This is a genomic window from Microvirga sp. CF3016, assembly GCF_036314085.1.
GTDB lineage: Bacteria > Pseudomonadota > Alphaproteobacteria > Rhizobiales > Beijerinckiaceae > Microvirga.
Genome location: NZ_JAYGGM010000005.1, coordinates 1 through 56,922, shown reverse-complemented (window position 1 = coordinate 56,922; position 56,922 = coordinate 1). Strand labels below are relative to the sequence as shown.

The window sequence follows — 56,922 nt, the reverse complement described above, 5'->3', positions numbered from 1 at the left end:
TCACGAGCGCATAGGCCGAGCGCCGTCCGAGATCCTCGATCATCGGCTGCGTGATCGGCGAGCCGATCTCCTCGTCGGGCGTCACCAGGAACACGATGGGCCGCGCCGCCGTGCCCCGGCGGGCCACATCCTTGAACGCCTCCAGGGCGAACCAGGCACCGCCCTTCATGTCGTAGATCCCAGGTCCGTAGAGGCGATCGCCCGCGACCCGCAGGGGCAGATCGTTCTCGATGGTGCCCACCGGATGCACCGTGTCGAGATGCGACATGACCAGAATGCCGGGCTCGGACGTCTGCGGCCCTGCCCGCAGGACGAGGACATCGCCGAGACCCTGCTCGCCCGAGACCCGCTCCACCGCCACCGGAGCGTCGCGCATCTGTGCAACCACGAGATCCATCATCAGGTTGACCCCAGCCCGGTCATGGGTCGGACTCTCGGTGCGGATCCAGGTGAAGAGCGTTTCAAGGGACGGCGAGGAGAGGCTCATGGTGTCTTCTTCTGAATGATCGTGCGTGCTGGCTAACCACTCCTCGCCCGAAACATCAAGCCTGCGATGTCCCTCCCTGGCGCCGAAACGATACAAAGCTACGGCCATATGCCGCACGAGTTCCGTATGGATATCCTGTTACAGGAAAATAAGCTATGCGCTTCAAACTTACGAGCTTCATTGGATTCGACAAGAATGGCACGAAAGATCGGCTCTCCGGGCAGGAATTTCCTCGAAGGAACGGGCGTTTCCGACACCCTCTACGGCGACAGCAGCGGCACGCTCAGCTCGCGCACGGCAGGCGGCGACGCGCTCCATGGCTACAATGGAGCGGATTACCTCTACGGCGACGTGCGAAATCTACGGCTCACAGGGCGCGGCGGATCCGACACGATCTGGGCCGGGTTCGACGGCGACACCGTCTATGGTGATTCCTACACCATGAGCTCCTCGTCGGCCGGTGGCTCCGATAGGATCTGGGGCGAGTCCGGATACGACAGGCTTTATGGGGACACCCGCACCATGTCGGGCTCCGCAAGGGGCGGAGCGGACAGGCTGTATGGCGGCCATGACGACGACAGCCTTTTCGGCGATGCCTATACCTTGTCGTCGGCGACGACCGGCGGCGCCGACGGGCTTTACGGCGACAACGACAGGGATAGCCTTTACGGCGATGCGTATACCATGACCGGCTCCGCCACCGGAGGCGCGGATTTCCTCGATGGCGGGAACGACGACGACCAACTCTACGGGGACGCCTCCACGTTGAAGGGTGGAGCGAGAGGAGGGACCGATACGCTCAGCGGCGACAGCGGACGGGATACGCTCTACGGGGATGCGCGTTCCCTGATCCATTCCGGGATCGGTGGGCATGACACGCTCAAGGGCGGCGGCTCCGAGGACATCCTCTATGGCGACGGCTACGAGATGCGCAACGGCGCGGTCGGCGGGGCTGACTGGCTCTCCGGCGGATCGAGCAACGATCGGCTCTACGGGGATGCCTATGCGCTCTACGACGGAGCAATCGGCGGGGCCGATTACCTGTCGGGAGAAAGCGGCAACAACACGCTTTGCGGCGACGCGTACAGCATGTTCGCCTCCTCGGCGGGCGGAAACGACAGTCTCTACGGCAGCACGGGCAGCGACACGCTCTATGGCGATGCCCTGTCCCTCAACGATCAGAGCCGTGGCGGGCACGACTATCTCAGCGGAAGCTCCGGCAACGACGTGCTCTATGGCGATGCTCAGGTCACGAGCGCCTTTGCGGGCTACGGCAACGACACCCTGGTCGGCGGCAGCGGGAACGATCGCTTGGTCGGCGACTCCGCCTATGGCGGCACCGGCGCCGATTATCTGAACGGGGGATACGGGAACGACACCATGGACGGCGGCGGCGGACGCGATCTCTTCGCGTTTGATCTGTCCTCCGGCCAGGATACGATCCAATACTTCCGGCCAGGGGAGGATCAGATCGACCTGCGCGCCTGGCGCTTCGCCTCCTTCGACAGCCTCACGATTGCCGATCGGACAGGCTACTCCCTCGTCCATCTGTCCGGGACGAGCCACTCCATCAAGCTTGAGAACGTGACGAAGGCCCAACTCTCGGCCGCCGATTTCGTCCTATGACGGCAGAAGGCCCGGAGGGTGCCCAGAGGGTATCCGGGCCTTCTTGAGCCGACGTCCTGCCGCCCATCAGGCGTACAAGCGCTTTCAAGGAATTCGCCACGCGAAGGAGTCTTCGTGGGACCACTCAGTGCTGCGCCACATTCAACGGGATCGACAACAGGACATTGCCCGCCTCGTCGACGACCTCAAGGTGCCAGCCGCTCCAATCGACCTCGTCGGCTTCGCCTTCCTGCCGCAACTCCTGAATGGCTTTGAGGGCCTGATAATGCGCGGCTTCGACATCCGAAACTTCGATCCCAGCCTCGTCGACGATCCGTTCGTGCGTGTGCACAAGATGAAAGTAACAGTGCACGACAGGATACCTTGGAAATTGTCACTTAACCGCCGAGCCGCAGCTTGACCCGAAATCTGACTTTAGATGAGCAGCTTCCCTGATCGGACGCAAGGTGAGTTTTCTCCTTCTCAGACAATCAGCCGGTGAATCCGCCCTGAATGGTTCAACCGAGAGGCTCTGACCGAGCTTGCTGGAAATCTAGTTTTCAAGCCGAGCTACACTGCCCTGCTTGCCTCATGAACAGCGCTCCGGTGGCTCACCGGAAAGACCGCCCACCCGGATGGCCCTTCCTGCGAGACGCTCGAACGGCTAGAACGGAATGTCGTCGTCGAGGTCATTGTAACGGGAACCGCCCCCGCCTCCCCCGCTGCCTCCGCCGCCAAAGGATGGGGCCGGACGGCGATCCTGCGCGGGCGATCGTCCGAAGTCTCCGCCGCGGGCGATCTGGCCCGGCTCCTCGTCGCCGAGCTCGGAGGCCCCACCGCCGCGGCTGTCCAGGATCGTCAGCTCGCCGCGGAAGCGCTGCAGCACCACCTCGGTGGTGTACTTCTCCTGGCCGCTCTGATCCTGCCACTTGCGCGTCTGCAACTGGCCCTCAACGTACACCTTCGAGCCCTTCTTCAGGTACTGCTCGGCCACCCGGGCCAGGTTCTCGTTGAAGATCACCACCGAGTGCCACTCGGTCTTCTCCTTGCGCTCGCCCGTGCCCTTGTCCTTCCACGTCTCCGACGTGGCAATCCGCAGGTTCACCACCGGCTCCCCGTTCGACAGACGCCGCACCTCCGGATCCCGCCCCAGATTGCCCACCAGGATCACCTTGTTCACACTGCCCGCCATCGGAGCCACTCCTCGTTCACATGAGGCTGTTCTGGGGCCAAGGGCGGCAGGCGGCAAGTGAGCGGGGACGTTCTGCACAGGCCTGTCCCCAGATTCGATGTCGCTGCCCTTCCCTCGGCCAGGACGGAACAGGAAGAGTATCGTCCATCAGCCGACTGCCAAAGTGTCCCAAACAGAAAGCCTGCAGGCAGGGCCTGCAGGCTCGATCCCATGTCGGCCGATCAGACCTCGAAGAAGTCGCCGGCATCCACGAACTTCAGTGCCTTCCGGTCGAGCTTGGCGACCACCACCGCCTTGCCCTTGCCCGTGCCGTCCGCATCGTAGAGCACGTCTCCCGAGGATTTCACGACGATCCGGTCGTCCTTGTCATGCGCCGCGTTACCCTTCCAGAACGCCTTCTTGTCGATCCTCACGGCCAAGTCGAGCGATCCCACCTTCTTGCTCAGACCTTTGAAGATGGCGTCGTCCAGGTAGATCTTGTCGGCGCGGCCGTTGAAATCAGTGATCCGGTCGACGTGCTTGGCCCGGCCGACCATCGGGGCGGCGTCGAACACGAAGGCATCGGAGCCGTCTCCGCCGGTCAGGGTATCGCGTTCCCCCTGGCCGAACAGCATGTCGTCGCCCGCGTCGCCCGCGACGTTATCGCTGCCTTCGCCGCCTGTCAGATTGTCGTTACCGAGGCCGCCCGCGATGGCATCGTTGCCGGCCTGGCCGGACAGCATGTCGTTGCCGGCCTCGCCTTTCATGGAATCGTTGAAGCGCGAGCCGTAGTACCGGTCGTCTCCCGCCGTGCCCGTAAGAGTCACGCCCGTCTGGCGCAGGTCCACGATCTGGCCGTGAACGCTGAAGCCGAAATCGTCCCAATCGGCGATATAACTTTTCCAGGTCACCGCGAGGCGGCCATCGGCCAGGGCCGTGACGTCCAATGCTTCGCCATGCCCTGACTGGCCATCTTCGTAGGAACGACCGACGATCGTGTCGGCGCCGACACGCGTGCCGCTGCCATCGAACGCCGAGACGCGAACATCGGCGAAGTTCCTGCCGTCAATGTCGTCGATGTAGGCTACGGCGAACCCGCCATCGGCCAGGGCCGTGAGAGAGACCGATTGGCAGCCGCTCAGGCCGGGAGCGCTCAACAGTAGCTCGCCTCCGCTCTTGCTGCCGTCCGGATTCAGGATCTGGCCCTTGATCTGAGAGGGGGCTTCAGCGGTTCGGTGGTCGATCTCCCTCCAGACCACGATAACCCGACCGTCCGAAAGTTTGGCGACAGCGGGCATGCTGTCGGCTCCGAGTGTCACGGTGAACTCAGTCGCACCGACCGGGGTGCTGCCGTCGTTGTTGCGGATATAGCCGGTGATCGTTCCACCTTCTCCGGAGAAGGCCATATACCGATCCTGCAGTCCGATGACCTCCATACCGCGGCTCCGGGAGACCATCGCTTCGGAACCGAGTTTCTGCAGGTTGGCATCGAAACTCTGAATAAAAGTGTCGGATATGCCATAATTGGCAACGGCGAACCCGCCGTTCGACAGGGCCGTGAGCCCAAAGTCGTCGTTGCCGCTCCCGATCACCTCGAAGTCGTTGCCGATCGGGGTTCCATCCGCCTTGAAGGCACGAGCCCGCACACCGGAACCTAGATCACTGTGCCACGCCACGACGAAGCGGCCGTCGTTCAGCATCGCCACCTCAGGATACGCCTGCGAGCCTGATGCGGAGGCACTGATGAGGAACTCGCCGCCCTTCTTGCTGCCGTCGGCATGAAAAAACTGCCCTCGGATGGCGCCTTCGTCCGTATCCGAGTTGGCATCGTTCGAATCCACCCAGACCGCCAGGAAGGACCCGTCCTTGAACGAGCACAGCTTGGGATTGAACTGATCATCTCGGGTTGTAGAGTTGACCGGAAAGGCCGGTCCCCATGCGGTAGAGGTTGTCATCGTATAGCCCTTTTGTCTGGGCCCCCGCTAAGACCGATTTGTTATCTTGTTTCGCAGGAACTAGGTAAGCTCGGCCGTTCGGCAAGAGGCGCGAGGGCGGAAAGGTGCAACAATGTGCCAAATCGCATATCGATCAGCCTCATTCCTCAACGTAAAGGCTACTGGAAGACGTGCGCCCACTTGGAGTTCTGTCGCGGTTTTGCCTGAGTCCTGAATCTCACCCGCACTTCACTCCAGCGGGTGCGGCCGGGCTTTAGGCCCCGAAATCCCCCTCAGAGCGCGAAAAAGCCATTGGTTGTTACAAACAGCAGTTGCTTGATACGAAATAACATGTCATGAGCGCCGCCGATAATCGGAGGAACATATGACCACCTACCGCATCACCACGAAGAAGAAGGCCATGAAGGGGACCAAGCTGCAGGACTCCTTCTTCGGTTCGAAGTTCAAGGACATTTTCGACGGTCTGGCCGAGGACGACTACATCTTTGGCGCCGACGGCAATGACAACCTGACCGGCGGCGGCGGCAATGACGAAATCCAGTCCGGCACCGGATCAGACAAGGCGCTCGGCGGGCTGGGCAACGACGATCTTTACGGTGGCCTGGGCAATGACAAGCTCTATGGCGATGAAGGCAATGATTACCTTTACGGTGATGAAGGCAACGACGCCCTCTATGGCGACGAGGGCCGGGACAACTTCTCGGGCGGAGAGGGCAACGACAAGCTCTTCGGCGACGAGGACCAGGACTACCTCTATGGTGGCGAGGGCGACGACAGGCTCTTCGGCGGTGAACACGACGATTCTCTGTTCGGCGCCGAAGGCAACGATCGACTGGACGGTGGCAAGGGCGACGATCAGCTGAACGGTGGGGTCGGCAGCGACTATCTGTCCGGCGGGGCCGGCGACGATTCCCTCAACGGTTGGGATCCTTTCGTCTCCACGGACCCCAACATGCCAGCCCCCCCTCCGGGCAGGGACAGGCTCCTGGGAGGGGACGGCAACGATATGATCTCGCCCGACAACGAAGACTATGCCCTTGGCGGAAAAGGCGTGGACACGCTCGATCTCAGTATTCACGGCGTTTCATCCAACCGCGTGGTTTATTCGCTCGACTTCTCGAAGGCCACTGGCAAGAAGGCGGTCGATATCGGCTACCAGGGCATCAGGGCCGGACAGTTCGAGAAGGTCAATGCCTCGATCTCCGGCATGGATATCGGGAGCGTCATCAACGGCACGAAGGGCAACGATACGATCCATGGATCCGGCAAGGCCGGCGTGATCAACGGCGGTGCAGGCGATGATACCCTTTCGGCAAGCCAGTATAGCATCGACACCCCGGAGGGGGTTGGGATCGTCCTCGACGGCGGCAAGGGCGACGACAAGCTCTATGGCGGCAGAAATGTCACCCTCGTCGGCGGCGCAGGCGACGACCAGTTCATCCTGACGGACTACGTGCAAAGCACCATCGCGGACTTCTCGGGCAAGGACTACTTCCTCGTCCGGACCAGCACCTTTGAGTATTACGATTCAGTTTCAGATAAGGACGTCATTCCCACCTTCGATATGGTGAACCCGCTTGTTGTCGGAACCGATCCAAAGGCCACCTCGACCCTGGGGCAGTTCCTATACGACACGGACGATGGCAAGCTCTACTGCGATATCGACGGGACCGGGACGAAATTCAATCTCAGTCTCGTGGCAACCCTGACCAACAAGGCGGCCGTTGACCCTTCGGACTTCATTTTGGTCCTCTGAGACCGGCCCTCCACCACCCGAAGGCCCGCCCCCGGCGGGCCTTTTCTTTTTGCCTGGACGGCACCACAGCTCCGCTTGCTCCCCGTACCCTCTTTGTTCTAGGATCAAACACCTGGAATCATCCGCCGCATTGCACCGGCGGGCGAGGCATCACATATGCGGGGACCGGCCCGAGCGGCTGGATTTCCTCAAAAGGCTTGCGGGCAATGGCTAAACTCGACGATCTGTTCAACCGCGCGAAGGCGGGAGACCCGGATGCACGCGTCATCTCCGTCCGGGGCGCGCGGGAGCACAACCTCAAGAACGTCGACCTCATGGTTCCCCGGGACAAGTTCGTGGTCTTCACCGGCCTGTCCGGCTCCGGCAAGTCGTCGCTCGCCTTCGACACGATCTATGCCGAGGGCCAGCGCCGCTACGTCGAGTCCCTCTCTGCCTATGCCCGCCAGTTCCTGGAGATGATGCAGAAGCCGGACGTGGACCAGATCGACGGCCTCTCGCCGGCCATCTCCATCGAGCAGAAGACCACCTCCAAGAACCCGCGCTCGACGGTGGGCACCGTCACCGAGATCTACGATTACATGCGCCTGCTCTGGGCGCGCGTCGGCATCCCCTATTCGCCCGCCACCGGCCTGCCCATCGAGAGCCAGACCGTGTCCCAGATGGTCGACCGGGTGCTGGAGCTGCCGGAGAAGACTCGTCTCTACCTGCTGGCCCCCGTCGTGCGCGGCCGCAAGGGCGAGTACCGCAAGGAAATCGCCGAGTTCCAGAAGAAGGGCTTCCAGCGCCTGAAGATCGACGGCGAGTACTACGCCATCGACGAGGCCCCTGCCCTCGACAAGAAGTTCAAGCACGACATCGACGTAGTGGTGGACCGCATCGTGGTCCGCGCCGACATCGCCGCCCGCCTGTCGGAATCCTTCGAGACGGCGCTCGAACTCACCGACGGCATCGCGATCATCGAATATGCCGACGAGAGGGACGAGAAGGGCCAGGCGAAGCGCATCGTCTTCTCGTCCAAGTTCGCCTGCCCGGTCTCCGGCTTCACGATCCCCGAGATCGAGCCGCGCCTGTTCTCGTTCAACAATCCCTTCGGTGCCTGCCCGACCTGCGGCGGCATCGGCCATGAAATGCGCATCGACGAGGCCCTCGTGGTGGACGAGAGCCTGTCGCTCAAGCGCGGCGCCATCCTGCCCTGGGCGAAGTCGACCTCGCCCTATTACGGCCAGACGCTGGAGGCGATCACCAAGCATTACAAGGCTTCCATGACGAAGCCCTGGGAAGAGCTGCCCGAGAAGGTGCGCGACGTCATCCTCTACGGATCAGACGGTGAATCCATCCGCATGGCCTATGACGACGGCCTGCGCGCCTATGAGGTCAGGAAGCCCTTCGAGGGCGTAATCCCCAATCTGGAACGCCGCTACAAGGAAACGGAAAGCGACTGGGCGCGGGAAGAAATCGGGCGCTTCATGAGCGAGACGCCCTGCGAGGCCTGCGGCGGCAAGCGCCTGAAGCCGGAAGCGCTCGCGGTGAAGATCGCGGGCTCCGACATCGGCGACGCCACGGCCCTGTCCGTCAAGGACGCGCATCTCTGGTTCGGCGACCTGTCCAAGAAGCTGACCAAGAAGCAGAACGAGATCGCCGGCCGCATCCTCAAGGAGATCCGCGAGCGCCTCACCTTCCTGGTCGATGTGGGCCTGGAGTACCTGACGCTCGCCCGCTCGTCCGGCACGCTCTCGGGCGGCGAGAGCCAGCGCATCCGTCTGGCATCCCAGATCGGCTCCGGCCTCACGGGCGTGCTTTACGTGCTCGACGAGCCCTCCATCGGCCTGCACCAGCGCGACAACGAGCGCCTGCTCGTCACCCTCAAGCGCCTGCGCGATCTCGGCAACACCGTGATCGTGGTAGAGCATGACGAGGACGCGATCCTCCACGCGGATTACGTGTTCGACATCGGCCCCGGCGCCGGCATCCATGGCGGCCAGATCGTGGCCGAGGGCACGCCCGACGAGGTCATGAAGAACCCGAAGTCGCTCACCGGCAAGTACCTCACCGGCGAGATGTCCGTGAAGGTGCCTGCTAAGCGCCGCAAGCGCGACCCGAAGCGGATGCTGAAGGTCGTCGGCGCGAAGGGCAACAACCTGAAGGACGTGACCGCGGAGATCCCGCTCGGCACCTTCACCTGCATCACCGGCGTGTCCGGCGGCGGGAAGTCGACGCTTGTCATCGACACGCTCTACAAGGCGGTGGCGCGCAAGCTCAACGGCGCCCTGGAGCACCCGGCGCCCTTCGACCGCATCGAAGGTCTGGAGCATCTCGACAAGGTCATCGACATCGATCAGTCGCCCATCGGCCGCACGCCGCGCTCGAACCCGGCAACTTACGTCGGCGCCTTCACGCCGATCCGCGAGTGGTTCGCAGGCCTGCCCGAGGCGAAGGCGCGCGGCTACCAGGCCGGGCGTTTCTCCTTCAACGTCAAGGGCGGCCGCTGCGAGGCCTGCTCCGGCGACGGCGTAATCAAGATCGAGATGCACTTCCTGCCCGACGTCTACGTCACCTGCGACGTGTGCAAGGGCAAGCGCTACGACCGCGAGACCCTGGAAGTGAAGTATCGCGAGAAATCCATCGCCGACGTGCTCGACATGACGGTCGAGGAGGCCCGCGAGCTGTTCAAGGCCGTGCCGTCGATCCGCGAGAAGATGCAGACCCTCGCCCGCGTCGGCCTCGACTACGTGCATGTGGGCCAGCAGGCCACCACGCTTTCCGGCGGCGAAGCGCAGCGCGTGAAGCTCTCGAAGGAACTCTCCAAGCGCGCCACCGGCCGCACGCTCTACATTCTCGACGAGCCGACGACGGGCCTGCACTTCCACGACGTCGCGAAGCTGCTCGAGGTGCTGCACGAGCTGGTCGACCAGGGCAACACGGTTGTCGTCATCGAGCACAATCTCGAGGTCATCAAGACCGCCGACTGGGTGATCGACATGGGCCCCGAAGGCGGCAGCGGCGGCGGCCAGATCGTGGCGCAGGGCACCCCCGAGGACATCGCCGAGTCCAAGGCCAGCCACACCGGCCGCTTCCTCAAGGAAGTGCTGCAGCGCAGACCCTTGAAGAAGGAGGCTGCTCCAAAGGACGCAGCCAGGAAGGCGCCGGCGAAGAAGGTCAAGAAGGTGACGCGGCAGGCGGCGGAGTGAGCCGCCTCGCCACATGCGTACGCGAGGGGTATCTTTCTTGGCTGGCGCATCCGCTGGCGTCATCACCGGCCTCGTGCCGGTGATCCCGATCCGACATGCGCGGCGTTTCACATCATCGGGATGGCCGGGACAAGCCCGGCCATGACATGAGGTACGTGGCCAGCCGATTCTACGACCGATGCTTCAGCAAAATCTTCGTATGACGGAGCCCGCCTAAGACCCCTTCAGCTCATCCTCGAGCATGATCTCGTAGGGCGATGTGTCGATGGCCGCGGGGCCGGCATAGGGATGGCTGAGCGCCAGGATGAAGTAGAGCGCAAGGCCTGTATAGGCTCCGTACACGGACAGGATGGCGATGTGTACGGGATTGGCCGGGAACACGAGGAAGAACCCGACGATGATGGCGAACCCGGTCAGAGCCATCCACCAGAACAGGCTGGGAAGCCCGCGATGAGCCAGGGAAAGGCGCGCCTTCCGGTGGTCCTGAAGCTCGTCCATGTTCATGATCATCCGGGCGCGAAGGGATTGCTGCTGCGGCGTCTCGGCCTTCAGGTCGAGAATGCCCATATCGAGCGCGTTATAGGCCTGTCTTGCCTCTCGGCTGCCCCTCGGGTGGGCGGCTGAGCGCCATTCGTTCTGCAGCACGGCCGACACGTAGTCGGCAAGCTGGCTTCTCAGGGTATCCTTCACCGGCCCGTTCCACTGGTTCAGCTCCAGCACGATGTGCTCGATCGCCGTAATCTCCTTGGAAACCTCCTGCTGCAGGTTCGTATGCGTGGACTGCGCCTCCGCGAAGACGAGTGCCAGGATGAGACCATGGACCGTGCCGATGCGGACAGCGACCGTTTCGGCCACGTCACGGGTCTTCGTCGGCAGCTCCTCGCTGAACAGCCGGCGCAGCAGGACGAACGGAATCGCCGAGGCGGCGATCGCAATCAGCATCGCGAGGATCGCACCCAACCAGGCGGGAAGCTGCAGAATGGCCGTCGTCATGGCTGCTCCTGAATCCTGCGTGCCTCCTGATCGCCCGCTTTGGTCTCAGCCGCACAAAAGAGCATGACGTATCCATACACGCCATAGCTTTTCCGGCGTATCCCGGCTCAGAGGGCCGACCGGGTTCGATCGGGCATGAATGTCAATCCTAGCCTTTTGAGCCACTTGCCCGCCCTGCCTATCGGCGCGATCATCCCTGCCTTTCACGGTGGAGGAGACGATGGGCGCCACCGATTCCGCCTTTGCGGGCTCTATTCCGGCGATCTACGAGCAATATCTCGGCCCCCTGCTCTTCGAGCCGTTCGCCGAGGACATGGCGGCGCGGCTGCGTGACGTCGTGCAGGGCCGGGTCCTGGAGACGGCCGCCGGAACGGGCATCGTCACCCGCGCCTTGGTCAAAACCCTGCCACCCGGCCTCCCGATCATCGCGACCGACCTCAATCAAGCGATGCTCGATCTCGCGGCCAAGCGGCTGCAGGCCGACAACGTGACATGGCGGCAGGTCGATGCGCAGTCGCTGCCGTTCGAGGATGCCTCTTTCGACGCGGTCGTCTGCCAGTTCGGGGTCATGTTCTTTCCCGACAAGCTGACAGCCTATCGCGAGGCCCTGCGCGTGCTCAAACCCGGCGGTCGCTTCGTGTTCAACGTCTGGAACTCCCTCGACCACAACGAGGTCAGCCGCATCATCTCGGACATTGCGGGTAAAGCCTTTCCCGACGATCCGCCCCGCTTCATCGAGCGCGTGCCCTTCGGCTATTTCGATCCGGACCGGATTCGCGGCGAGGTGCAGCAGGCGGGGTTCGAGAACGTGCAGATCGAAGTGGTCGAGAAGACCACGAGCGCCCCCTCCTCCCGCGAGCCCGCGACGGGACTTTGTCAGGGCACGCCCCTGCGGGCCGAAATCGAAGCCCGCGCCCCCGATCGCCTGGAAGAGATCACGGCCAAGGCGAGCGAGGCCCTCATCGCACGCTTCGGACCGTCCTCGGTCGAAAACCGCATGAGCGCGCTCGTGGTGACGGCCTGGCGCTAGCGTCTGGCGCACGCCCATCGACTCCAAAAGGCGCGACTTCCATGGGTCGCGCCTCCTGGTCGTCACGGCTCGTTTTTCAACGAGCGGACACCCGGCTCATCAGACGGCAGAGCGCCTGCATGTCGGAATCGTACCCGTCCGGCGAGGCCGAGACCATGGCGCAGCTGCGACGCAGCTTCACGCGCTCCTCCTCGCTCATGGTGCGGAGCTCCGCCCGGAGGCGTTCCGTCTGACCGGGTCTGCCCGGCCGGTTGGGGTCGACGCTTCCCGTCGAGGACGGGTTGCGCACGCCGCCCGTTCCCGTGGAGCCTGGATTGATGAGACCGCCCGTTCCGCCGACGCCACCGCTTCCGCCGGTGCCACCGGTACCCGTGCCTCCACCGTTGCGCGTGCCCCCGCCGATCCCGACGTCGACCCCCACATCGATGCCGTTGGAACCGCCAACGTTGGCACCGACGCCGGCATTGACCCCGTTGGAGCCCCCGACATTCGCACCGAGACCGGCGGTGACTCCATCGGATCCGCCGATGGCGGCGCTACCGCCTGCACTCACGCCCGAAGACCCGCCGACATTGGCTCCCAGGCCTGCACTGACCCCGCCCGAGCCTCCGACATTCGCGCCGGCTCCGGCGGAGACTCCGCTCGCCCCACCGATATTGGCGCCGCCGCCGGCCGTCACTCCGTTCGAACCGCCCACATTGGCCCCGGCACCGGCCGAGACGCCGCTCGTACCTCCTACATTGGCGCCAGCACCCGCGTTCACGCCGCCCGTTCCGCCGATGCTGGCCCCAAGACCGGCCCCGATCCCGCTGCTGCCGCCGACATTCGCCCCGAGGCCTGCAGAGACCCCTCGATCTCCACCGATGCTCACGCCGAGCCCTGCACCGATGCCGTCAGACCGTCCGCCCCGGTCGCGGGCCTCAGCCGGCTGCCAGACCAAGGAAGAAACCAGAAGTACTGTCGCTCCACAAACCGAAGTTCTGTAACCGAAGCCAAACAACCGTCCACGCGAATCCATCTCTATACTCCCTCGGAGGTACCCTGTTGGGGCCTTCGCATGAAAAGACTCTGGTTTAAGGAAGTTAGTTCCACAGTTTTGAATATTTATTAGAACGAATACTTATATTATTGGTGCACATGATACAACGTGCTGTAAAAGATATGTAAAATGCTATATCATTTCACGATTATACTTTAATCGTAAAGTCAGCAGAAGTTTTGCTGTAAGTATTGAGTTTTCGACGATGGCCTTGGTCTCAGGCCGAGCACCGCCTTCAATGCACCGTGTTGTTCAAGGGCATGGAATGCAGGAGCGTACCCTGCGGACAAACGATATCGAGGCGCCATCCGGACCAATCCTCGATGTCCATGCCGATCTCGTGGCGCAGCTCGGTGATGGCTAGGAGCGCCTGAACCTTGGCGTTTTCCAAGTCATGGACTTCGATCCCTGAATTGTCGACGATCTCTTCATAGTCGTTCACGAGGTGAAAGAAGCAGCGCATGGTTGGACTGTCACCCCCGCAATCAGGTTGAAAACTGCTAGCGGCTTTTGCCAGCAAAGTGAAGCGTTCTTACGCTTCTGGCGATCATTCGCCTTTGGTCGAAGCCTCGCCTACGGGGTCGAAACTGTCCAGCGCAACCCAACCGACATCAGGCCGTGAAACCGGCACGAGGTAAGCTTGACCACCCTCGATCCGCTCGATCCTGCACGTGATCGCCCTCTGGTCTCCAGGAGGACGATAGACCACAACCGCCCCGACCTGGATCTGGTCCGGGTTGCCCGAAATCGGGGGCTCGGGTACGTGTGCCGCTTCAGGAGATTGCACATCGGCCGGGCCGCCATTGGCAGCCCTGACCCGGTCGAGGGCTGCAATCGCCAGTCTCGCCCGGTCCCGGTACCGCTCGCCCACAGAGCGCAGGAGAGCGCCACGCGTGCGCCCGGGATACCACGAGGTCCCGCCGGCCTTCGCCAGTTCCTCTGCAACGGCTTCAATCTCTTCGTCTGTCACGCCCGCCCCCAGACATCGTGTGCCACCCATAGGAACCATTGCACAACCTGCTTGAAGAGAGCTTAACGCAGAGTAATGCCAGAGTTGAATATCAGAAATAGCCGCCTACTAAAACCCTAGTACTTGGGCTTGAAAGCCCGGGCTGAAAAAGGCCATCATATCAGGGCCAATTCGATAATATCCTATATGATCGGCCGGCGCTCCGATACGAAAAGCCGATCCGCTTTCGACGAGGTGGATTAGTCTCACGTCGAGGACTCTGAAGCGACGAAGTAAGGTTCATCCGTGCGCGCGGAAGCGGCTTAAACAAGATGCGACATGGGGATGCGTTCAACGCCTTCATCCATGGCCTTGGCAACACAATACAGGCTTCATGCCTGCTCTCATGCAGAAACCGTCCGCTTGAGACGGCACTCTTTTGCCAGTCACAGGATCGTCAGCGTTCGGATGCAACTCAATGACAGATGATCGCTCGACCTCACGAGGGTTCGCTTTATGCCGACAGTTTCCCCATCGAAGTTCATTACTGAAGCAACCCGCGACAATTTCAGGCTTGCAGCCGGGAGTTATTCAATCGACGGCGAATGACCGGTCTCCGAATTGTTCGCACGATAAACTTTAGGGTAATTTTCTAGCCGGCGAGTGAATTGTCCTTCCTTCATGATGACTACCTCCTATGTCGGTCAATCCTCAAGAATAGCCCGCCAAAACTCTGACAAAGCTGGTTATGCAGGCTGGCCTCCTTTTCGAACGAAGGATTGTCTGCATGGCCTTGTTTATCAGTGCTTCGGATTTTGGCGCCAAAGCCAATGACGCATTAGACGATACGGCTGCCCTCAATGCCGCCGTCAAAGCAGCGCATGACGCCTATCTCAAGAACCCCTCCGCAGGGCGTGTGACAGTCCTTCTGCCGACCGGCACCTTGCTCGTCAAAGGCAATGGCGACAAGAGCGACGGTGCGGTGGAAATGCTCAGCGGCACGGCCCTGCAAGGCGCCGGCATGGGACAGACGATCCTCAAAGTCGCCGACGGATGGTCGGGCAACATCACCGGCGTGGTGCGTACCCCATTCGACGCGGTGACGAGCAATGTGGGCGTCTTCGATCTGAGCATCGACGGAAATCGCGACGCGACTACGGGCAAGATCGACGGCTTCTATACAGGCGTCAAACCAGGAAGCCCGCTGCAGGACAGCGACATTCACGTCGCGCGGGTGGAGGTGATGGATTGCTCTGGCTATGGGTTCGACCCGCACGAGCAGACCCTTCGGCTGACAATCGAGAGCAGCGTGTCTCATGGCAACGGGCTCGACGGCTTCGTGGCCGATTACATCGTCAACGGCATCTACCGGAACAACACCGCTTACGGCAACGACCGGCATGGCTTCAACATCACCACCACGACGACCGGGCTCCTCCTGGAGAACAACATCGCCTACGGCAACGGGTCGGCCGGGGTGGTCGTGCAGCGCGGATCCGAAAACATACCTTGGCCCAGCAATGTCCAGATCGTGGGTGGCCAGTACTACGGCAACCTCAAGGAAGGGGTCCTGCTCAACATGGCCGCCAATGTCCTCGTGGACGGCGCCATGATCTTCGGCAACCAGGGCAACGGCGTTCGGATCGAAGGCTCCACCGGGACGGTTGTTCAGAACAGCCGCATCTTCAACAACGCCCAGGCCGGGGACAACCAACTCGACGAGATCAGCATCCGCATGCGTCTCGACGCGACCACCGGGCTGACCTATTACTCCACGAACACCCAGATCCTCAACAACACGATCTACTCCGACGGTGCGATCGATGCCCGTTACGGAATCCGCGAGGAAAGCACGAACACCCTCGCCGGCGATACCGGCATTCGGCTCTTCGGCAACGTGATCACCGGCATGGATTCGGGCGAGATCTTCACCCTGCGGCAGGCGTGGATCGGGTCGGCGAAATCCAACTCGTTCAAGGGCACGGGACAGGACGAAGCCTTGAGCGGCCGCTCGGGCAACGACACCGTTCGGGGCATGGGCGGCAACGACTATGTCTTCGGGGATGGCGGCAACGACAAGCTTTATGGCGATTCCGGCAAGGATTTCGTCTTCGGCGGCAACGGGCGTGACAGCCTCAGCGGCGGCTCCAGCAACGACGTTCTGAGCGGCGATGCCGGCCGTGACACCTTCATCTTCAACACCAAGCTCGGAAGCTCCACGTCGGATCGGAAGGTCAACTTCGACGCGATCGTCAATTATTCGGTGCGGGACGACTCGATCTGGCTCGACAACGCCATTTTCCGGAAGCTCGGATCGGGCTCCTCCGCCAATCCTATCAAGCTCGATGCGGAGTTCTTCAGCGCCGGGAACAGGCACAAGGATCAGAACGACTATGTCCTCTACAACAAGAAGACGGGCGTTCTCTCCTATGATTCCGACGGGTCCGGCTCACGCAAGCCGGTGGAATTCGCGCAGCTCAAGAAGGGACTTGCCCTCAGCCATAATGATTTCTTCGTCGTCTGAGGCTCCGTCTCTTCCACGCTCAAGCTGAAACCCTCTGCCCTGCCCTCCGTTGAGCCTCCATGGCGAAACAGGAGCACCATCATGGGTTTGCTTGATCAGGTTCTTGGCAATGTTCTCGGCGGACGTGCGGGCGGCGGAACGATGGGCGGTGGCTTCGGCGGCCGGTCGGGCGGAGGCGGCATGTCGCCCATCATGATGGCCGTTCTGGCCCTCCTCGCCCAAAAGGCTATGAGCGGCCGCGGGACCACCGGCGGTGGAGGCCTGGGCGATCTTCTCGGCGGAGGCTCCGGAGGTCTGGGTGGCGGGCTGGGCGGTCTGCTCGGCGGCGGATCGGGAGGCCTCAATGGAGGAATCCTCGCAGGAGGCCTCGGCAGCCTGATCGACAGCTTTACCCGCTCCGGACACGGCGACATCGCCAATTCCTGGGTGGGCCCGGGCGACAACCGGCCGATTGCGCCGAACCAGCTCGCGGACGCGCTCGGCCCCGAGACCGTCGATCAGCTGTCGCAGCAGACCGGAATGCCGCAGCAGGATCTGCTCTCGGAACTGTCCCATGTGCTGCCGGGCGTGGTCGATCAGCTCACTCCGCAGGGCCGGCTGCCGCGGGAGGACGAGTTCGATCGTTACTGACGCAATTCCGTCAGGCTGCGATGACGATGTTGCGCCCGCCGCGCTTGGCTTGATAGAGCGCGGCGTCCGCACGCCGGAGCAGCGTTGCGGGATCGAGGCCAGAGCCGGTGACGCAGCCGACGCTGACGGTCACCGTGGCCGAGCCGCCAAGGGCGTCGGCGCCGGCCGTGGAGAAGGCGTGCCGGATCCGCTCCGCCATAAGCGCCGCTTCGCGGGCCTCCAGCGGCAGGATCGCGCCGAATTCTTCGCCCCCCAGCCGGCCGAACGTGTGCTGCGGCAGATGGTTCGCCAGCACCTCTCCGAAGATCGTCAGAATCCGGTCACCGGAATCGTGGCCGTAACGGTCGTTGATGGCCTTGAAGTTGTCGAGGTCGAACAGCAGGCAACTCGCCGGCTTGTTTCCGAGCCGTTCGAGGAGCCGGGACGCGTTCTCCATGAAGGCGCGCCGGTTGGGAGCACCGGTCAGCGGATCCACGAGCGCCGCTTGCTTGTACTCGAACTCGACGCACTCCTTGGCCATGGACAGGAACATGAAGGCGAGCGTCGGCCCGAACATGACCAGCAGAAGCGCCATGGAGGGCGACCACCGGCTGGCGAAGGTGTCGATCCAAGCGACGGAGGTCAGGCCGAGCCCGAGCATTCCTCGGGACAGGTTGAAGGCGGCGAGCCCCAGCAGAAGCACGACCGCGACCCGTGAGGAGGCCAGCGGCCGCGCAGCATGGCGCCCGAGCTCCCACGCCGACAGGGACGAGTAGGCAAAGGTGATCAGGGACGCGACGATCAGCCGATACCCGTGCGAGCTGTAGATGAACGGGAAAGCCCCCGCCCAGACAACCACTCCGGCAAGCGTCGCCGTGACAGGCGCGGGGCGGCCGTTGAAGATCCGGCAGCCTGTGTACAGGACGCCGTAGCACAGCAGGGCCATGGCGTTCGCAACGAGCAGGATCGCATAAGCCGGCTGGCCCTTGGCGAGATTGGCCGAACCGATCCCAACCGCAATGAGCCAGAAGGCACTGCCCCACCATGCGAGCGCCTTGACCTTGCGGTTCAGCACCCAGGAGAAGAGCAACAACGTCCCGAGCACTGCCGAAAGCAGCACGAAGGCGACGGTGAGCGTGGCAGGATCAAGGACCATCGAAGCGGCTGCCGTGGAGTTCGACCGGACGGCCGCAGTCACACGCCGCGGCTCATTCCGCAGCGGAATGCATGCCTAGGCTATCTCCCATCCGCTCGGCGATGTCCAGAACCTTCCCCTGCGGCGGATCAGACTGACCGGTCATGGAAGCGCCTGGAACGAAGGCATAGCCGGAGCATTTTTCCTCACACGGCAACCGACAGGGAGACTTTCATGGGCCTGTACCACCGTCACGGCGTCCAGAGCACGGCGGCTATCGCCGGCCATCCGCTTCATCACATGCTGATCGTCTTCCCCGTCGCCTTCCTGATCGGGGCCTTCGGAACGGACATCGCGTTCCTCGCAACCCAGGATGCCTTCTGGGCTCAGGTCTCGTATTGGCTCCTGATCGCGGGCATCGTCACGGCTCTCGTCGCCGCCATCCCGGGAATGATCGACTTCGTGACCATCGATCGCGTGCGCAACGTATGGGTCTCCTGGGCCCACATGGTGGCCAATCTGGTGGTGGTGGCCTTGGCCCTCATCAATGTCGGCGTCCGTTTGGACGATCCTGCTGCCGGCGTCCAGGGCTGGGGCATCTGGCTGTCAGGGATCCAGACCGCTCTCCTCCTGTTCAGCGGCTGGCTCGGCGGCGAACTCGCCTACCGCTACGGCATAGGCGCCATCCGGGACTACAGCCCCAAGGCCGAGCAGTTCCATGTGGAGGTGGACCGGGCGGACGTTGCCGGGTCCTATGGGCGGCGGACCGGTTCGGGCGGCGCCTGAGTCCGCCAAGGCGCATTGCCTTGCCATGGCCGGATCGAGGCCGCTACACTCACGCCTGTCATGAAGCGATGCGTCCTCGCCCTCGTCCTATCCGGCCTCGCACTCACCGGCGAGGCATGGGCGGCTTCGTCCTGCCCGCCGGGCTTTGCCATGCTTCAGTCCTCCGACACCTGCGTGCGGATCAGCGGGCGCGTGCGAGCGGACGCACTGGTCGGCACATCGCGGCTGCGCTCCGCCGATTCCTATGGCACGCAGGCGAGCGGACGCGTGCAGCTCGATGTGAGAAAGAAGACGGAATACGGCCCGCTGCGGGCCGTCATATCGGTAGGGAACCTCAGGCGCTGATCACAAGATACGAGAGCGCCCGAAGGCGCTCTCTCATCCTACGCTAGTAGCCATCATCATAATACTCTTCGCGGTAATAGCTCCGCCTCGGCGTGTCGTAGGTCCTGTAATAGGACCTGTCATAGGTCCGATAGGTCGGTCGCGCCGTGGCCGCGAGTGCCCCGCCGAGGATCGCGCCGGTCACACCGGCCGCAATGGCGGCATTGTTGTTCCGTCTCTGGACATAGTAGCGCTGGGCCTTGTGGTTCTTGTAGTGGCCATAGGCATGGCCCTTGCCCTTGCCGGGGCGGGCATCCGCCGCGCCGCTGAAGGACGTCGCTGCCAAGAGCGCCACACTGACTGTCACCAAAAGCTTTTTCATCGTCGGACTCCGAAACGCGAATGGAAGCCGATGGTCGGGAAAGAGCTCAGACCCTTCCCCGACCATTGCAGTTGTTGCCGTTACTGGTTCGGGGTGCTGCTGCCCTGCGAGGAAGAGCCACCCTGCTGCGGCAGGCGCATATTGGTGGAGTTGCTGCCGGAAGTGGACGTGTTGCCACCCGAGTTGCTGTTCACGTCCGTCCGGCTGCGGGTCGAGACCGTCCCGGTCGTTTCAGGCGCGCTCGAGCGCGTCCGGCTCGTCGAAACATTCACATCGTTCGACCGGCGCTGCTCGACCGACACGCCGACGCTCGGCGAAGTATCCTGCGTCCGGCGAACCGTGGTGCGGCTGCGCACCGAAACGCTCGGCTCGTTGACCTCTTCATAACGGCGCACGGTCCGGCGACGAACCTCCACCGGTTGATCCTCGACGACCTGGTACCGGCGCTTCTTCGACACGACCTTGTTGGTCCGCTTGGTCTTCTTCACCGCGACCTTCTTGGTGGGCTTCTTCTTCACCACCGTGCGGCGGATCTCGGTATCGGGCTCCTCGTAGGTGGTCACGCTGCGGCGGCGGGTCACCGAGACGCTCGGCTCCTCGACCTCGCGCACCGTGCGGGACCGGACGGAGACGCCGGAGCGCTCGCGGGTCTCGATGCCGACGCGGGTGCCGGATTCCTCGCGATTGCGCACATTGATCTGTGCACCGGAACTCTCGCTGCGGGTTGCACCCGTCGTCTCGGTCTGCGTCCGGCTGCTGCTGCCGGACTGGTTGCGCAGCAGCGTGTTCGAGTCCGAGGACGATTGCGACGTCGTGCCGGTGTTGGTGGTCGAATTCGTCTGCGTCGAAGTTTGTGCGTAGGCCGCGCTGCTCAGCAAGAGAAGGGCGGCACCGAGAGCAATTTTCTTCACGGGACCATCTCCATAACAGTAAAGGTGCGAGATGAACGCCGACCTGTGGAGACTGTTCCCAATAACATTAAGTAACTGATCTTATATGCGAGATGAGAGGCGAAGATGAACAAATGTTCAAGAAACAACACGCTCACGATCCTCAAGCACAGGCGCACAGGAGCAACTTGCATCCTAAACCAACTCTTTACCATCGCCATGAACGCCGAGCGTCGGACTCATACAGCTTAAGTTCACGTTCATCGTTCTAGCTTAACGGTGTCTATTGTTTTCATCGGAACAGTGCAGCCATGGCGGTTTTTCAGGCGTTCAACGCAGCGGGTGTCGGCTTCAACATGTCGAGCACCGACAGTTCGGGCTGGGCGTTCATCGGGGCTAATCCTTCGGTTACGACGGTGCTGGCCTATGACGACGGTGCGGTTGCCGAATACGACGTCTATGGCAGCCCCCTGGTGGATTTCTTCACCGCCCGATATTGGAGCGACGGCTACACCGTCGTCATCGACGACCTTGTCTATGAGAACGATGGCCAAGCCATCCTCTCCATCGAGAACCTGGATCTCTATACGACGGTTGATGAGCTTCAGGGCTATGCCTGGTATGTGACCCTCAACGGAGGTCACGATACCTTCTACGGCAACGACTACGACGACATCATCCGCGCCGGGTTGGGCAACGACGTCGTCTATTCCTATGACGGCGACGACATCGTTCACGGCGACAGCGGGGCCGATAAGCTCTACGGGCTCTGGGGCGCTGACGACCTGTATGGTGGGACCGGCCGCGACGTTCTGAGCGGCGGGGGTGGCAGCGACTACCTCAGCGGCGGCAAGGACAGCGACACCCTGACGGGCGGTTCCGGCAAGGATTATTTCGTCTTCGACACGAAGCCGTCCAGAAGCAACGTCGACCGGGTGACCGATTTCCGGTCGAGCGACGATACGATCATGCTCGACGGCCACGTCTTTACCCGGGCGGGACGCGACGGCTGGCTGTCCGCCGGGGCCTTCACCACCGGCTCGGGCGCTCGGGATTCCTCCGATCGGATCATCTACAACAAGCAGAGCGGCGCCCTGCTCTACGATGCCGACGGCATCGGGGGCGCCTCGGCCGTGAAGTTCGCTCAGCTGAACTCAGGCCTGAGCCTGTCAAAGTCGGACTTCTTCATCTTTTAGCTTGAGCTCAAGATATCGGGAGACGGCCCTGGAAACAGGGCCGTTTGCGTTTCCGGGCCCGATACTTCCAATGGCAAGCCATTCCCGCTCCGCAAAGCGGTTAACGTGGCATTAGGACGGTATGCTACTAAAGCATAACAGACCTCAATAATCGCCACTCCTCTTTTGCATCGCACACAATTATATCCGCACTGCAAACGCAAGAACAAAGGCCACCGGTCGAAGGGGCCGGTCACTGTTTAGGAGCTTCCCATGTTCGTTTCTTACATCCTGTCTAAAGTCCGTGCTTACATGCGTTATCGTGAGACCGTCCGTGAGCTGTCGCTGCTCTCCGACCGTGAGCTCGACGATCTCGGCATCTCTCGCTTCCAGATCGAGAGCATCGCTCGCCAGAACGCTTTCGCGTAAGACTTCGCTGCATCGCAGCAAAAGGCCCTAGCCCGCCCTCCGGCGGGCTTTCGCTTGTCTGGGGCTCACCGGCCGCCTGACACGGGAAGGTTGGCTCCCGTGATGTAGGATGCGGCGTCCGACATCAGGAACAGCACAGCCTCGGCGATCTCCTCTGGCTCGCCGATCCGGTTGAGCGGGATGTGAGGCCGGATCCGCTCCAGGCGACCGGCGTCCTGGGTGCTGCGCTCGTGGATGTCGGTCTTCGTCATGCCAGGCGAAACGGCATTGACCCGGATACCCTCCCCGGCCAGTTCCTTGGCCAATCCGATCGTCAGCGAGTCGACTGCGCCCTTGGAGGCGGCATACCAGACATATTCGTTGGGGCTGCCCAGGCCCGCGGCGACCGACGAGATGTTGACGATGGTCCCGCCCGAACCGCCTCGGCTGGTGGAGAGCCGCCGCGCCGCCTCGCGGGCCACCCAGATCGCGCCCAGCACATTGACGTCGATGCAGGTCCGGATGGTGTCGGCCGCTGCCGCCTCCAACCTGCTCGACTTCCCCGTGATCCCGGCATTGTTGACCACATGGGCGACAGGCCCCAGCGCAGCCTCCGCTTCGTCGAACATCCGGACGACATCCGCTTCGACGGCCACGTCGCCTTGGCACGCCATGGCAGCCGCTCCTGACGCCCGACAGGCGGCAAGGACCTGCTCGGCCGCCTCGCGCTCGGACCGATAGGTGATAGCGACATCGTAGCCGCGAGCCGCCGCGAGCTGCGCCACCGCCGCCCCTATGCCGCGGCTGCCGCCTGTAATAAGAGCAACGGGACGCCTGGATTGCATGGCGTTCAAGCCTTTCCAAAAGTAAACCGGCTCAGCTTGACCAGGGCTCCCGAGGGAGTCAACAAAGCCGCTCGGGAGAATGACCATGAGCACCATCGAACCTATTCATGTCATCGGCGGCGGCCTCGCCGGTTCGGAAGCAGCCTGGCAGATCGCTCAGGCCGGCGTCCCGGTCGTTCTCCATGAGATGCGCCCGGTGCGGGGCACCGACGCTCATAAGACCGAGGGCCTCGCCGAGCTCGTCTGCTCCAACTCGTTCCGCTCGGACGATGCCGAAACTAACGCGGTGGGGCTGCTGCACCAGGAGATGCGCGCCCTGGGCTCGCTCATCATGGCCAAGGGCGACGCCAACCAGGTGCCCGCCGGCGGCGCGCTCGCCGTCGACCGCGACGGCTTTTCAAATGCCGTGACGGCGGCACTCGAAGCTCATTCCCTCGTCACCATCGAGCGCGGCGAGATCGCTGGCCTGCCGCCGGAGGACTGGTCCTCCGTGATCGTCGCCACCGGCCCCCTCACCTCGCCGGCGCTCGCCGAAGCCATCCTCACGCTCACGGGCGAGACGTCCCTCGCCTTCTTCGACGCGATCGCGCCGATCGTCTATCGCGAGTCCATCAACATGGACATCGCCTGGTTCCAGTCGCGCTACGACAAGGTCGGGCCGGGCGGCACCGGCAAGGACTACATCAACTGCCCGATGACCAAGGAGCAGTACGATGCCTTCGTGGACGCCCTGATCGCCGGTGACAAGACCGAGTTCAAGGAATGGGAGGCTGACACCCCCTACTTCGACGGCTGCCTGCCGATCGAGGTCATGGCCGAGCGCGGCCGCGAGACCCTGCGCCACGGGCCCATGAAGCCCGTCGGCCTCACCGATCCGCGCAACCCCGACCGGAAGCCTTATGCCATCGTGCAGCTGCGCCAGGACAATGCGCTCGGCACTCTGTTCAACATGGTGGGCTTCCAGACCAAGCTGAAATACGGTGCGCAGACGGGGATCTTCCGTATGATCCCGGGCCTTGAGAATGCCGAGTTCGCAAGGCTCGGCGGCATCCACCGCAACACCTATCTCAACTCGCCCAAGCTCCTCGATCCGACCTTGCGCCTGAAGGCCCTGCCGCGCCTGCGCTTTGCCGGCCAGATCACCGGCTGCGAGGGGTATGTGGAGAGTGCCGCCATCGGGCTCATGACCGGCCGCTTCGCCGCCGCCGAACGGCTCGGGCGGCCGATCCGGCCCATGCCGCCCACCACGGCACTTGGGGCGCTCATCAACCACATCACCGGCGGGCATATCGAGACTATCGACGAGGGGCCTCGATCCTTCCAGCCCATGAACGTGAATTTCGGCCTGTTCCCGCCGCTGGCTCAGGCGCCGAAAGCCGAGGACGGCAAGCGCCTGCGCGGTCCGGCCAAGGCCGTCGCCCGGAAGAAGGCCCTGACGGACAGGGCACGGAGGGATCTGGCAGCTTGGCTGTCGGATGGGGTGCTGCCTGCAGCGGCGGCGGAGTAGAAACTAAAACGGCCCTCGCCAGAGTGCCCAGATCCGCCGCCATTGCGGCAGGTCCACGGGGGTGTGGAACGGATCGTAGTCCGGCCGCTCCATTGCCTTGAGATAGGGCTCTGCCAGGGCAAGCGGCTGAAAAGCCGGCTTTGCGGCATCGGGGATCGTCGGGCGCAGCTTGCGCGCCTGTTCGAGGTGCCTGCGGGCAACGCCGCGCAGATCCTGGAGGGCGCCCTTGAGCCCGGGACCGCCGCGTCCGGTCACGATGTCGTCCCGCACCACGCCGTGGCGGGTCAGGATGTCGGCGGGGATGTAGACCTGCCCCTGCCGGGCATGATGCGGAAAAGCACGCAGGAGCCCGGTGATCGCATAAGCCACACCGGCATGGCCCGCCGCATCCGCCGTGCCGGGATTGGAGCCATCGGCGAGAATGAGGCTCGACAGCTGGATCAGGCTCGACGAGGTCTCGCCGCAATAGCCCTCGAGATCGTTCAGGCTCGGCATCGGATCGTCGTAGAGATCGAAGATGCGGGCATCGATCAGGTCGACGAAGGACTGCCGGGGCAGGCGGAACTGGACGATGGTGTCGTCAAGGGCGGCCGCCACGGGATTGGCCCGCACGTCGCCGCGCGCCTCGCCCTGTAGGGCATCGCGCCACCATTGCAGGCGGATTTCGCCGACGAGCGCCTCGCGCACCGCCTCGCGGACGCGGGCGATCTCGAAGTTGAAGGCGTAGAGCGCGTAGAGATGCGGCCGCTTGTCGGCGGGCGCGAAGAGGCTTGCCCAGTACCGGTCCGGGTCGGCCTCGCGCACGAGCGCTTCGCAATGGGCGAAGTTGGAGATTGCCTCTGCCATCTCAAGGAACGGCGATCAGGGCGGCGCCGACCTTGCGGTTTTCGGCAAGCAGGATGTTGTAGGTGCGCGCGGCGGCACCGGTCTGCATCACGTCGAGACCGATTCCTGCCTCGCGGAAGCGGGCGCGGAACGCGGCCGGGATGGCCGCGATATCGGCCCCCGTTCCGAGAAGCAGCAGATCCATGGCATCACCCTCGGCGAAGATCGGGTCGAGGGTCTCGTCCGTCAGCTCGGCCAGGGAGCTCACCGCCCAAGCCCGGATGCCCGACGGCAGGGCCAGAAGCGAACCGCGATGGGACATGTCCGCGAAACGGAAACCGCCGTTGCCATAGGCGTCGAACGGGTAGCGTCCGGGCAGGAAGCCATCGTAGAGGCGACCATTGTTCATGGTCCTACTCCGCTGCGGCGGCCCTGCCCTCCGGCACCTTGACGGTCTCCGACCCGCGCAGGCCGATATAGATCAGCATGGGAGACGAAATGCAGATGGCCGAATACGTACAGATGACCACGCCGTAGAGCATGACCTGAGCGAAGCCCTGGATCGCCTGCCCGCCGAAGAGCACCAGCGCCAGGAGCGACAGCGCGGTCGTGGCCGCGGTCATCACGGTACGGGACATGGTGTGATTGATCGACAGGTTCAACAGCTCCTCGGCCGGCATCGTCTTGTAACGGCGCATCAGCTCGCGGGTCCGGTCGAACACCACCACGGTCTCGTTGAGCGAATAGCCCACGATGGTCAGGATCGCGGCGATCGAGGTCATATTGAACTCATGCCGCGTGATCACGAAGAAGCCGATGGTGAGCACGATGTCGTGGAGCGTGCCGATGATGGAGGCGACCGCCAGCTCCCGCTCGAATCGGAACCAGAGATAGAACAGCACCGCGATGACCGAGAGCACGACGCCGATGGTGCCGGACTGGACGAGTTCGCCCGAGACGCGCGGTCCCACGGTCTCGACGCGGCGGAAATCGTATTCCGCGCCGAACGTATCGCGGGCCTTCTGCACCACGGCGGTCTGCGCGGCCTCGCCGCCGGGCTGGATCGGGAAGCGCAGCGAGACTTCGCCGGCAGTGCCGAATTCCTGCACCTCAACGTCGCCGAAGCCGAAGCCTTCGGCCGTCTGCCGGATCTGGCCCACATTGGCCTGCCCTGACTTGGCTTGGATTTCCATGAGCGTGCCGCCCCGGAAATCGATGCCGAAATTGAGGCCGCCGGTCAGAAGCATGACCGCTGTCAGGATCGAGATGAGCGCGGACAGCGGGAACGAGAAGCGCCTGAAGCGCATGAAGTCGAAGTGTGAGTTTTCGGGCCAGAGGCGAACGAGGCGCACGATACGCACTCCTTAGAACGGAAGGGCTTTGGGACGCATCCAGTGGTACCAGAGCGCGATCATCATGCGCGTCAGGGTGACGGCGGTGAGAACCGTCGTCAGGATGCCGAGAATGAACACGACCGCGAAGCCGCGTACGGGGCCGGAGCCGAGGAAGAACAGGATCACGGCTGCGATGGCCATGGTGCTGTTGGAATCGACGATGGTCGCGAAGGCCCGGTCGAAGCCTGCCTGGATGGCGGAGACGATGGACCGTCCTGCATGGGCCTCCTCGCGGATGCGCTCGTAGATCAGCACGTTCGAGTCCACGGCGGTGCCGATGGTGAGCACGATGCCGGCGATGCCCGGCAGGGTGAGCGTGGCTTCCAGCACGGACATGAGGCCGAAGATGAGGCCCACATGGACGATAAGCGCGATGTTCGCGAACAGGCCGAACAGGCCATAGGTGGCGAACATGAAGATGATCACGAAGATCGCCGCCACATAGGTGGCCATCTTGCCGGCCTCGATGGAGTCGCGGCCGAGGCCGGGGCCAACGGTGCGCTCCTCGACGATGGTGAGCTTGGCGGGCAGAGCGCCGGAGCGCAGCAGAACCGCCAGATTGTTGACCTGTTCGACCGTGAAGCTGCCGGAGATCTGGCCGGCGCCGCCGGTAATCGGCGACTGGATTGTCGGCGCGGAGATAACCCGGTTGTCGAGCACGATGGCGAGATTGCGTCCGAGGTTTTCCGTGGTCGCCTGACCGAAACGCTGGGCGCCGCGGATGTTGAAGCGGAAATTGACGATGGGCTGGTTGGTCTGGCTGTCGAAGGCCGGCTGGGCATCGGTCAGGTCGCCGCCCTCGGCGATCACCCGGCGCTCGACGGGAACGCGCTGGCCACCCTGATCCTCCATGGGAAGCAGGTCGACATCGGTCGCGCCGGGCTGGGCAAGCAGGCGGAACTCGAGGTTGCCGGTTTCGCCGAGCAGCGCCTTCAGCTGCTGCGGATCCTGCAGGCCCGGAACCTGAACGAGAACGCGGTCGGCACCCTGGCGCTGGATGCTGGGCTCCGTGGTGCCGGTGGCGTCCACGCGGCGGCGGATGACCTCGATGGATTGGTCCACGGCGCGGCGCACGCGCTCATTGATCCCGGCTTCCGTATAGGTCAGCGTGATCACGCCGTCCGGATTTGTGTTGATCTCGATGGAATTGCCGCCCGTCTGGCCGAGCATGGCATTGCCGATGGGCTGCGACAGCTCTCTCAGGCGCGGCATCAGCCGCTCGCGGTCGGCTGCGTCCGGAACACGGATCTGCACCCCGCGGGCAATCGTCTGAATGCCGTTCTGCGACGAGACGCGGGTGTCGCGCAGGATGCGGCGGACGTCATCACGCAGCAGCGTGATCTGGCCGCGCAGCAGGTCCTGGGCGTCAACCTCGAGCAGGACGTGGGAGCCGCCCTGCAGGTCGAGGCCCAGCACGATGGCACGGGATGGAACGAGCCAGGACGGGACCCAGCTTGGGATGGCGTTCAGGTAAGCCTGACGCTGCTCGCGATTCATCGTGCTCGGAACCGCAAGAAGCAGGCCGATCACAATGATCGCCACGGTGGCGATGATCTTCGACCTCGAGAAGCGCAGCATCGTCAGCTCAACCTTTCTCACACACCCTGCCGCATTCTGGTGCGGCGACCCGGCCCTCTCGGATGGGAAAGGACCGGCTTCCTGTCACATCACGCCTTGACCGGCTCGCTCTTGGAGCGGACCTCGGAGATCATGGCCCGGGCCACCTTCACTCTCACGCCGTCGGCGATCTCGACTTCGATGTCGTTCGAATCCTCGAGAACCTTGGTCACCTTGCCGATGATGCCGCCGGAGGTGACGATCGTGTCGCCCCGGCGCACGTTCTTGATCATCTCCTGGTGGGTCTTCACCCGGCGCTGCTGGGGCCGGATGATCAGGAACCACATGATGACGAATATGAGGATGAACGGAACGAATTGAAGGATCATCTCCGTTCCGCCCCCGGCGGGGGCCCCTTGTGCGAAGGCAGGTGAAATGAACAAGCGGCTCTCCATGGATAAAGGCGCGTGGCGGGCCCGGTTTGGGCCCACCCGCGCCAGACGGGATTACAAAGCGTGGCGGACTATACTCATCGACTCGCCGAAATCAATGAAGTTGAAGGCCTTTCCCAAGGCTCCTGCAGTGCCGGTTTCCCTCTCTCATGGACCGGGAGGCGGTTTTTGCGCTAATGACGGCTTCCTCACCGTTTCTTGAAGTCAGATGCCCATGACCGTCGACCTCACCTCACCCGCAGCCCTGGCGCTTTTGACGCGGATCGCCGACGCCTTGGAGCGCCTCGCCCCCGCTGGTGCGGCTCACGCCGACTTCACGGCGGCAGACGCCTTCGTGTGGCAGGCCGCGGGCCGCAGGCTGTCGCCCGTTCCGAAGGTGAACCGAGTCGAGATGAGCCTCCTGCGCGGCATCGACCGGGTCAGGGATCAGCTGGCCGAGAACACCCAACGCTTCGCCCGGGGTCTGCCGGCCAACAATGCCCTGCTCTGGGGCGCCCGGGGCATGGGCAAGTCGTCCCTGGTCAAGGCGGTCCATGCGGAGATCAATCACGCCAGGCCAGCCGATACCCTGCCGCTCAAGCTGATCGAGATCCACCGGGAGGACATCGAGACCCTTCCCGAGCTGATGGGTTTGCTGCGCCTGGATCCGCACCGCTTCATCGTCTTCTGCGACGATCTCTCCTTCGATGCGGACGACACTTCCTACAAGTCGCTCAAGGCCGTGCTGGAAGGCGGGATCGAGGGCCGGCCCGACAACGTGATCTTCTACGCCACCTCGAACCGACGCCACCTGCTGCCCCGCGACATGATGGAGAATGAGCGCTCGACCGCGATCAATCCCGGCGAGGCCGTCGAGGAGAAGGTGTCGCTTTCCGACCGCTTCGGCCTCTGGCTCGGCTTCCACAAATGCAGCCAGGACGAATATCTCGACATGGTCTTCGGCTATGTGGATCACCTCGGCCTACAGGCCGACCGCGACGCCATCCGGGCCGAAGCCCTGGAATGGGCCACCACCCGCGGGGCCCGGTCCGGGCGCACCGCCTGGCAGTTCATTCAGGATCTCGCGGGACGGCTCGGCAAAGCACTCTAGGGAGGTCACCGCCATGCGGGTCAAACGGATCGTCGCGAACATCCTGGCTTCCGATCTCGCTGCAGCCAAGCGATTCTACGAGGAGGCCCTCGGACTCGAGCTCCTGATGGATCTGGGCTGGATTACCACTTACGGCAGTAGCGAAACGGTGGTCGCGCAGATTAGCGTGGCGACCCAAGGCGGTTCGGGTACGCCGCTGCCGGATCTCTCCATCGAGGTGGACGACGTCGATGCGGCTCTCGGGCGCATGAAAAATGCCGGATTTCCCATCGTCTACGGTCCGGCGGATGAGCCCTGGGGCGTCCGCAGGTTCTATGTCCGAGATCCGTTCGGCACGCTCGTGAACATCCTCTCTCATCATTCCCATGAAGAAAGGGACGGTGGCTGAGCTCCACCGTCCCCTCATTCGATCGGCCCCGAGAACCGGTATCCGACCTAAACTGTTGGCTGGATCAGCCGCCGAGATGCTTGAGCGGATCGACTGGGGTCGCGCCCTTGCGGATCTCGAAGTGGAGCTGCGGCGAGGTCACGTTGCCGGTCTGGCCCGAGGTCGCGATCACCTGACCGCGCTTCACCTGCTCGCCACGCTTCACGTTGAGCGAACCGTTATGGGCATAGGCCGAGACGAAGCCGTTCTCGTGCTTGATCAGGACGAGATTGCCGTAGCCCTTCACCTCGCTGCCCGCATAGGTCACGGTGCCGGCCTCGGCCGCCTTGACCGGGGTGCCCTCGGGAACGGCGATGTTGATGCCCTCGTTGCCGCCGTTGGCACCAAAGCCGGCGATGACGCGACCGCGGGCCGGCCAGCGGAAGTCGCCGGACACGCTGGCAGTCTGCTCGGGCTCCGGCACGGGGGCCTTCGCGGCCTCCGGCTGCGGCGCCGGGGCGGTCGGCTGAACGGCAGCGGCGGGCCTCACAGGCTCAGGCTGGGTCAGGGCAGCCACCTTGGGCTGCTCGACGACGGGCTTCGGAGCCGATACCAGGGGCTTCGGCGCTGAGACGAGCGGCTCGTCCGTTGCAGAGGCAACCTGCATCGGGGCGGACTTGGCGGGAGCCGGGGCGACCGGAGCCTGGGCCGTCATGCCGGGACGCACGCGCTTCGTCGGCTCGGCAGCGGCAACCGGCGTGGTGGTGGCGGGCACCTTGGAGGTATCCACGAGGCGAAACTTGGGCTGGCTGGCGGGCTGGGCCGGGACCGATTGCGCAACCGGCATGGGACGCGGCTGGATCGGAGCGGGAGCGGCGGCAATGCGGGTGGGCTGCGACAGGGGCTGGGACTGCACGGGCGGCAGCGCCTGAGCCTGGACCGACGGCGTCGGCATCGGGGCGGCAGCGTAGGATGGCGACGGCTGAGGCGCAGGGGACGCGCTCGTGTCCATGCGCTCGCTGGCCGCGAAGGGATTGGAGAACGGGTTCTCTGCGAACCGCGCGCTATCGGTACTGCAGGCTGCCGCCGCACTGCCGATCAGCCCCACCAAGGCGATCCGCGACACCGCAATCCAATGCCCAGAACACACACGCAACCGCATCACTCAACCCCAACCGAACGCAACTCGATGGAGCCATTAAAAGCCTGTTCAGGTTAAGTAACGGTTGACGTTGCGCGGTTTGCCGTAACCTTGTCCGAAAATATTTTTCCGTCGGTCAGAGAGTCGCCGCAATGCCGGTAACGAGGGGCGAAATGCGCAAGGGCTGACCGGTCGTTTGCATCAGCTCCCCCTCTGCATTGCGCTCGGCCCGCACGAGATGCGGAACGCCCTCGATCGTGATCGCTCCCACCAGACGACTATCTGGCGCGAGGAGAGACGTGAGGGTTTGTGGTATCTCGGGACGAGCCCCGTTGAGCAGAATGCGGTCGAAGCGGTCGCGCACCCGCGCAGCCAATCCGTCGCCCACCTCCAACCGGACCTTGCCGGCCTCCACGATCTTGAGATGCTGCGCCGCGCTCTCGGCCAGTGTGTTGAATCGCTCGACGCTGGTCACCTCGGCGCCGAGCCTCGCCAGCAGCGCCGTGACGTAGCCGCTGCCGGTGCCGACCTCCAGAATGCGCTGCCCTGGTTGGACACCGAGCGCCAGGAGCATGGCCGCGACCGTGATGGGTCCCGTCATGGTCTGGCCGCAGGGAAGCGGCAGGGCGACATCGGTCCGGGCGAGGTCGGTGAAGCGGCGCGGCGCGAACACCTCGCGTGGCACCAGCTCCATGGCGCGCAGAAGCGCCGTGTCGCGGATGCCCTTGGCCCGAAGGGACAGAATGAAGGACGCAGCCCCGATCGCCTCCTGCTCGTCGCGGGCTTCCGCTTCGGCTAGGAAAGGCATGTCCTGGTTCATCGCGCCTGCACCCTCTTCATCCGAAGGCCTGCGCATACCGCGTCAGCGTCGGCTCGTCGGTCATGTCGATGCGCAGCGGCGTGACGGCAATGCGCCGGTTGGCGATGGCCCAGAGATCGGTGCCGTTGCCGGGCGTGAAGGGGCGTCGCTCGAAGGCGATCCAGAAGTAAGGATTGCCGCGCCCGTCCCGACGCTCGTCGAGGCGCAGGAGTTCCTGCGTGCGCTGGCCCTGATTGGCGAGAGCGGTACCCTCGACCTCCTCCGGCTCGCAATCCGGAAAGTTCACGTTGACGAGGATGCCCTTGTCGATGCCGGCCTCAAGAATCCTGCGCACGACCTTCGGGCCGTGATGCTCGGCGCAATGCCAGCGCGGAGCATTGCGCGTGCCCGGGCCGTAAGCCTGGGAGAGCGCGATGGAGGGAATGCCCAGGATCGTGCCCTCGATGGCTCCTGCCACCGTGCCGGAATAGGTTACGTCCTCCGCCACGTTCTGCCCCCGGTTGACGCCGGAGAGAACGAGGTCGGGCTTGGCGTTCTGCATGAGGTGGCGCACGCCCATGATCACGCAGTCGGTGGGCGTTCCCTTCACGGCAAAATGGCGCTCGGAGATTTCGCGCAGGCGCAACGGATCGTTGAGGGACAAGGAATGGGCGACGCCGCTCTGGTCGGTCTCGGGCGCGACGACCCAGACATCGTCCGACAGGTTGCGGGCGATGGCTTCCAGGGTCTTCAACCCCGGAGCATAGATGCCGTCGTCGTTGGTGCAGAGAATGCGCATATTCTACGCCTGACGCTCGATGCGGGTCATGCCGCCCATATAGGGCTGGAGCACGGATGGGATCGTGACGCTGCCGTCCTCGTTCTGGTAGTTCTCCAGAACGGCCACGAGCGTGCGGCCGACGGCGAGGCCGGAGCCGTTGAGCGTGTGCACGAAACGCGGCTGCTTCTCGCCGGCCGCGCGGTAGCGTGCATTCATGCGACGAGCCTGGAAATCCGAGCAGACCGAGCAGCTGGAAATTTCACGATACATTCCCTGTCCCGGCAGCCAGACCTCGATGTCGTAAGTTTTAGTCGAGGAAAAGCCCATGTCGCCGGTGCACAGCGTCATGGTGCGGAACGGCAGCTCCAGCTTCTTCAGCACGTTCTCGGCGCTCGTGAGCATGCGCTCGTGCTCGTCGGCCGATGTCTCGGGCGTCGTGATCGAGACGAGCTCGCATTTCACGAACTGGTGCTGGCGGATCATGCCGCGCGTATCGCGCCCGGCAGAGCCCGCCTCGGCGCGGAAGCTCGGGGTGAGAGCCGTGAAACGCAGCGGAAGCTCCTCCTCGGACAGGATCTGCTCGCGCACGAGGTTGGTGAGCGTCACCTCGGCGGTCGGGATCATGCCGTAGCGGGTGTCCTTGATCAGCTTGCCGATGGCGTCGCCCGGCTGTCCTGCGAGGGCAGCCTGCACGACCTGCTCGAGCGCATTGCCGGGGAAAGCCCAGAACTGATCGTCCTCGAACTTCGGCAGTTGCGCGGTGCCGAACATGGCATCGTCCCGCACCAGCAGCGGCGGGTTCACTTCCGTGTAGCCGTGCTCGGTGGTGTGAAGGTCGATCATGAATTGACCGAGCGCGCGCTCCAGGCGAGCCAAGCCGCCCTTGAGCACGACGAAGCGCGAGCCGGAGAGCTTCGCGGCCGTTTCGAAATCCATCAGGCCGAGGGCCTCGCCGATCTCGAAATGCTGCTTGGCGCTGTTGAGCGTCGGCGGCGTGCCGAAGCGGTGGCGCTCCACGTTGCCGTGCTCGTCGGCGCCAATCGGCACATCCTCCTTCGGGATGTTGGGGATGGCGGCAAGGGCTTCGAGCAGGGCCTTCTCGGCGGCGCGCTCGGCCTCCTCCAGCTCCGGCATCGTCTCCTTGATCCGGGCCACTTCGGCCATCAGTTCCTGGGCCCTGGCCTCGTCCTTCTTCGCCTTGGCCTGGCCGATCTCCTTGGATAGGGCGTTGCGGCGCTCGGTGGCGGCCTGCAGGGCCGAGACGGCGCTCTTGCGCCGATCGTCGAGGGCGATCAGCTGCGCGGACAAGGGCTCCATGCCCCGGTTCCGGAGGCCTTGGTCGAAAGCCGCGGGATTCTCGCGGATGGAACGGATGTCGTGCATGGATTCAGGACCTGCTTCGTCAGGCGGCCCTGCCCATCAGAACAAGACCGCCCCTTCATCTCTTGCCGAGGATGGCGGCCGATGTGGAGACCTTGTGAGCCCTACCCCTCTGCCGCGCGCGCGGCCTCGGCTTCCGCACGCTTCTTCTCGACCATGATGACGGAGAAGATGGATGCCTCGTAAAGAAGCAAGGTGGGGATCGCAAGGGCGAACTGGCTGATCACGTCCGGCGGGGTGAGAACCGCCGCGATCACGAAGACGATGACGATGGCATAGCGGCGCTTGTCCTTGAGGAACTGCGAGTCGATGATCCCGGCCCGGGCGAGCAGGGTCAGGATGACGGGCAGCTGGAAGCAGATGCCGAAGGCGAAGATCAGCGTCATGATCAGCGACAGGTACTCGCTGACCTTGGGCAGGAACTCGATGGTGGGACCGCTCTCCGTCGCCAGCTGCTGCATGCCCACGGAGAAGCGCATGAGGAGCGGCATGGCGATGAAGTAGACGCAGGCTGCGCCGACGGCGAAGAGAACCGGTGTTGCGACCAGGTACGGCACGAAGGCCCGGCGCTCGTTCTTGTAGAGGCCCGGCGCCACGAACTTGTAGACCTGCATGGCGATGACCGGGAAGGCCAGGAAACCGGCGCCGAAGGCCGCCACCTGAATTTGCGTGAACAGATATTCCAGGCCGTGGGTGTAGACGAGGTGCGCCTTCTCGGCCGAGCCGACAGCCAGGACGTAAGGCCAGACCAGCGCGTTGTAGATGTACTTCGCGGCCGCGAAGCAGGCGAAGAACATCACCACGAACGCGACCAGCGCCTTGATCAGGCGCGAGCGCAACTCGGTCAGATGCTCGATCAGAGGCGCGCGCGATGCCTCGACCTCATCCTCGTCAACGGCGGTGGTCATCCGGCTTTCGCGTCCGCTTTCTCTGGCTGTTCGGAAAGATGTTGGGCAAGAGCCGCCTGTTGGGCCTCGTACTCGGCCTCACGGCGCAGCGACTCGGCGATCTCCTGGGCGGGATCGACGGTCGGCGGCGGCGGAAGGTCGATGAGCGGGTCGGTGGGATCCGGGGCCCGCCCCTCAACGACGGCCTGGATCGAGGCGTCCGATGTCTCATTGGAGGGTGCCTCGGCAGTCTCCAACGGAGCGGGTTGCTGGCCGGCTTCCGCCTCAGAGGCGTTCCCGGTTGTCGATACGGGCGCCTCGATCGAGGTCTTCAGCTCGTCCCTGATCGTCTGGATCGGGTTGAAATTCGCACTGCCGACCGAGGTGACGGAATCGTTCACGCCCTGGAGCTGCTTCTTGACCTCGTCGAGCTCCGCCTCGCGGATGGCCTCGTTGAACTGGCCCTGGAACTCCGCCGCCATGCGGCGAAGCTTCCCGGTCACCTGCCCGACCGTCCGCAGAGCCTTCGGCAGATCCTTCGGGCCGATCACGATCAGCGCGACGGCGCCGATCACCATGATCTCACCCCAGCTCATGTCCAACATGACGTGGCCTCGAACCTGCCCCTTGGGTACTCACGCGTACTGACACGCCGCTCACAGGCGGCGGCGCACGAAGCTTAGCCGACCTTGTGATCCGTGGTCACGGTGGTCGTGGTCGTACCGTTCTGATGGTCGATCGTCCGGACCGGCTCGGTCGGCTGCACCGGCTTTGCCGCGGTCTCGTCCTCGGACATGCCCTTCTTGAAGGCTTTGATGCCCTTCGCGACATCGCCCATCATGTCGGAGATCTTCCCGCGTCCGAACAGCAGGACGACGATCAGACCCACGACGATCCAGTGCCAAATACTCGTGCCACCCATGGCAATTCCTCCTGCGCCGGACAAGGCGCGGTTCCTCAATATGAACTCGTCGCCAACCTATGCGTCGGAGGCGGCGAAAACAAGGACATCCTTCGTATCGATCTCGATGCCTACATCCTGTCCCTCTGTCACGCCAGCGGGATCGTGAACGCGGGCCTGGAGAGGGCGGTCCACCCCCTGCACGTCAATGTGCACGAGATCGACCTCGCCGAGGAAGCGACGAGACACCACACGTCCGGGCAGGCAGAACCCTGCCGGCTTGAGCTTCAGCCCCTGCGGCCGCACGCAGACGATGGCCGGACCGTCCTCAAGATGCGGTGCCGGGAAGACGCCGACCGGGCAGGAAACCTGGCCGTTGCGCACCACGCCTTCGAGTTCGTTGAAGTCGCAGAAGAAGCGGGCTGCGAACAGGTTGGCCGGGTGTCGATAGATCGCCTCGGCCTCGCCCTCCTGGATGATCGTGCCGGCGCGCATGAGCACGATCCGGTCGGCGATCCGCATCGCCTCCTCCGGATCGTGCGTCACGACGATGGTCGTGGCGCCGGTCTCTCTCAGGATTGCGACGGTCTCGTCCCGGATGGCATCCCGCATGCGCCGGTCGAGGTTGGAGAACGGCTCGTCCATGAGCAGGACGCCGGGGCGCGGCGCGATGGAGCGGGCCAGCGCCACGCGCTGCTGCTCGCCCCCTGAGAGGGTATGGGGATACTCGCTGGCGTAATGCTCGAGGCCGACCCGGGACAGGGCTCGGCGGGCGGCGATCCCGGCTTCCGAGGCCGAAAGATCCTTCAGGCCGAACATGATGTTCTGCAGGATCGTCATGTGCGGGAACAGGGCATAATCCTGGAACATCAGCCCGATGCCCCGCCGTTCCGGCTCCATGAAGGCCTTGGGCCCGCTGACCTCCAGGCCGTCCATGAGCACCCGGCCGGAGGTCGGCGCCTCGACGCCTGCGGCAATGCGGAGCAGAGTGGTCTTCCCGCAGCCGGAATGCCCCAGCAGGCAGATGATCTCTCCCGGCTCGATGGTCAGCGAAACGCCGTCCAGGGCGCGCTGGCTGCCATAGGCCTGGACGATATCCTCGAAGGTGAGCCGAGCCGGGATCGAGGCGCCAGCCGTGCCGCGCTGGCCCCACCGGGGCAGTCGAATCCGATCGCGGGCAGACCCGGCGGGTCCCGCGGTCATTCCTCGCCCACCTCGGTCTGGTGCATGTCCAGGGGCTGGAGAAGATCGTCTTCGAGGGGATCCTCGTCCTCGCGCAGGGCATCCGCATCGGAGGGCGCCGGCACCGAGAAATCGGAGGGAACGCGTCCGTCGATGAAGCCCGCACCCTTGAGTTCCTCCAGGCCCGGCAGGTCCTCGATGGCGTCGAGGCCGAAATGCTCCAGGAAGCCCGGCGTCGTGCCGTAGGTGACCGGACGGCCGGGGGCCTTCCTGCGTCCGCGCAGGCGGATCCAGCCCGTCTCCAGGAGGGTGTCGATCGTGCCCTTGGAGGTGGCGACGCCGCGGATTTCCTCGATCTCGGCGCGGGTCACCGGCTGGTGATAGGCGATGATCGCGAGCGTTTCCATGGCGGCGCGGGAGAGCTTGCGCTGCTCGACTACGTCGCGGGCGAGCACGAAGGAGAGGTCGCTGGCCGTGCGGAAGGTCCATTTCCCGGCGACCCGGACGAGGTTGACCCCACGAAGCGCATAGAATTCGGCGAGATCCTGGAGGATCTTCTCCACGTCCGCCCCTTCCGGCAGACGACCGCTCAGCTCTTCCGCGCTCAAAGGCGCAGCGGCGGCGAACAGCAGCGCCTCGGCGATCCGCATGGCCTCGCCGTGATCGGGAACATGACTGACTTCAGCCTCTTCGGCGTCGGGCGTTTCGACCTGATCGTCCTGCATGTCGGGCAGCATCTTAAACTCCTGCCTCGGCCGGATCCGCCACGGGCTTGACCCAGACCGGAGCGAAGGCCTCGTCCTGCCGGATCGTGAGCTTGCCCTCCCGCACCATTTCCAGGGTGGCGGACAGGGCCGAGGCCAGAACGGTCGAGCGCATGGCAGGCTCGACCATGTAATCCATCAGATAGGTGTCGAGGGTCACCCAGTCGCTCAGATGGCCCACCAGCCGTTCGAGCGCCTCGCGCGCGTCGACCAATGACCAGACGGTCCGCTTGTGAAGGGACACCCTGGCGTTGAACCGGATCTGCCGCTGCTGGGCATAGGCCTTGAGAAGATCGTAGAGGCTTGCCTCGTACCGGGAGTCGCGGTTGATGATCACAGGCTCCGGCGCCCCGCGGGCGAAGACGTCGCGGCCGAGCCAGGCCCGCTCGCCCATCTTCCTGGCCGCCTCGCGGATCGCCTCCAGGCGGCGCAGGCGCAGGGCCAGGGCCGAAGCGAGATCCTCGGCGCTCGGCTCCTCGCCTTTCGGCGGCTCGGGCAGCAGGAGGCGCGACTTGAGGTAGGCGAGCCAGGCCGCCATCACCAGGTAATCCGCCGCCAGTTCCAGGCGCATGCGGCGTGCCGCCTCGATGAAGGCGATGTACTGCTCGGCGAGCGCCAGGATCGAAATGCGGTGGAGGTCCACCTTCTGGCGCCGGGCAAGCTCCAGCAGCAGGTCGAGCGGCCCTTCGAACCCGTCCACGTCGACGAGCAGCGCGGGCTCGCTCTCGGCCCGCTCCGTGCGTTCGACATCCTCGAAGGGTAAGGGGTTTGCCATGGATGGTGCTCAACTCATAGGAGTTCGAAGCTTCATAAGCTTTAGGCGATCATCGCAAGCGCGGAATCGAGCCTGGCCCGGGCATCCACAGGATCCAAAGGCTCCGGATCATGGGTGATGCGGGCTAACGCAGCGTTAGCGCGTCGCAGGCCTTCGCCGCTCAGGATGGGCGCAGCCTCGGCGACAGCGCTCATCTCCTCCATGTTGCCGTTGCAATGCAGGGCCATGTCGCAGCCGGCCGCGAAGGCGGCCTCGGTCCGGTCCCGGAATGAACCCGAAAGAGCATGCATGGACAGGTCGTCGGTCATCACGAGCCCGTCGTAGCCGATATGGCCACGGACGATTTCCTCCATGACGACGCGGGAGGTCGTGGCCGGGTGCTCCGGATCCAGGGCCGTATAAACCACATGCGCCGTCATCGCGAGCGGCATGTCGGTGAGCATGCGGAACGGGGCGAAATCATGCCGTTCCAGCTCCTCGCGGGAGGCCTCGACAACGGGGAGCGCCAGATGGCTGTCGGCGCCGGCCCTGCCATGGCCAGGCATGTGCTTGACCACCGGCAGCACGCCGCCGGCCAAAAGACCCTCGGCGGCCGCCCGGCCCAGGACGGCCACCCGGCTCGGGGTCTGGCCATACGCCCGGTCGCCGATGATGTCGTGAGCGCCCGGCGAGGGCACATCCAGGACCGGCAGGCAATCGACCGTGATCCCGACGGAGCGGAGATCGTGGGCGATCAGCCGCGCCCCGAGCCGGGTGATCTCGCGCTGAACCAGCGGATCGTTGGCATGAAGACGGCCATAGGTGCTGCCTGAGGGGTATTTCGGCCAATGCGGCGGCCCCATGCGCTGAACCCGGCCGCCCTCTTGATCGATCAGGATCGGGGCATCCGCCCGCCCCACGGCGTCTCTCAAGGAGGCACACAGGGCCCTCACCTGCTCCGGGCTATCCACGTTGCGTCGGAACAGAATGAAGCCCCAGGGATCGGCCTCCTTGAAGAAGGCGACCTCGTCGGGGGTGAGCTCAGTGCCGGAGCATCCAGCAATAAAGGCGCGGGTTTTCATACCCGCGCCTTACGTCCCCTGCTCGGCAGGGTCAAGAAATCTCAGCCGCCAAGCTGACTTGGTTCAAGCCGTCTTAGTTCTTGGCGACGAAACACTGGCCGCCTTGGCCCTGCAGCTTGGAGCAGAGGGAGGAGGCTTCCTCCTTGGACAGAGGTCCGACCCGGACGCGATAGATGGTGCTGCCGTTCACCTCGGCCTTCCGGATGAGAGCCGGCATGCCCGCGAGGTCGGAATACTTGCGCTGGAAGGACGCGAAGGAGGTCTGTGCCGCAGCCTCCGAATTCGCCAGGCCGAGCTGGACCGAGAATCCGCCCACTGCCGTCGTGTCCGCGGCAGCTGGGGCAATCGGCTGAACCGAAGCGACCTGCTGGGGAGCCGGCGTGCTGGCGGGCGTGGCGGGCGCCGCGACCGGCTTGGGAGTCGGCGCGGGAGTTGCCGGAGCGGCCACAGGGGTGCTGGCTGCCGGCTTGGGCTGTGCCGATGCCACCTGAACGGGGACAGGCGTCGGACGGGCTGCCGGAGCGGCCTGTGCCTGGGGCGGCAGGGTCATGGCCGCGGGCGCCGCAGGCTGCGCGGCCGGCGGCTCGGATCCCGCCACCGTCCCGTCGGGACGGATCGTGACGGTGCGGACCTTCTTCGGCTCGCCGAGGTTCAGGCTGGCGGTCTGCTGCGGCTTGACCGCTCCGCCGGGAATGGTGCCGCCGGTCGCGTCGGCCACGGCGCTGCCGTTCAGGCGCACGGCCTGTTGCACGTCGACCGGCTGCTCCTCGCGGTTGACGACCTTGGTCGCTCCGTTCTGATTGGCGCGCTCGTAGATCTGCTTGTTCTGGTTCGGGATCTCGACCCCGCCCGGGTTCTGCGGCTGCACCTTCGTCGGCTCGGCGCTCGCCTTCACCAGGGGGGGCTCGCCGCCCGTGACCGCCGAGGAGCCGGAAGCCAGATAGGCTCCGCCGCCACCCAGCACGACAGCGCCCACGACGGCCGCGATCGCGATCACGCCCTTGCGGGAGCGACCCTTCTCGGCCGGCGCATAATCCTGGGACTGGTCGTAGTCCTGATCGGCATACTGCCCGGCCTGATCGGCGTAGTAGTCCTGGGCATAGGCCTCGTTGCCATAGCCATCCTGATCCTGCGAACCAGCCTGATGGGCATAAGCAGCCTCAGGAGCACGGCTCTGAGGGTAGGAGCCATGATCGAAGGACGGAGCGATATGATCCGCCTGCGAAGCACGAGCCGGCGTCGCCCGCGCCGCTTGCGGCATGGTGTCGCGGACGGCGAATAGATCGTCGATGGAAGAGCTCTGTTGCCGCGGACGCGGGGAACCGTCATTGGCCAAAATCGCTTGAAATGGATCGTCTTGCCCTACGATCCGGGCCAATTCCGCAAGCGGATCGCTCCGCCCGACGGAGGCCGGCTGAGATTGCGGGGTGCCCGCCTGGGCGAGTTGCCGTTCGATCTCGCTGAGGTCGACGGCAAAACGGGGCTTCACTGATTCGCTCATGCGCCGGATCTCCAGTTACGCGACAAGAGCACCTGCTGCTCCGCCGGCACGACGTGACAGAACCCGACGCGAATGCTTCGTAAGCGATTGATTCGCCTCAAGAAACACTATCGCATTTCGTCAGGTGCCGTGACGCCCAGGATTGCGAGACCAGATGCGAGCACACCTTTCAGGGCATGCACGAGAGCGAGTCTCGCCTGTGTTGAATCTTTATCAGTTAGATTAACAAAGCGTAATTGCGGCAAGTCTTTGCCCTTATTCCATAAACTATGGAAGGCGCTCGCCAGGTCGTAAAGGTAAAACGCGACCCGGTGAGGCTCATGTGCTTCGGCCGCAGCCTCGATCGTCCTGGGGAACTGAGCGATCCGGTGGATGATGTCCATTTCCGCTTCGTCACTCAGAATCGAGAGGTCGGCCTTCCCAAGCTGTGCCGCCGAGAAATCGGCGCCGGGGAACGCCTCCGCCGCCTGCCGAAGCACGGAGGCGCAGCGGGCGTGGGCATATTGGACGTAAAAGACCGGATTGTCCTTGGACTGCTCGACCACCTTGGCAAGGTCGAAATCCAGGGGAGCGTCGTTCTTGCGGAAGATCATCATGAAGCGGGCTGCGTCCCGGCCGACCTCGTCGACCACCTCGCGCAGGGTCACGAAATCGCCCGAGCGCTTGGACATCTTCACCGGCTCGCCGCCCCGCAGGAGCTTCACGAGCTGGCAGAGCTTCACGTCGAGATCGCCCTTGCCGTCCGTGACCGCCTTCACGGCCGCCTGCATGCGCTTCACGTAGCCGCCGTGATCGGCGCCCCACACGTCGATCATGGACGCGAAGCCGCGCTCGTACTTGGAGCGGTGATAGGCGATGTCGGAGGCGAAATAGGTGTAGGAGCCGTCGGACTTCAGCAGCGGACGATCCACCTCGTCGCCGAACGCGGTGGCGCGGAACAAGAGTTGCTCCCGGTCCTCCCAATCCTCGTCCTTCTGGCCCTTGGGCGGCGGAAGGCGGCCCATATAGACCAGATCGCGGGCTTTCAGCTCGGCGATCATCTTCGCGACCTCTCCCCCATTGCCCTCCTGGAGAGACCGCTCGGAGAAGAACACGTCGTGGTGGATGTTGAGGACCGCGAGGTCGCTCCGGATCATATCCATCATGGCGGCGATCGAAACATCCCGGACGAGCGGAAGCCACTCGGCATCCGGCTTATCGAGCAGGATATGGCCGTATTCCTTCGCCAGACGCTCGCCGACGGGCTTCAGGTAGTCGCCCGGATAGAGCCCCTCCGGAATCTCGCCGATCTCCTGGCCCAGGGCCTCCTTGTAGCGAAGAAAGGCCGAACGGGCGAGAACATCGACCTGCGCACCGGCGTCGTTGATGTAGTATTCCCGGGTGACCTTGTAGCCGGCGAAATCCAGGAGGCCCGCCAGGGCGTCTCCGAAGACCGCTCCCCGGCAATGGCCCACATGCATCGGGCCGGTCGGATTGGCCGAGACATACTCGACATTGATCGGCGAACCCGCCCCCTGCCCGCTCCGGCCGAAACCGCTGCCGTCGATGAGGGCCCCGCGCAGAACCTCGTGGAGGACCGACGGCGAGAGCCGGATATTGATGAAGCCCGGGCCGGCGATCTCGACCTTGGTGACGCGCGGATCCTCCTGAAGGTCGGCGACGAGCAGCTCGGCCAGGGCGCGCGGGTTCATGCGCGCCTCCTTGGCCAGCACCATGGCGGCATTGGTGGCGAGATCGCCATGCGAGGGATCACGCGGCGGTTCGACCACGACGCGGCTGACGTCCAGCCCCGACGGGATTTTTCCTGCCTCGGCCAACCGGCCAAGCGCATCCGCAACCCGCTTCTCAAACAGCCCGAAAATGTTCATGGTTCTTTGTCTCTGAAGGGCCTCGGCCCTGAATGCTCTGGTGCGCCTAACGCAGCTCCGGCGTCACGTCAAACAGGCGCCGGTGTTCGAGGATCGCATAGCGGTCCGTCATGCCCGCGATGTAGTCCGCCACGCGGCGGGCCAAGCGCGGTTCGTCCTCGCGCGGCAGATCCGCCTGCCACTCCTCGGGCATCAGCTCGGGCTCGGCCTTGAAACGCCTGAACAGGTCCCGCAGCACGTCGTCGGCCTGGGCACGGACCCGCATCACGTCCGGGTGGCGGTACATGCGGGCGTAGAGGAAGCGCTTGATGGAGGCATCGGCCTCCTTCATGGCTTTCGAGAAGCAGACCATGGTGTCGCCGGCCTGCCGGATATCCTCCGCCTTCTGCGGAGCCAGGGCGGCAATGCGGCGCTCTCCTTCGGCCACCACATCCTCGACGAACCGGGTGATGACGCGCCTGGTCAGTTCATGAATGCGCCGGGAGAGATCGAGGCCCGGGTAGCGCGCATCGATTTCCGTCAGGAGGCTATCGAGAAACGGCACCTCGCGCAGTTCTTCGATCCCGAACAGCCCTGCCCGCAATCCATCGTCGAGGTCGTGGGCATCGTAGGCGATGTCGTCAGCAATCGCCGCCGCCTGCGCCTCGCCACCAGCATGGGTGCCGAGTTCCAGGTCCTGCTGAGCGTTGTATTCGAGGATCGCCAGAGGGACCCCGTGCGCGGCATAGCGCAGGGTCGGCTTGCCCTCGGCATCGAGAAGCGGACCGTTATGCTTGACCAGCCCCTCCAGGGTCTCCCAGGTAAGGTTGAGCCCGTCGTATTCCGCATAGCGACGCTCCAGCCGGGTCACGATGCGCAGGGCCTGGGCGTTATGGTCAAAGCCGCCGAACCCGGCCATGCACTCGTCGAGCGTATCCTCGCCCGTATGGCCGAACGGGGTGTGGCCTAGGTCGTGGGAGAGCGCCAGCGCCTCGGCGAGATCCTCGTCGAACCCCAAGGAACGGGCGAGAGCCCGGGCGATCTGGCTCACCTCGATGGTATGGGTCAGCCGGGTCCGGAAATGATCGCCCTCGTGGTAGACGAAGACCTGGGTCTTGTGCTTGAGCCGGCGGAAGGCGGAGGAATGGATGATCCGGTCCCTGTCGCGCTGGAAGTCGCTGCGGGTGGGCGAGACCGCCTCCGGGTAGAGCCGGCCGCGGCTCCCCCAAGGATCACAGGCATAAGGGGCTCGCCATCTCTCGCCAAAGGGCCGCACGATCATCCCCGGGTTGAAGCCTTGTCAGCGCGCACTTACCTTGCTCATAACACCTTGTCCAAAGAATACGTCCTCCTGAGGACTGGAAGTGCCATGACCGGTATTACCCTGACTGACCGCGCCGCCCGCCGCATCAACGAGATCATGTCCTCCGAGCCTGCTGGTTCCCATCTGAGAATCAGCGTGAACGGCGGCGGCTGTTCGGGGTTCCAATATGCCTTCGACGTCGACCGGACCCGGCAGGACGACGATCTCGTCATCGAAAAGGACGGCGCGACCGTGGTGGTGGACGAGGTCTCGATCCAGTACATGGATGGCTCCGTCATCGATTTCGTGGACGATCTGATCGGCCAGTCCTTCAAGATCGAGAATCCCCATGCCACCGCCTCCTGCGGTTGCGGCACGTCGTTCTCGTTGTAAAACCGTTACGTAACGTCCTATTGTCCCGCCCGCATTGTCATTTCAGACTGACCGGCGCCAGATTCGCCGGCTTGGGGGATCCTATGGGACTTCGTTACCGCGCGGGAATCTGCGCACTTGCCTTGGTGGCCGGCTCGGCGGCGCTGCAGTTCGAGCCCGCCGTTCTGCGCGATCTCGTGGTCGACAACGGCACCCACCGCATCGCCGTGGGAGCGGTCAAGGTTCCGCTCTGGAGCGCCGCTTTCGCGCAATCCGCAGACAGTGTCAGCCTAGACAATGTGAGCTTCACCTTCGGATCGACGACCTACGAAGCCAAGCGGATCGAATTTTCAGGCATTTCCTCGTCGCGGGCCGAGATCGAGGCGCTGTTCTCCTCCACCTCCACGGAGCCGATGGAAAGCCGCCTGCGGCGCATCACCGTGAAGCAGATCACGATTCCGGAAGCGCGCGTGAAGCAGACCTTTGGACAGGACGTCCAGACGACGACCTACCGGAACACCACTCTCACCGATATCGCCCAGGGACGGATCGCCTCCGCGGTGATCGAAGCCACCGGCGCCGAGACGAAGCGCGCCAAGGGCAGCCTGCTCGTCAGCAACGGCCGGGCAGCCATGAGCGAGCTCGATCTGCCGGCTCTCGCGCGGGTTTACGAAGCAAAGGCGGACAGCGCCTCGGCTCCCTTCATGAAAATCTACGGAGCCTTCTCCATCGAGAATGTCGAGTTCACGGACACGGAAACGAACGTGACCGCCAAGATCGCCCGCCTCGGCGGCCGCGACTTCATGGGGCGCCAGACCAAGGATTCCTGGAACGGGACCTTAGGCCTCTTCACCGAGTTGGCCGACCGCCAGGATCTTTCCTCGGAGGATCAGGCCCGGCTCTTCCCCGCGCTCGCCGATTTTATCGAATCCTTCCAGATCGGCTTCGTCGAAGCGTCCGCGATTGAAGTGAAGTCCCGGGCCAAGGATTCCCCGGGCCAAGCCCGCATTGCTCGGATCGCCTACACGGGCGGCACGGATTCCCAGCCCGCCGACATGCGTTGGGAAGGCTTCGAGTTCTCCGACAAGGACAACCGCGTCAAGCTCGACGGCTTGAGCCTGACCGGGTTCTCGTTCCGCCAGACCCTCGACGGCCTGAGGACACTGCAAGGCAAGTCCTTCGACGACGTGGATCCGGCGACGGTGCGCAGCCTCGTGCCCACCCTCGGCACCCTGCGCCTTCAGGGTGTCTCGATCGACGGCGTCACCGACGACGAAGGCAAGAAGGTCAAGGTGCAGGCCGGCCTGAAAGGCTTCGAGCTAACGGCCGACAAGCCGGTGAACGCCATTCCCACCAATTTCCGGATCGGGCTGCAGAATCTGACGATGGCGCTGCCGTCGAGCAGCACGGACGACGCCGTCAAGGAACTCGTGGCGCTCGGCTACAAGGACATCGACGTGTCCCTCCTCGCCGCTGCCACCTGGAACGAGGCCGCGAGCGAAATCGCCTTGAGCGAAGTCTCGTTCCAGGGCCAGGAGATGGGCACCATCGCCCTGACGGGCCGCATCGGCAATGTCGGCCGGGATCTCTTCAATGCCGACACGGCTATCGCGACCGTCGCGCTGGTCGGAGCCAAGGCAAAGGCGCTCGACCTCACGGTCGAGAACAAGGGCCTGTTCGAGCGCTACATGGCCAAGTCCGCGAAGGAGCAGAAGACGACGCCGGAATCGCTGCGCCGCACCTATGCGGCTGCGGCGGCCTTCGTGGTGCCGGCGATGATCGGCAGTTCGGAGCAGGCTCAGACCCTGAGCCAGGCCATCGCCCGCTTCATCGCGAAGCCCGGCAAGCTCTCGGTCAACGCAACGCCGAAGGATCCGTCCGGCCTCGGCATCGCGGAAGCTGTGGTGCTGCCGGAGCCCAAAGCGATCCTCGAGAAGCTGAACGTCAGCGCGAAGGCGGAATGATCTGCCAAGGCTGAACGACGATGGTCAATATGCGCTCGCGAGCCTTCCGTCACCGAAGCCTCTCTCCCGTCATGGCCCGGCTTGTCCCGGCCATCCCGATCCTGTGAAGCACCGCGCTTCTCCGGTCGGGATCACCGGCACAGGGCCGGTGATGACGAGAGAAGTGGATCAACCTCCTGCCTGTCCAGACAGGGGTTCATCATACACATTCACGGCATCAAATCAGCGATGGCTGATCCTCTTCCGCCGCCTGCGCCTCCACGACGGCGATCGCCGTGATGTTGACGATGCCGCGCGCCGTCACGGACGGGGTCAGGATATGGGCGGGCTTGGCCGGGCCGATGAGGATCGGGCCCACGGGGAGCGAGTCGGCCAGGACCTTCGTGAACTGGAAGGCGATGTTCGCCGCATCCAGGTTCGGCATGATCAGCACGTTCGCCTCGCCCTTCAGGCGCGAGTTGGGGTTGACGCGCTCGCGGATCATCTGGGACAGAGCGGAATCGGCCTGCATCTCGCCGTCGACCTCGAGATCCGGCGCGCGCTCGTTGATGCAGGCGAGCGCGTCGCGCATCTTGAGCGCCGAGCGGCTGTCGGCCGCGCCGAAATCAGAGTGCGACAGGAGGGCGATCTTGGGCTCCATGCCGAAGCGGCGCACGTGGCTGGCGCAGGCGATCGTCATGTCGGCGATCTGCTCCGCGGTCGGGTCGATCTGCACGTGAGTGTCGGCGAGGAAGTAGGCGCCCTTCGAGGTGATGACGAGGGAGAGGGCGGCCATCTCGTGCACGCCCGGAGCAAGTCCGATGATGTCCTTGATGTGCTTGACGCGGGACTGGAAACGGCCTTCCAGGCCGCAGATCAGCGCATCCGCGTCCCCTCGCCTCACGGCGAGCGCGCCGATGACCGTGTTGTTGGTGCGCACCAGCGTCCTTGCCGCATCCGGCGTGATGCCCTTGCGGCCCGCCGCCTCGACGTAAGTGGCGACATAGTCCCGGTAGCGTGGATCGTCCTCCGGGTTCACCAGCTCGAAATGGCGTCCGATCTCCATGGACAGGCCGAAGCGCTTCATGCGTGTTTCGACCACGTTGGGCCGCCCGATCAGGATCGGCTTGGCGATGCCCTCCTCGACGATGACCTGCACGGCGCGCAGCACGCGCTCGTCCTCGCCCTCCGCATAGATGACGCGCTTTGGACCAGCCTTTGCCTGCGAGAACAACGGCTTCATGATGAAGCCGGAACGGAACACGAAGCGCCCGAGGGACTCCGCATAGGCATCGAGATCCGCCAGCGGCCGCGTGGCGACGCCGGAATCCATGGCGGCCTTCGCCACGGCCGGCGCGATGCGCAGGATGAGGCGTGGATCGAACGGGCTCGGAATCAGGGACTTGCGTCCGAAGGGATGTGCCTCGCCGCCATAGGCGCGCGCCACCACCTCTGACGGCGCCTCGCGGGCAAGGCCGGCAATCGCCTTCACGGCGGCGGCCTTCATCTCCTCGTTGATCGTGGTCGCGCCCACGTCGAGCGCGCCGCGGAAGATGTAGGGGAAGCACAGGACGTTGTTGACCTGGTTCGGGTAGTCCGAACGGCCGGTGCAGATCATCGCGTCGGGACGGGCGGCCTCCGCCTCCTCGGGCATGATCTCCGGATAGGGATTGGCGAGCGCCATGATCAGCGGGCGCGGCGCCATCTGGGCGAGCAGCTCCGGCTTGAGCACTCCGCCGGCCGAAAGGCCAAGGAACACGTCCGCATCCGGGATCACGTCGGCCAGCGTGCGCGCATCGGTGTCCTGCGCGTAAGCCGACTTCCAGCGGTCCATCAGCTCGTTGCGGCCTTCATGGACCACGCCCTTGATGTCCGTGACCCAGATGTTCTCGCGCTTGGCGCCGAGCGAGACCAGGAGGTTGAGGCAGGCGAGCGCGGCGGCGCCGGCGCCCGAGGTGACGATCTTCACGTCCTCGATGCGCTTGCCGGCAAGCTCCAGGGCATTCATCACCGCGGCGCCGACGATGATCGCCGTGCCGTGCTGGTCGTCGTGGAAGACCGGGATGCCCATGCGGGCCTTCAACCGCTCCTCGACCTCGAAGCATTCCGGCGCCTTGATGTCCTCGAGGTTGATACCGCCGAAGGTGGGCTCGAGCGCAGCGATCACCTCGACCAGCTTGTCCACGTTGTTCTCGGCCACCTCGATGTCGAACACGTCGATGCCGGAGAATTTCTTGAACAGGACCGCCTTGCCCTCCATCACGGGCTTCGAGGCGAGCGGGCCGATGTCGCCGAGGCCGAGCACGGCCGTGCCGTTGGAGATCACGGCCACCAGGTTCTGGCGGGAGGTGAGATTGGCAGCCTCGGCCGGGTCGGCGGCAATCGCCTCACAGGGGGCGGCGACCCCTGGCGAATAGGCGAGCGCCAGGTCGCGCTGGTTGCCGAGGGGCTTGGTCGGCTGGATCTCGAGCTTTCCGGGGCGGGGATGCTGATGGTAGAACATCGCTCCCGATTTCAGATCCTGCGAGATGTTGTCTCCCATCCCCGACGCTCCTTGCACTGACCAAACCAATCTGGAGGCCCTTGTGCGCGCGCTGCCCCCCTGCCGTCAATGTTCTTCTCTGGTCCAGGGGGCCGGCCGATGAAGCTTCGCCACCGTCTGAAGAACTGGCGCAATCCGCACAACCAGACCCGCGTCCATCTGGCCCGGATGGCAGGACGCTACGGCTATGTGATCGGCGAGTTCACCTACGGAAAACCCAAGGTGCGGTTCCCTGAATCGGGCAAAAAGCTCACCATCGGCCGCTACGGCTCCATCGCCGACAAGGTGGAGATCCTGCTCGGAGGCAACCACCGCACCGACTGGGGCACCACGTATCCGTTTTCCGCCTTCCGGGAACTCTGGCCCGGAGCACCCGAAAGCGAGGATTATCACACCTCCCGTGGGGACGTGACCATCGGCCACGACGTCTGGCTCGGCTCCGGGGCCATCATCATGTCGGGCGTGACCGTAGGGCATGGCGCCGTCGTGGCCGCCCATGCGGTCGTCACCAAGGACGTGCCGCCCTACGCCATCGTCGGCGGCAACCCGGCCAAGGTGATCCGCTACCGCTTCGACGAGGAGACCATTGCGGCGCTCCTCGAAGCGCAATGGTGGGACCTGCCGCGGGACAAGATCGCGACCCTCATCCCACTTCTGCAGAGCGATCGGATCCGCGAGTTGATCGCCGCCGTCAAGGTGCTGCGGACGCAGTGCGTCTGAGCGTGCGGCGCCCAAGGGCCCTAGCCTTCAGGCCAAGCGCCGGCCTCTCGATCAGGTACCAGGAAACGGCCGCTGCCAGCAGAGTCATCGCCAGCGAGGGCGCCAGCAATACGCTGGCGTCCACATCCGGCCAGAGCGCGCGCAGGGTCTGCTGGATCGGCCAGCCGTACAGATAGGCCCCATAGGATAAATCCGCCTTAGGTTCACAGGAAAAGCGCGTAACCACAGGCGACAGGGCAAGCCAGAGGATGCCATAGGCGGAGCCGACGAAGAGCAGCGCCTTGTAGAGGAACGTTCCGCTGCTCAGCCACGTGGCCAGGAACAGCATCAGTACGAGGGCACCCGAGAGACGGGCGCGATCGCGCCAGATGTAGAGAGCGCTGCCGCACGCGAAGATCAGCGGCAGGCGCAGAGCCGTTTCCGTGCCCTTCGGTGCATCGGGTCGCAGCAGATCGAGCCCGGCCAAACCAATCGCAAGCGTCGCGACGAGGACAAGCGCAGCGATGCGGGAGCGCAAAAGCCCGACGAGGCCGAGTACGAAAACGCCTCCGTAGCAAATGACCTCGTATTTGAGGGTCCAGACCGTTCCCATGGGAAAAGTGAAGGGATTGTCGGCAAACACGCCCGGCAGCGCGATGCTGCTCTTGAAGCTGGTGAGTGTCGCGGCGATGAAGCGGCGAAGGCCTGGGTTCTGCAGATAATCGCCAAAGGAGAGTGTGGTCATCGCAGCGCCGAGGAGGAACGACACCACGAGAACCGCCGCGATCAGACCCGGCGCAACGCGTAAAGCTCGGGCGATGGCGTAGTCACGCCAGCCACGCCGGTCGAAACTCATGGTGACGAGAAAACCGGAAATTGCGAAGAAGCCATTCACTGCATGCTCGCCGAGAGTGAAGCCAGTGGAAGCGATCAGCGGCTCGTCGGCGAGAACACCCGTGGTGACACTGAAGGCGTGAGAGATCACGACGGCGATCGCAAGCGCCAATCTGAGAACAGCGAAGTTGCTGTGAGGCTGCTCCAGAGCGCCATCAACGGATATGGCTCGAAATGGCGCCAGATGAGCCATCGTGCAGATCTACCTTCGCTTTCAGGTCCAAGTTTTTGCGTCCTGGACACGAAGGCATTAGCACTTATATGATATGTAATATCAAGACAATTTTGCATCAAGGCTCGTGTGAGCAGCTTGAGCCGTTGAGGATCAAAACGCCTTTCGCCCCCGGATCGCCGCCCAGGCGCCTGCCGCGGAGCCGGCGTAGCGCTCGATCAGCTTGCGCCGGAAGGTCAGGCTCGCGCCGGCGGCCTTCAGGGCGTTGATCGCCAGCATGCCGGGCGCCGGGTTCGGCAGGCCGTATTTGCGGCTCACATAGGCCCGCGACCAGGCTTGGTGCCAGCGGGAGGCGAAGATGCGGCCGGGCCTGTCGCCGCTCGACCGGCCGCGCCCGTGGCGGACGACGGCCTGCGGCACGTAGATCAGCGCGGAGCCGGAATCCGCGATGCGTCGGCAGAGATCGTCGTCCTCGTAGAACAGAAAGATGTTCTCGTCGAAGCCGCCGAGCGCCAGGAAGGCGTCGCGGCGGATCAGAAAGCACGCGCCGGAGAAGAACGGCGCGCAGGCCTCGCCCTCGGGCAGGACGAGCCTGCCGCCGGGATTGGTGAGCGACGTCGCGAGGAGCGAGCGCGGCTGGTAGAACACACGCCCATCGGGCTCGACGATCTGCGGCGCGAAGAACGCCGCCTCGGGATAGCGCCGCGCCGCATCGACGAGCGCTGCCACCGCGCCCGTGTCGACGACGCAATCCGGATTGACGATCAGCACGAACTCGGTGTCCGCCGCCCGTGCGCCGATGTTGTTGGCGCGGCCGTAGCCCTCGTTGCGGGCATTGCGGACGACGCGGGCGCCCTGCCCTTCGGCGACCGCGACCGTGCCGTCCGTCGAAGCGTTGTCGACCACGATTACCGGCACGCCGTCCGCCGCCAGCGCGCCGAGACACTCCGGCAGCGCATGGGCGCTGTCGAAGGTCACGACGATGGCGGTGACGTCCTGGCGGCTCATTTCTCCGGCAGGTTCAGCCGGATGTGCAGCTCGCGCAGCTGCTTCGGCGTCGCCTCGGAGGGCGCGCCGAGGAGCAGGTCTTCCGCCTTCTGGTTCATCGGGAACAGGGTGATCTCGCGCAGGTTATGCGCGCCGCAGAGCAGCATTACGATGCGGTCCACGCCGGCCGCCATGCCGCCATGGGGCGGCGCGCCGTACTGGAACGCGCGGTACATGCCGCCGAACCGCTCCATGACCTCCTGCTCGCCGTAGCCGGCGATCTCGAAGGCCTTCACCATCCGGTCGGGACGGTGGTTGCGGATCGACCCCGAGGCCATCTCGTAGCCGTTGCAGACCATGTCGTACTGGAAGGCCGTCATCTTGAGGATCTTGTCCTTGTCCGACGGATCGAGCGCCATGAACTCATCATGGTCCATGTTGCCCATGGAGAACGGGTTGTGGGAGAAGTCGATCTTCTTCTCGTCCTCGTTCCATTCGTATTGCGGGAAGTCGACGATCCAGCAGAACTCGAAGCGGTCCTTGTCGATGAGGCCGAGCTCGTCGCCGATGCGGGTGCGCGCCTTGCCGGCGAGCGAGGCCGCCTTGTCCTCGGCCCCGGCCGAGAAGAACACCGCGTCGCCCGCCTTGATGCCGGCCTTCTCGCGGATCACCGCCTGGGCGGCCTCCGGGATGAACTTGGCAATGGGGCCTTTGCCGGTGATCTGGCCGCCCTCTTCCTCGAACACGATGTAGCCGAGTCCGGGCGCGCCTTCCGTGCGGGCCCAGTCGTTGAGCTTGTCGAAGAACGAGCGCGGCTGCGAAGCAGCACCGGTGGCTGGAATGGCGCGCACGACGCCGCCGGACTTGATCACGTTCTTGAACGCGTTGAAGGTCACGTCCTCGCGGGTGAACACCTCCGACACGTCGGCGATGACGAGCGGGTTGCGCAGGTCCGGCTTGTCGTTGCCGTATTTGAGCATCGACTCGAAATACGGAATGCGCGGGAACGTCTCCGTGACCGGCTTGCCGTCCGCGAATTCCTTGAAGGTGTCGCGGATCACCGGCTCCATGGTCTGGAAGATGTCTTCCTGGGTGACGAAGCTCATCTCCACGTCGAGCTGGTAGAACTCGCCCGGCAGGCGGTCGGCGCGCGGGTCCTCGTCGCGGAAGCAGGGAGCGATCTGGAAGTACCGGTCGAAGCCGGAGATCATGATGAGCTGCTTAAACTGCTGCGGCGCCTGCGGCAGTGCATAGAACTTGCCGGGATGGATGCGCGACGGCACCAGGAAGTCGCGCGCGCCCTCGGGCGACGACGCGGTCAGGATCGGCGTCGTGAATTCGAAGAAGCCGCTCTGCTGCATGCGGGAACGCAGGCTGTTGATGATCGCCCCGCGCTTCATGATGTTGGCGTGCAGCTTCTCGCGGCGCAGGTCCAGGTAGCGGTAGGTGAGACGGGTCTCCTCCGGGTAGTCCTGGTCGCCGAAGACCGGCATCGGCAGCTCGGCCGCCGGACCCAGCACCTCCATGTCGGTGATGTAGAGCTCGACCATGCCGGTGGGCAGCTCCGCATTCTCCGTGCCGGCCGGGCGCTTGCGCACCTTGCCGTCGACCCGGATCACCCATTCCGACCGCGCCGCTTCCGCCTGCTTGAAGGCCGGCGAATCCGGATCGATCACGCACTGCGTCATGCCGTAATGGTCGCGCAGGTCGATGAACAGCACGCCGCCATGGTCGCGGATGCGGTGGCACCAGCCGGAGAGCCGGGCGACCTGGCCGACATCGGATTCGCGGAGCGCGCCGCAGGTGTGGGAACGGTAACGGTGCATGGAGGCGGACATGGGAAAGCCTGCTGGTTCGGTTCGAAGCGCAACATCCATGGGAGGCCCGGGAAGTCAAGGCGGAAGGACGAAATGGGACCCCGCGCCCGCTGCCCGGATGGGTGGAGGCCCGTCCGCCCCGGCAGGTCAGCCCTGGCTTGTCCTCGGGATCCTTGCCGTTCTCCTCCGCCCTCGTTGCCGAGGAGCGGCCACAAGGCATCCCGCAAGATCCCATGCGCGCTGGATCCTCCTTCGAGACGCCGCTGCGCGGCTCCTCAGGCTGAGGCCTGTGGGGTTGGAAGCATGGATCACCGGATCTTGGTCGACCCTGGAAACCTTCGCCGTCATCACCGGCCTCGTGTCGGGAAGCGCGATGCGGCAGGTGCGGCGCTTGTCCGATGGAGCCGGGAGAGGATCAGCCCTGATCCTCTCCCTCGTCATCCCCGGGCTTGGCCCGGGGATCCCGCTTGTGTGGAGCACGGCGCTCTTCCGATCGGGATGGCCGGGACGGAAGGTTGGTCCGACACGCACTTCGACATCCCGGGCTTGGCCCGGGATCCGCGCCTTCGCTGCGGTTCCGGAAGACGTGGATGGCTGGCACAAGGCCGGCCATGACGAGGAGAATGTCGGGATGGCTGAGAAGCCATGGCGCAGGTCTGGCGAGCGCGGGCATCTTGCTGTGTTGCTGTCAAAGAGCCAGCCCCTTGGGGCCCGCAGCTTGCGCTGCGAGCCTTTCAGGAGATCGAGGGTGGCGCGATGGGCAGCCCGGCTCGATGATGATGGTGGGAGATGGAAGAGCCGGACGGCACCTCGCGCACGGTTCTTTTCAGGCGGACCAGCTGGGACGACACCCAAGGTCGGCCTCCTGCGCTCCCAGGCGTGCGAGGCCTGCCGCGGGACCGTGCCGGCTCCCGTCACTGCGACGCCTCGCGAGCGCGCCCCTCGCAGGAACCGATCTGCACAAGGGTATAGCTCAGATGCAACCCTGTGTCAAGAACAAAGTGAGAACATAGCGTTGCACCGGTTCACGCCTGCTCACCGCTCCTGCTCCCTGTCCCGTCATCACCGGCCTTGTGCCGGTGATCCCGATTAAGAAGGCGCTGCGCCTTTCCGATCGGGATGGCCGGGACAGGCCCGGCCATGACGTGGTGGGTGTGACGAGCGCTTGTGATCCAACCCTCGGCCCTCATCCTGAGGAGGCTGCGCAGCAGCCGTCTCGAAGGATGGTTCCCGAGAGCCCTGGAGCCTCCTTCGAGACGCAGACGGATGTCTGCTCCTCAGGATGAGGGCGGAGAGGTGGCACCGCAGGCGGGGTGGCCGGAACCGATCCCCGGATCAGGTCCCGGGGAGATCTGACGGGAAGGCGACCGGCTGCCGAGGATAACGAAAAAGGGTGTGGCCGGGTCCGCGGCCGCCTTCCCGGTGTCCGGGCCTTGCGTAGCGCCGGTGCCGGATAGCCACCCTGGATCTGCCCCTGCGTCACTCTTGCCGATCTGCAACCTTGCTCCATGTTCCCGGGGCAGGTAAATGAAACAACATATTGTTGCGGGAGCCCGAGAGCCGATGACCAATTACATCCCCACCCAAAGCATCTCCACCACCGACCAGCATGCCCTGTCGCTGGTCAGTGGCGACAGCGTCCTTCTCAATCCGGGGATCGTCCTCTCAGCCAGCGGCGCCGGAGCCGACGGCATTCATTCCGGCGGGATTGAGGACACCATCTTACTGCGATCCGGTTCGCGGGTGTCGAGCGAGAACGGAACGGGCATTCATGTCCAAGCAGGCTCTGTGGTCGAGATCGACGCAGGCGCGTCCGTCTCGGGCAGGCTCCAGGGTGTGAACATTGATGCTTCGAACCGGACCGATATCATGTCGACCCTGCTCCTGAATTACGGTTCGATTACGGGAGAGATCGGCGTCAGGTCCAACAATAGCCGGCTGATCGAGGAACAGATCGTCAACCATGGCTCGATCCTCGGCACCAATGGAGCGGGTCTTCGGTTAGATGGCGCCGTATCCGTCATCAACACTGGAACGATCGAAGGATCAAACGGCATTGTCCTTGGCAATCCTCAAGCTCTGCGGGTGATCACCAATTCCGGCACCATCATCGGGAAGGACGGCCCTGCAATTTCCTTTAATACAGCAAACCCCTATGGCGACGTTGTTGTCAACACAGGCCATATTGTGGGAAACATCAGTTTCTCTGGTCAGAGTAATGGCAGTCTCATACGTGGCGATCTCTATGACGGCCGCGGCGGAACGATCACGGGAACCATCTCTCTGGGTAGCGGCCACGACCGTGCGTTTGGCGGCGCCGGAGCGGAGACCTTCGAAGTCAGGTCTGGCAACGACACCATCGACGGCGGCGGCGGCCACGATACCGTGCTCTTCAACCAAAACCGCTCCCTATACGACGTCTCCACCGCCGGCGGCGTGACGACGGTCGCGAGCAAAGGCACTCCCGCGACAGACACTGACACCCTGACCAACGTGCGCTTCCTGAAGTTCGACGACACCACCGAGATCCTCTACAACACGAAGCCCGACAGCGTCGGCCTGACGCAGACCACCTTCGCCGAGAATGCCCTCACCGGCACGCCGATCGCCACCGTGGCGGCCCGCGACGCGGAAGGCGATGCGCTCACCTACACGCTCGTCGATCCCACCGGCACCTTCGGGCTCGTGGGCAACGCCCTGGTGCTGCTCAAGGCGCTCGATTTCGAGACCC

The 56,922-nt window shown here is 64.2% G+C and carries 52 protein-coding genes (1 of these 52 only partly in view); 17 read left to right on the top strand and 35 right to left on the bottom strand.

Going from position 1 to position 56,922, the window contains the following annotated elements; all coding sequences use genetic code 11:
• Positions 1-487, bottom strand: partial view of a M20 family metallopeptidase gene (locus VB672_RS08655; protein ID WP_329783786.1) — the start only. 632 nt of this gene lie to the left of the window's left edge; the window shows 487 of its 1,119 coding nt (coding positions 1-487); its start codon is at positions 485-487; its stop codon lies beyond the left edge, outside the window.
• Between the two features lie 195 nt (positions 488-682).
• On the opposite strand from VB672_RS08655, the gene VB672_RS08650 reads away from it, so the two are divergent.
• Positions 683-2,113 (top strand): calcium-binding protein, encoded by a 1,431-nt coding sequence (locus tag VB672_RS08650; RefSeq protein WP_329783785.1) that lies wholly within the window; start codon positions 683-685, stop codon positions 2,111-2,113.
• A 124-nt stretch (positions 2,114-2,237) separates the two neighbouring features.
• Here VB672_RS08650 and VB672_RS08645 read toward each other — a convergent pair whose 3' ends face one another.
• From VB672_RS08645 to VB672_RS08635, 3 genes are all read right to left on the bottom strand, one after another.
• Entirely contained in the window at positions 2,238-2,465 is a 228-nt protein-coding gene (locus tag VB672_RS08645; protein ID WP_329783784.1) for a DUF6894 family protein, read from the bottom strand.
• Positions 2,466-2,756: 291 nt separating this feature from the next.
• Positions 2,757-3,284, bottom strand: a complete 528-nt coding sequence (ssb, locus tag VB672_RS08640; protein WP_329783783.1) for a single-stranded DNA-binding protein — start codon at positions 3,282-3,284, stop codon at positions 2,757-2,759.
• A 221-nt stretch (positions 3,285-3,505) separates the two neighbouring features.
• Positions 3,506-5,218, bottom strand: a complete 1,713-nt coding sequence (locus VB672_RS08635) for a calcium-binding protein (RefSeq protein ID WP_329783782.1) — start codon at positions 5,216-5,218, stop codon at positions 3,506-3,508.
• 364 nt (positions 5,219-5,582) lie between these two features.
• On the opposite strand from VB672_RS08635, the gene VB672_RS08630 reads away from it, so the two are divergent.
• Together VB672_RS08630 and uvrA are read left to right on the top strand one after the other, a co-directional pair.
• Positions 5,583-6,974: a calcium-binding protein gene (locus VB672_RS08630; protein ID WP_329783781.1), complete on the top strand. Its 1,392-nt coding sequence runs from the start codon at positions 5,583-5,585 to the stop codon at positions 6,972-6,974.
• A gap of 206 nt (positions 6,975-7,180) precedes the next feature.
• Entirely contained in the window at positions 7,181-10,162 is a 2,982-nt protein-coding gene (uvrA, locus tag VB672_RS08625) for an excinuclease ABC subunit UvrA (protein WP_329783780.1), read from the top strand.
• A gap of 213 nt (positions 10,163-10,375) precedes the next feature.
• Here uvrA and VB672_RS08620 read toward each other — a convergent pair whose 3' ends face one another.
• Positions 10,376-11,155 (bottom strand): bestrophin-like domain, encoded by a 780-nt coding sequence (locus VB672_RS08620; RefSeq protein WP_329783779.1) that lies wholly within the window; start codon positions 11,153-11,155, stop codon positions 10,376-10,378.
• A 220-nt stretch (positions 11,156-11,375) separates the two neighbouring features.
• Between VB672_RS08620 and VB672_RS08615 the strand changes: the two genes are divergently transcribed.
• Positions 11,376-12,185, top strand: a complete 810-nt coding sequence (locus tag VB672_RS08615; RefSeq protein ID WP_329783778.1) for a class I SAM-dependent methyltransferase — start codon at positions 11,376-11,378, stop codon at positions 12,183-12,185.
• A 76-nt stretch (positions 12,186-12,261) separates the two neighbouring features.
• On the opposite strand, the gene VB672_RS08610 is transcribed toward VB672_RS08615, so the two are convergent.
• The 3 genes from VB672_RS08610 to VB672_RS08600 form a co-directional block, all read right to left on the bottom strand.
• On the bottom strand, positions 12,262-13,125 hold the full coding sequence (locus VB672_RS08610; RefSeq protein WP_329783777.1) for a hypothetical protein: 864 nt from the start codon (positions 13,123-13,125) through the stop codon (positions 12,262-12,264).
• Between the two features lie 334 nt (positions 13,126-13,459).
• Positions 13,460-13,687, bottom strand: coding sequence for a DUF6894 family protein (locus tag VB672_RS08605; protein ID WP_329783776.1), 228 nt, complete (start codon positions 13,685-13,687; stop codon positions 13,460-13,462).
• 84 nt (positions 13,688-13,771) lie between these two features.
• The gene (locus VB672_RS08600) at positions 13,772-14,194 is read right to left on the bottom strand and encodes a hypothetical protein (protein ID WP_329783775.1); all 423 of its coding nucleotides are present in this window, start codon (positions 14,192-14,194) and stop codon (positions 13,772-13,774) included.
• Between the two features lie 766 nt (positions 14,195-14,960).
• Between VB672_RS08600 and VB672_RS08595 the strand changes: the two genes are divergently transcribed.
• Together VB672_RS08595 and VB672_RS08590 are read left to right on the top strand one after the other, a co-directional pair.
• Positions 14,961-16,697, top strand: a complete 1,737-nt coding sequence (locus VB672_RS08595; RefSeq protein ID WP_329783774.1) for a glycosyl hydrolase family 28-related protein — start codon at positions 14,961-14,963, stop codon at positions 16,695-16,697.
• Positions 16,698-16,778: 81 nt separating this feature from the next.
• Positions 16,779-17,327, top strand: coding sequence for a YidB family protein (locus VB672_RS08590; RefSeq protein ID WP_329783773.1), 549 nt, complete (start codon positions 16,779-16,781; stop codon positions 17,325-17,327).
• Between the two features lie 10 nt (positions 17,328-17,337).
• Here the strand turns inward: VB672_RS08590 and VB672_RS08585 are convergent, their stop codons facing one another.
• Positions 17,338-18,462, bottom strand: coding sequence for a GGDEF domain-containing protein (locus VB672_RS08585; RefSeq protein WP_329783772.1), 1,125 nt, complete (start codon positions 18,460-18,462; stop codon positions 17,338-17,340).
• Positions 18,463-18,675: 213 nt separating this feature from the next.
• On the opposite strand from VB672_RS08585, the gene VB672_RS08580 reads away from it, so the two are divergent.
• Both VB672_RS08580 and VB672_RS08575 read left to right on the top strand, forming a co-directional pair.
• Complete coding sequence (locus VB672_RS08580; RefSeq protein ID WP_329783771.1) at positions 18,676-19,227, top strand: DUF2231 domain-containing protein; 552 nt, start codon at positions 18,676-18,678, stop codon at positions 19,225-19,227.
• Positions 19,228-19,287: 60 nt separating this feature from the next.
• The gene (locus VB672_RS08575) at positions 19,288-19,572 is read left to right on the top strand and encodes a porin (RefSeq protein WP_329783770.1); all 285 of its coding nucleotides are present in this window, start codon (positions 19,288-19,290) and stop codon (positions 19,570-19,572) included.
• A 43-nt stretch (positions 19,573-19,615) separates the two neighbouring features.
• Here VB672_RS08575 and VB672_RS08570 read toward each other — a convergent pair whose 3' ends face one another.
• Complete coding sequence (locus tag VB672_RS08570; protein ID WP_329783769.1) at positions 19,616-19,933, bottom strand: hypothetical protein; 318 nt, start codon at positions 19,931-19,933, stop codon at positions 19,616-19,618.
• A gap of 80 nt (positions 19,934-20,013) precedes the next feature.
• On the bottom strand, positions 20,014-20,844 hold the full coding sequence (locus tag VB672_RS08565; protein WP_329783768.1) for a hypothetical protein: 831 nt from the start codon (positions 20,842-20,844) through the stop codon (positions 20,014-20,016).
• 290 nt (positions 20,845-21,134) lie between these two features.
• Here VB672_RS08565 and VB672_RS08560 point away from each other — a divergent pair, with 290 nt between their 5' ends.
• Positions 21,135-22,019: a calcium-binding protein gene (locus VB672_RS08560; RefSeq protein ID WP_329783767.1), complete on the top strand. Its 885-nt coding sequence runs from the start codon at positions 21,135-21,137 to the stop codon at positions 22,017-22,019.
• Positions 22,020-22,271: 252 nt separating this feature from the next.
• The gene (locus VB672_RS08555; protein WP_329783766.1) at positions 22,272-22,427 is read left to right on the top strand and encodes a DUF1127 domain-containing protein; all 156 of its coding nucleotides are present in this window, start codon (positions 22,272-22,274) and stop codon (positions 22,425-22,427) included.
• A 65-nt stretch (positions 22,428-22,492) separates the two neighbouring features.
• Here the strand turns inward: VB672_RS08555 and VB672_RS08550 are convergent, their stop codons facing one another.
• On the bottom strand, positions 22,493-23,251 hold the full coding sequence (locus VB672_RS08550; protein WP_329783765.1) for a glucose 1-dehydrogenase: 759 nt from the start codon (positions 23,249-23,251) through the stop codon (positions 22,493-22,495).
• Positions 23,252-23,336: 85 nt separating this feature from the next.
• On the opposite strand from VB672_RS08550, the gene trmFO reads away from it, so the two are divergent.
• Positions 23,337-24,758, top strand: a complete 1,422-nt coding sequence (trmFO, locus tag VB672_RS08545; protein ID WP_329783764.1) for a methylenetetrahydrofolate--tRNA-(uracil(54)-C(5))-methyltransferase (FADH(2)-oxidizing) TrmFO — start codon at positions 23,337-23,339, stop codon at positions 24,756-24,758.
• Positions 24,759-24,761: 3 nt separating this feature from the next.
• Here the strand turns inward: trmFO and VB672_RS08540 are convergent, their stop codons facing one another.
• From VB672_RS08540 to yajC, 5 genes are all read right to left on the bottom strand, one after another.
• Entirely contained in the window at positions 24,762-25,604 is an 843-nt protein-coding gene (locus VB672_RS08540; RefSeq protein ID WP_329783763.1) for a phytoene/squalene synthase family protein, read from the bottom strand.
• Position 25,605: 1 nt separating this feature from the next.
• Positions 25,606-25,992, bottom strand: coding sequence for an Mth938-like domain-containing protein (locus tag VB672_RS08535; protein WP_329783762.1), 387 nt, complete (start codon positions 25,990-25,992; stop codon positions 25,606-25,608).
• 4 nt (positions 25,993-25,996) lie between these two features.
• Positions 25,997-26,935, bottom strand: coding sequence for a protein translocase subunit SecF (gene secF, locus VB672_RS08530; protein WP_329783761.1), 939 nt, complete (start codon positions 26,933-26,935; stop codon positions 25,997-25,999).
• Positions 26,936-26,947: 12 nt separating this feature from the next.
• The gene (gene secD / locus VB672_RS08525; RefSeq protein ID WP_329783760.1) at positions 26,948-28,555 is read right to left on the bottom strand and encodes a protein translocase subunit SecD; all 1,608 of its coding nucleotides are present in this window, start codon (positions 28,553-28,555) and stop codon (positions 26,948-26,950) included.
• 89 nt (positions 28,556-28,644) lie between these two features.
• The gene (gene yajC, locus VB672_RS08520; RefSeq protein ID WP_329783759.1) at positions 28,645-28,923 is read right to left on the bottom strand and encodes a preprotein translocase subunit YajC; all 279 of its coding nucleotides are present in this window, start codon (positions 28,921-28,923) and stop codon (positions 28,645-28,647) included.
• 277 nt (positions 28,924-29,200) lie between these two features.
• On the opposite strand from yajC, the gene VB672_RS08515 reads away from it, so the two are divergent.
• Together VB672_RS08515 and VB672_RS08510 are read left to right on the top strand one after the other, a co-directional pair.
• Complete coding sequence (locus tag VB672_RS08515) at positions 29,201-30,076, top strand: ATP-binding protein (RefSeq protein WP_329783758.1); 876 nt, start codon at positions 29,201-29,203, stop codon at positions 30,074-30,076.
• A 13-nt stretch (positions 30,077-30,089) separates the two neighbouring features.
• Positions 30,090-30,464, top strand: a complete 375-nt coding sequence (locus VB672_RS08510; RefSeq protein WP_329783757.1) for a VOC family protein — start codon at positions 30,090-30,092, stop codon at positions 30,462-30,464.
• A 64-nt stretch (positions 30,465-30,528) separates the two neighbouring features.
• Here the strand turns inward: VB672_RS08510 and VB672_RS08505 are convergent, their stop codons facing one another.
• The 14 genes from VB672_RS08505 to VB672_RS08440 form a co-directional block, all read right to left on the bottom strand.
• The gene (locus tag VB672_RS08505; RefSeq protein ID WP_329783756.1) at positions 30,529-31,569 is read right to left on the bottom strand and encodes a peptidoglycan DD-metalloendopeptidase family protein; all 1,041 of its coding nucleotides are present in this window, start codon (positions 31,567-31,569) and stop codon (positions 30,529-30,531) included.
• 151 nt (positions 31,570-31,720) lie between these two features.
• Entirely contained in the window at positions 31,721-32,392 is a 672-nt protein-coding gene (locus VB672_RS08500; protein ID WP_329783755.1) for a protein-L-isoaspartate O-methyltransferase family protein, read from the bottom strand.
• 28 nt (positions 32,393-32,420) lie between these two features.
• The gene (gene surE, locus VB672_RS08495) at positions 32,421-33,182 is read right to left on the bottom strand and encodes a 5'/3'-nucleotidase SurE (RefSeq protein WP_329783754.1); all 762 of its coding nucleotides are present in this window, start codon (positions 33,180-33,182) and stop codon (positions 32,421-32,423) included.
• A gap of 3 nt (positions 33,183-33,185) precedes the next feature.
• A complete protein-coding gene (serS, locus tag VB672_RS08490; protein ID WP_329783753.1) occupies positions 33,186-34,547 on the bottom strand; it encodes a serine--tRNA ligase in 1,362 nt (453 codons plus the stop codon).
• 101 nt (positions 34,548-34,648) lie between these two features.
• Entirely contained in the window at positions 34,649-35,452 is an 804-nt protein-coding gene (gene tatC, locus VB672_RS08485) for a twin-arginine translocase subunit TatC (RefSeq protein ID WP_329783752.1), read from the bottom strand.
• A complete protein-coding gene (gene tatB, locus VB672_RS08480) occupies positions 35,449-36,036 on the bottom strand; it encodes a Sec-independent protein translocase protein TatB (protein ID WP_329783751.1) in 588 nt (195 codons plus the stop codon). The genes tatC and tatB overlap by 4 nt, the downstream gene beginning before the upstream one ends.
• A gap of 74 nt (positions 36,037-36,110) precedes the next feature.
• Positions 36,111-36,353 carry a twin-arginine translocase TatA/TatE family subunit gene (locus tag VB672_RS08475; RefSeq protein ID WP_329783750.1) on the bottom strand — a complete coding sequence of 81 codons (243 nt, stop codon included), beginning with the start codon at positions 36,351-36,353 and terminating at the stop codon, positions 36,111-36,113.
• A 57-nt stretch (positions 36,354-36,410) separates the two neighbouring features.
• Positions 36,411-37,535 (bottom strand): ABC transporter ATP-binding protein, encoded by a 1,125-nt coding sequence (locus VB672_RS08470; protein ID WP_329783749.1) that lies wholly within the window; start codon positions 37,533-37,535, stop codon positions 36,411-36,413.
• Positions 37,532-38,251, bottom strand: a complete 720-nt coding sequence (scpB, locus tag VB672_RS08465; RefSeq protein ID WP_442931952.1) for an SMC-Scp complex subunit ScpB — start codon at positions 38,249-38,251, stop codon at positions 37,532-37,534. The genes VB672_RS08470 and scpB overlap by 4 nt, the downstream gene beginning before the upstream one ends.
• 1 nt (position 38,252) lies before the next feature.
• Positions 38,253-39,053, bottom strand: coding sequence for a segregation and condensation protein A (locus tag VB672_RS08460; protein WP_329783748.1), 801 nt, complete (start codon positions 39,051-39,053; stop codon positions 38,253-38,255).
• 41 nt (positions 39,054-39,094) lie between these two features.
• Positions 39,095-40,114 carry a beta-N-acetylhexosaminidase gene (gene nagZ / locus VB672_RS08455; protein WP_329783747.1) on the bottom strand — a complete coding sequence of 340 codons (1,020 nt, stop codon included), beginning with the start codon at positions 40,112-40,114 and terminating at the stop codon, positions 39,095-39,097.
• A gap of 73 nt (positions 40,115-40,187) precedes the next feature.
• On the bottom strand, positions 40,188-41,615 hold the full coding sequence (locus VB672_RS08450) for an SPOR domain-containing protein (protein WP_329783746.1): 1,428 nt from the start codon (positions 41,613-41,615) through the stop codon (positions 40,188-40,190).
• Between the two features lie 107 nt (positions 41,616-41,722).
• Positions 41,723-43,483, bottom strand: a complete 1,761-nt coding sequence (argS, locus tag VB672_RS08445) for an arginine--tRNA ligase (protein WP_329783745.1) — start codon at positions 43,481-43,483, stop codon at positions 41,723-41,725.
• 46 nt (positions 43,484-43,529) lie between these two features.
• A complete protein-coding gene (locus VB672_RS08440) occupies positions 43,530-44,744 on the bottom strand; it encodes a deoxyguanosinetriphosphate triphosphohydrolase (protein ID WP_329783744.1) in 1,215 nt (404 codons plus the stop codon).
• An 87-nt stretch (positions 44,745-44,831) separates the two neighbouring features.
• Between VB672_RS08440 and erpA the strand changes: the two genes are divergently transcribed.
• Positions 44,832-45,158 (top strand): iron-sulfur cluster insertion protein ErpA, encoded by a 327-nt coding sequence (erpA, locus tag VB672_RS08435; RefSeq protein WP_329783743.1) that lies wholly within the window; start codon positions 44,832-44,834, stop codon positions 45,156-45,158.
• 83 nt (positions 45,159-45,241) lie between these two features.
• The gene (locus tag VB672_RS08430) at positions 45,242-47,101 is read left to right on the top strand and encodes a hypothetical protein (RefSeq protein WP_329783742.1); all 1,860 of its coding nucleotides are present in this window, start codon (positions 45,242-45,244) and stop codon (positions 47,099-47,101) included.
• A gap of 217 nt (positions 47,102-47,318) precedes the next feature.
• On the opposite strand, the gene VB672_RS08425 is transcribed toward VB672_RS08430, so the two are convergent.
• Positions 47,319-49,622, bottom strand: a complete 2,304-nt coding sequence (locus VB672_RS08425; RefSeq protein ID WP_329783741.1) for an NADP-dependent malic enzyme — start codon at positions 49,620-49,622, stop codon at positions 47,319-47,321.
• A gap of 99 nt (positions 49,623-49,721) precedes the next feature.
• Between VB672_RS08425 and VB672_RS08420 the strand changes: the two genes are divergently transcribed.
• A complete protein-coding gene (locus VB672_RS08420; RefSeq protein ID WP_329783740.1) occupies positions 49,722-50,342 on the top strand; it encodes a CatB-related O-acetyltransferase in 621 nt (206 codons plus the stop codon).
• Here VB672_RS08420 and VB672_RS08415 read toward each other — a convergent pair.
• The 3 genes from VB672_RS08415 to aspS all read right to left on the bottom strand — a co-directional run bounded on the left by VB672_RS08415 (position 50,314) and on the right by aspS (position 54,200).
• The gene (locus VB672_RS08415; RefSeq protein ID WP_329783739.1) at positions 50,314-51,408 is read right to left on the bottom strand and encodes an acyltransferase family protein; all 1,095 of its coding nucleotides are present in this window, start codon (positions 51,406-51,408) and stop codon (positions 50,314-50,316) included. The genes VB672_RS08420 and VB672_RS08415 overlap by 29 nt on opposite strands.
• 132 nt (positions 51,409-51,540) lie before the next feature.
• Positions 51,541-52,395, bottom strand: a complete 855-nt coding sequence (locus VB672_RS08410) for a glycosyltransferase family 2 protein (protein ID WP_329783738.1) — start codon at positions 52,393-52,395, stop codon at positions 51,541-51,543.
• On the bottom strand, positions 52,392-54,200 hold the full coding sequence (aspS, locus tag VB672_RS08405; RefSeq protein WP_329784063.1) for an aspartate--tRNA ligase: 1,809 nt from the start codon (positions 54,198-54,200) through the stop codon (positions 52,392-52,394). The genes VB672_RS08410 and aspS overlap by 4 nt, the downstream gene beginning before the upstream one ends.
• 1,554 nt (positions 54,201-55,754) lie before the next feature.
• Here aspS and VB672_RS08400 point away from each other — a divergent pair.
• Positions 55,755-56,922 (top strand): cadherin repeat domain-containing protein (locus tag VB672_RS08400; protein WP_329783737.1); only part of this gene is annotated, 1,168 nt, incomplete at its 3' end.

What these genes read in the sequence shown, in the direction of transcription:
- VB672_RS08605 (WP_329783776.1), bottom strand. Translation starts at nt 13,687, where the DNA reads ATGCGCTGCTTCTTTCACCTCGTGAACGACTATGAAGAGATCGTCGAC.
- erpA (WP_329783743.1), top strand. Translation starts at nt 44,832, where the DNA reads ATGACCGGTATTACCCTGACTGACCGCGCCGCCCGCCGCATCAACGAG.
- VB672_RS08630 (WP_329783781.1), top strand. Translation starts at nt 5,583, where the DNA reads ATGACCACCTACCGCATCACCACGAAGAAGAAGGCCATGAAGGGGACC.
- argS (WP_329783745.1), bottom strand. Translation starts at nt 43,483, where the DNA reads ATGAACATTTTCGGGCTGTTTGAGAAGCGGGTTGCGGATGCGCTTGGC.
- VB672_RS08550 (WP_329783765.1), bottom strand. Translation starts at nt 23,251, where the DNA reads ATGCAATCCAGGCGTCCCGTTGCTCTTATTACAGGCGGCAGCCGCGGC.
- VB672_RS08515 (WP_329783758.1), top strand. Translation starts at nt 29,201, where the DNA reads ATGACCGTCGACCTCACCTCACCCGCAGCCCTGGCGCTTTTGACGCGG.
- VB672_RS08470 (WP_329783749.1), bottom strand. Translation starts at nt 37,535, where the DNA reads ATGACCGCGGGACCCGCCGGGTCTGCCCGCGATCGGATTCGACTGCCC.
- VB672_RS08580 (WP_329783771.1), top strand. Translation starts at nt 18,676, where the DNA reads ATGGGCCTGTACCACCGTCACGGCGTCCAGAGCACGGCGGCTATCGCC.
- VB672_RS08575 (WP_329783770.1), top strand. Translation starts at nt 19,288, where the DNA reads ATGAAGCGATGCGTCCTCGCCCTCGTCCTATCCGGCCTCGCACTCACC.
- VB672_RS08450 (WP_329783746.1), bottom strand. Translation starts at nt 41,615, where the DNA reads ATGAGCGAATCAGTGAAGCCCCGTTTTGCCGTCGACCTCAGCGAGATC.
- VB672_RS08475 (WP_329783750.1), bottom strand. Translation starts at nt 36,353, where the DNA reads ATGGGTGGCACGAGTATTTGGCACTGGATCGTCGTGGGTCTGATCGTC.
- nagZ (WP_329783747.1), bottom strand. Translation starts at nt 40,114, where the DNA reads ATGAAAACCCGCGCCTTTATTGCTGGATGCTCCGGCACTGAGCTCACC.
- uvrA (WP_329783780.1), top strand. Translation starts at nt 7,181, where the DNA reads ATGGCTAAACTCGACGATCTGTTCAACCGCGCGAAGGCGGGAGACCCG.
- VB672_RS08535 (WP_329783762.1), bottom strand. Translation starts at nt 25,992, where the DNA reads ATGAACAATGGTCGCCTCTACGATGGCTTCCTGCCCGGACGCTACCCG.
- aspS (WP_329784063.1), bottom strand. Translation starts at nt 54,200, where the DNA reads ATGCACCGTTACCGTTCCCACACCTGCGGCGCGCTCCGCGAATCCGAT.
- ssb (WP_329783783.1), bottom strand. Translation starts at nt 3,284, where the DNA reads ATGGCGGGCAGTGTGAACAAGGTGATCCTGGTGGGCAATCTGGGGCGG.
- VB672_RS08425 (WP_329783741.1), bottom strand. Translation starts at nt 49,622, where the DNA reads ATGGGAGACAACATCTCGCAGGATCTGAAATCGGGAGCGATGTTCTAC.
- tatC (WP_329783752.1), bottom strand. Translation starts at nt 35,452, where the DNA reads ATGACCACCGCCGTTGACGAGGATGAGGTCGAGGCATCGCGCGCGCCT.
- VB672_RS08560 (WP_329783767.1), top strand. Translation starts at nt 21,135, where the DNA reads ATGGCGGTTTTTCAGGCGTTCAACGCAGCGGGTGTCGGCTTCAACATG.
- VB672_RS08420 (WP_329783740.1), top strand. Translation starts at nt 49,722, where the DNA reads ATGAAGCTTCGCCACCGTCTGAAGAACTGGCGCAATCCGCACAACCAG.
- VB672_RS08430 (WP_329783742.1), top strand. Translation starts at nt 45,242, where the DNA reads ATGGGACTTCGTTACCGCGCGGGAATCTGCGCACTTGCCTTGGTGGCC.
- yajC (WP_329783759.1), bottom strand. Translation starts at nt 28,923, where the DNA reads ATGATCCTTCAATTCGTTCCGTTCATCCTCATATTCGTCATCATGTGG.
- secD (WP_329783760.1), bottom strand. Translation starts at nt 28,555, where the DNA reads ATGCTGCGCTTCTCGAGGTCGAAGATCATCGCCACCGTGGCGATCATT.
- VB672_RS08410 (WP_329783738.1), bottom strand. Translation starts at nt 52,395, where the DNA reads ATGAGCCGCCAGGACGTCACCGCCATCGTCGTGACCTTCGACAGCGCC.
- tatB (WP_329783751.1), bottom strand. Translation starts at nt 36,036, where the DNA reads ATGTTGGACATGAGCTGGGGTGAGATCATGGTGATCGGCGCCGTCGCG.
- serS (WP_329783753.1), bottom strand. Translation starts at nt 34,547, where the DNA reads ATGCACGACATCCGTTCCATCCGCGAGAATCCCGCGGCTTTCGACCAA.
- VB672_RS08585 (WP_329783772.1), bottom strand. Translation starts at nt 18,462, where the DNA reads ATGGTCCTTGATCCTGCCACGCTCACCGTCGCCTTCGTGCTGCTTTCG.
- VB672_RS08635 (WP_329783782.1), bottom strand. Translation starts at nt 5,218, where the DNA reads ATGACAACCTCTACCGCATGGGGACCGGCCTTTCCGGTCAACTCTACA.
- VB672_RS08620 (WP_329783779.1), bottom strand. Translation starts at nt 11,155, where the DNA reads ATGACGACGGCCATTCTGCAGCTTCCCGCCTGGTTGGGTGCGATCCTC.
- VB672_RS08500 (WP_329783755.1), bottom strand. Translation starts at nt 32,392, where the DNA reads ATGCCTTTCCTAGCCGAAGCGGAAGCCCGCGACGAGCAGGAGGCGATC.
- VB672_RS08590 (WP_329783773.1), top strand. Translation starts at nt 16,779, where the DNA reads ATGGGTTTGCTTGATCAGGTTCTTGGCAATGTTCTCGGCGGACGTGCG.
- VB672_RS08595 (WP_329783774.1), top strand. Translation starts at nt 14,961, where the DNA reads ATGGCCTTGTTTATCAGTGCTTCGGATTTTGGCGCCAAAGCCAATGAC.
- trmFO (WP_329783764.1), top strand. Translation starts at nt 23,337, where the DNA reads ATGAGCACCATCGAACCTATTCATGTCATCGGCGGCGGCCTCGCCGGT.
- VB672_RS08415 (WP_329783739.1), bottom strand. Translation starts at nt 51,408, where the DNA reads ATGGCTCATCTGGCGCCATTTCGAGCCATATCCGTTGATGGCGCTCTG.
- VB672_RS08615 (WP_329783778.1), top strand. Translation starts at nt 11,376, where the DNA reads ATGGGCGCCACCGATTCCGCCTTTGCGGGCTCTATTCCGGCGATCTAC.
- VB672_RS08555 (WP_329783766.1), top strand. Translation starts at nt 22,272, where the DNA reads ATGTTCGTTTCTTACATCCTGTCTAAAGTCCGTGCTTACATGCGTTAT.
- VB672_RS08540 (WP_329783763.1), bottom strand. Translation starts at nt 25,604, where the DNA reads ATGGCAGAGGCAATCTCCAACTTCGCCCATTGCGAAGCGCTCGTGCGC.
- VB672_RS08440 (WP_329783744.1), bottom strand. Translation starts at nt 44,744, where the DNA reads ATGATCGTGCGGCCCTTTGGCGAGAGATGGCGAGCCCCTTATGCCTGT.
- VB672_RS08510 (WP_329783757.1), top strand. Translation starts at nt 30,090, where the DNA reads ATGCGGGTCAAACGGATCGTCGCGAACATCCTGGCTTCCGATCTCGCT.
- VB672_RS08650 (WP_329783785.1), top strand. Translation starts at nt 683, where the DNA reads ATGGCACGAAAGATCGGCTCTCCGGGCAGGAATTTCCTCGAAGGAACG.
- VB672_RS08570 (WP_329783769.1), bottom strand. Translation starts at nt 19,933, where the DNA reads ATGAAAAAGCTTTTGGTGACAGTCAGTGTGGCGCTCTTGGCAGCGACG.
- VB672_RS08460 (WP_329783748.1), bottom strand. Translation starts at nt 39,053, where the DNA reads ATGGCAAACCCCTTACCCTTCGAGGATGTCGAACGCACGGAGCGGGCC.
- surE (WP_329783754.1), bottom strand. Translation starts at nt 33,182, where the DNA reads ATGCGCATTCTCTGCACCAACGACGACGGCATCTATGCTCCGGGGTTG.
- scpB (WP_442931952.1), bottom strand. Translation starts at nt 38,251, where the DNA reads ATGCTGCCCGACATGCAGGACGATCAGGTCGAAACGCCCGACGCCGAA.